The following is a 47,745-nucleotide window of genomic DNA, read 5'->3' as shown; positions in this document are numbered from 1 at the left end:
GGGCGTGGAGCCCGATTGGGTGGTCGAGAAGGACCCGCTGGCGGCGGCCATGGAATACCTCAAGCGCCTGCGCTGATTGCCAATGGCCGAAGGCTGCCGTAGGCTCTGTTCGGCATGGTCGCGGTCGGGGTAGAAGTTTGGGTGGAGGGAGGGTTGGTAAGCCTCCGCTCCGACAGCGGTTTTTCAGAAGGGTTTAGCTTCAGGCCGACGTGGTCGGGCATGTCCTTTGCTTCCCCCGTGCAGCGGAGGATGGTGAGGGGTTGCCCGCTGCGGGGGTCGTGGCGGATGCCCTGGACGCTGAAGCGGATGCTGGGACCGGCGGGATCGTAGCTGGCCGGGCCTTCGCCGTACCAGCCTCGAGTGCCGAAGATGGGCTGGCAGAAAACCCACAGGCGAGCTGTGCCGGCTGGGTGGTCGTATTCGAGGAAATAACGGGCGTTATAGCCGCTGAGGTAGCCTCCCCAGTGCCCCTGCCAGCGTGGTTTACGGCTAAAGTCATAGCCTGAAAGCCGGGGGACTGGCTGGCTCCAGTCGAAGGAGCTCTCAGTTGACATGCAACCATTCTAAGCTCAACTGGAGCCATTCTGCTTAACGTTAAAGGCGAAGCCTGCTCAGTGCTTGAAGTGCCTCGAGCCCGTGAACACCATCGCCACGCCCAGCTCGTCGGCGGCGGCGATGACCTCGAGGTCGCGCTTGGCCCCGCCGGGCTGGACGATGGCCTTGATCCCAGCGGCGGCGGCGGCGCGCACCACGTCGTCGAAGGGGAAGAAGGCCTCGGAGGCGAGCACCGCGCCCTTAGCCCGCTCCCCGGCGTTGAGGATAGCGCGCTCGGCGGCCCAGATGCGGCTCACCGCGCCGGTGCCAATACCCACCGTCACGCCGTCCTTGGCAAGCACCACGTTGTTGGAGCGGGCGTGCTTGCCCACCTTCCAGGCGAACTCGAGGTCGCGCCACTCCTGCGCGGTGGGCTCGCGCACCGTCACCACGCGGGGCTCGAGGCCGCCCCAGACCTGAACATCGCGGTCCTGCACCAGGAAGCCGCCCAGGATCGGGCGGTATTCCAGCGGGCCGAAGCGGCTGGGCCCGGCCACCAGCACCCGCAGGTCGGGCTTCTTGGCCTTGAACCACTCCAGGGCTTCAGGGCTCACCTCGGGGGCGATGAGGACCTCGAGGAAGGTGCCACGGGTGGCCTGGGCAGTCTCGAGGTCCACGGGCCGGTTGAGGGCCACCACCCCGCCGAAGACCGAGAGGGTGTCGGCGTCGCGGGCGCGTTCCCAGGCCGTTCTGGCGTCGGCGGCCACCGCCACCCCACAGGGGTTGGCGTGCTTGATGCACACGCATGCGGGCTCGTCGAACTCGCTCACCAGCGCCCAGGCCGCGTCGGCGTCGGCGTAATTGTTGAAGCCCATGGGCTTTCCGGCCAACACCTCGGCGTCGAGCACCGGGCCGGTCTCGCCCTGTAGGCGGTAGAGTGCCGCTTCCTGGTGGGGGTTCTCCCCGTAGCGCAGCTCGCTGACGCGCTCGAGCGCGAGTGTGAGGCTGGGCCTAAACTTCTCCTGACCCAGAAATTCGGCGATGGCTGCATCGTAAGCGGCGGTGTGGGCGAAGGCCTTGTAGGCGAGTTCCTGACGCAGACCACTGTTTACCCCGTTGCGCAGGGCCTCGAGCACGCGTGGGTAATCGGCGGGGTCACACACCGGCAACACGGCGGCGTGGTTCTTGGCTGCCGCCCGCAGCATGGCCGGCCCCCCGATGTCGATGTTCTCGATGCACTCCTCGAAACTCGCCCCCTTGCGCACGGTCTGACGGAAGGGGTATAGGTTGACACACAGCAGGTCGATGCGGGTGATTCCGTGCTGCTCGAGCTGGGCCTGGTGCTCGGCGCTGCGCGTCGCCAGAAGCCCAGCGTGGATATTGGGGTGCAGGGTCTTGACCCGCCCATCGAGAATCTCGGGAAAGCCGGTGACGTCGGAGACGTAGACAACCTTCAACCCCGCGTCCTGAAGGGCCTTGTGCGTCCCACCCGTGGAGACCAGCTCGAAGCCCAAAGCCGCCAGCTCGCGGGCGAACTCCACCAGCCCCACCTTGTTGGAAACCGAAAGCAGCGCACGCATACCGGAGGCATCATATGCCATCGGGGTCGTACGTCCTACGTCGTACGCTCCAGGCAAAGCGCCAAACGCATGACACCGTAGGGCCAACCAGCCAGTCGCCCCTACGGCGTTTTGTGTTCAGCTATCGGCGTCCTGCACCCGTGTAACAACTCTGTAACACCCCCCCGGTAGACTCGGGCTCAATCGAACTCGAGGGGTTTTGTGATGCCTTACCTACGGGGCCTTGGAGTCTACTTGCCTGCACCGCGCATGACCAGCGGCGCCATCGCTGCGGCGAGCGGTTTGCCGGAGTGGGTGGTGCGGGAGAAGCTGGGCATCCATCAGAAGCCGGTTCCCGGCCCCGGCGACCACCCCGCCCGCATGGCCGGGTGGGCTGCGGCACGAGCGCTGGAGGAAGCCGGGCTCGAGGCCAGCGCCGTCGACGTGGTCATCAGCATCACCGACGAGCACAAGGATTACCCGGTCTGGACCAGCGCCCCCCTCATCGCGCAAATGGTCGGGGCCGAGCGGGCCTGGGCCTTCGACATCAACCAGAAGTGCGCCACCTTCATCACCGCCCTGGCAGTCGCCGAGGGACTGTTCGCCGCTCGAGCCGAGGTGCAGCACGTGCTGATCGCAGGAGGCTACCGCAACGGCGACCTGATCGACTACACCGACCCCGATGTGCGCTTCATGTACGACCTGGCCGCCGGGGGCGGGGCCGCCGTGCTGAGCCGGGAGGGACCGGGCATCCGGCTGCGCTCCACCCGGCTCAAGACCGATGCGGTGCTGGCCCAGACAGTGCGGGTTCCGGTAGGTGGAACCGCCGAGCCGCTGAGCCCCGAAAACGTCGGGCAGTACAGGCTGCGGGTGGCCGAACCCGAGCTGATGAAATCGCGGCTAGAGGCCGTTTCCATCTCGGGCTTTCTCGAGGTCATCGGCGGGGCCCTGCAGGACGCGGGCTACACCCCCGCCGACCTCGACTACCTGGCGCTGCTGCACATGAAGCCCTCGGCCCACCGAGCGGTGCTCGAGAGGCTGGGCCTGAGCGAGTCGCAGAGCATCTACCTCTGCGACTACGGTCATCTGGGCCAGCTCGACCCCATCCTCTCGCTCAAGCTGGCCCGCGAAGCCGGAAGCATCGGCCCCGGCAGCCTCATCGCGCTGGCGGCGGCGGGCGTGGGCTACCACTGGGGCGCGGCAGTGCTGCGCTGGGAAGAGCGGGTAAATGGCTCTTTGGAGGAGACCTGATGGAACTCAACGCCAACTGGCTCGAGCGCCTGGCGGCCTACCACCCTGAGCGCCCGGCGGTCTACTGGCGGGGAAGCTGGATTGGCTATGGTGAGCTGTACGCCCGGGTTCGGCGGGCGGCAGGGTCGCTGGCCGGGCTGGGTGTGGGCCAGGGGGAGCGGGTAGCGGTGCTCAGCCCCAACCACCTGGGCTACCTCGAGCTCTACTTTGCCGCTGCGCTCTTGGGCTTCGTGCCCACCTTCCTCAACCACCGGCTGAGCCTGGCCGAGTTGCAGGGGCTGATGGAGTACACCCAGCCCAGGGCGCTGTTCTTCGGGCCGGGACAGGAGGAAGCGGCCCGGCGGTTAGACCCTGGGGCGAGGCCGCTCGAGGAATTGCAGGCCCTGCCCGCTGCCGGGTTTACCCCCTTCACAGCGGGGCTGGAGGATACCGCGCTCATCCTGTTCACCGGCGGCACCACCGGGCTGCCCAAGGGGGCCATGCTGCCCTACCGCCAGTTGCTGGTCAACGCCGCCCAGACCGCCATGACCTGGGGCCTGAGCCCGCAGGACCGCTATATCGTCGCCACGCCGATGTTTCACGCTGCCCTCAACGCGCTGTGCACACCCCTTCTGTACCTAGGGGGCAGCGTGATGATTCAGGAGAGGTTCGACCCCGCCGAGTACTTGGCCTGGGTCGGCCAGCAGCGGCCCAGCCTGCTGTTCCTAGTACCCACCATGTACCAGATGCTCGCCAGTCACCCCGACTTCGCCCACACCGACTTCTCCAGCGTGCGCTGGGCCATCTCGGGCGGAGCGCCCTGCCCGGCCCCCGTGCGAGAAGCCTACGCCGCCAAGGGTATTCGCTTCCGACAGGGCTACGGCCTGACCGAGTGTGGGGTCAACTGCTTCACCCTCGAGCCCGGTGAAGCCGAGCAGTTTCCCGAGTCGGTGGGCCGACCCATGCCCCACCTGTGGGCGCGGCTGGTGGATGCCGAGGGCCAGGAGGTGCAGGGGGCGGGGACCGGGGAACTGTGGCTGAGCGGGCCCACCGTGATGAGCGGGTATTTCGCGCGCCCGGAGGACAGCGCGAAGGTTCTGCTCGAGCAGCAAGGGCGAATCTGGCTGCGCACCGGCGACCTGGCCCAGCGCGACGAGGCCGGACGTTACTTCATCGTCGGGCGCAGCAAGGAGATGTTCATCTCGGGCGGGGAAAACGTCTACCCCATCGAGGTCGAGCGGGCTCTATACGACCATCCCCTGGTGCAGGAGTGCGCCGTAATTGGTGTTCCCGATGCCCAGTGGGGCGAGGTCGGGCTGGCCTGCGTGGTGCTCAAGGGTGGCGGGGCGCTGACGGAAGACGAGCTGCGCAGCTTTCTCAGGAGCCGCCTGGCTGCTTACAAGGTGCCCAAGCACTTCGTCTTCCTCGACGAACTTCCCAAGAGTGCCCCCGGCAAGATCCTCAAGGGCGAGCTGGCCGAGCGCTACGGGAGGACCCATGCCTGAGATCGCGGTCAACGGCACCAAACTCTATTACCAGCTCGAGGGCAGCGGCCCCGTCCTCGTGCTCGCCAACGGCATCTTCCAGCGGGTCGAGGCCTGGGATCCCCTGATGCCGCACCTACGCGGACGATCCCCTTCGGAACGGGACGAAGCCTGTGCACCAGGGGGCTTCACGGTCTTGCGCTACGACATGCGCGGCCAGGGGCGCAGCGCCGTGCCGGAGGGGGCCTATACGCCCGAACTCCACGCCCAGGACCTCGAGGCCCTGCTCGAGGCGCTCGGCCTCGAGCGCTATCATCTGCTGGGGCTCTCCAACGGCGGTGTGGTCGCTCAGGTCTTCGCATCCCAGCGGCCCAGAGGGCTGCAAAGCCTGATCCTGCTATGCACCACGCCCCGCCTGGACCCCCTGATCCGGGCCAAGGTCGAAAGCTGGCGGCTGGCGTTGGAGTGGGGCGGCACCATGGGGCGGCTGCGGGTGGCGCTGCCGTGGATCTGGGGCCGGGCCTATCTCGAGGCCCACCCTGAGGTGAACAGCCCCTCCTCCCTCGAGCAGATGTTCGCCGCGGCGCCCACCGAAGCAGCCCAGCACAACCTGATCACAGGCTTCCTGACCCTGGGCGACCTGCGGCCCCGCCTAGCGGGCGTCAACGTCCCGACCCTGGTGGTCTCGGGCGAGGAGGACCTGCTCTTCCCGCCGCGCTACGGCCAGGAGATCGCCCAGGCCATCCCTGGCGCGCGGCACCACATCCTGAGCGCCGTGGGGCACGTGGCGGCGCTCGAGGACACCTCGAGCCTGGCCCGGCTCATCCGCAGCTTTCTGGAGGTGAAGGCGTGAAGTTCAAGGTAGGCGACTCCGGCAGCTATACCCAGACCATCACCGAGGCCAGCATCGCCATGTTCGTCGGCGCGGTGGGCGACACCAACCCGCTGCACGTGGACGCCGAGTACGCCCGGAAAAGCCGCTTCGGTGAGCGCATCGCCCAGGGCATCCTGGTGGCCGGGCTGATCTCGACCTGCATCGGCACCAAGTTGCCGGGCGTGGGCGCAGTCTACCTGGGCCAGAGCCTGAAGTTCCTGCGCCCTACCCACATCGGCGACACCATCACCGCCACCGTCACCGTCACGGCTATTCGCGAGGACAAACCCATCCTCACCCTGCAAACCCTCTGCACCAACCAGCACGGCGAGCGGGTGATCGAAGGCGAGGCCACGGTGCTCTACGAGGAGCCCGCGTGAAGCACACCAGCGCGAACCAACAGCGCAGGCGCTGAAGTTCGAGGAGGCAAACCATGAAGAAACTATGGGTTTTAGCAAGCACAGCCGTTGCGGTCATGGGCCTGAGCCTGGCCCAGACCAGCGTGAAGGTGGGGGTTATCCTGCCGCTTTCGACCGTGGGCGGAAAGGCCGCCCTCAACGGCATCCAGCTCGCCGCCGACGAAGCCACCGCAGCGGGCAAGGTCAGGTTCGAGATCGTCAGCGTGGACGACGGCAATGCCGCCGACAAGGCGGTCCCCGCCCTGACCAAGCTGCTCACCGTAGACAAGGTGGACATCGTCATCGGCGGGTTGGGCTCGGGCCCCACCCTGGCCATGGCCGGCCCGGTCAAGCAGTACAAGCCGCTGTTTTTGGCCATCGGCGCCGCCAGCTCGCTGGTAGAGAACGCCTTCACCGGCTACGACGACTTCTTCCACTTCCATCCCTGGGACTATCACAACGTCGCCGCGGCCATGGACTTCTTCAAGTACCTCTACGGCCAGGGAGCCCGCAAGATCGCCATCCTCTACGAAGACGGCCCCTTCGGCTCAGCGGGGATGCCCACCTACCGCAAGCTCCTGCAGGACGCGGGCTATGAGGTACAGGCCGAGCCCTTCAAAACCAATAGCGGCAACTTCACTGCCATCCTGACGCGCTTCAAGTCCTTCCAACCCGACATCCTCTACTGGATCGGCTACGACTGGGATGCCCTTCCCATCGCCACCCAGGCCCGTCAGGTGGGTCTCAAGCCCAAGCTGATCTACGGCGCACCCCCGGCCTGGCCCATTGGCTTCGATAAGAACCCCAACAGCAACGACGTCGTGGGCATGAGTGCCTGGCTGCCTTCGGTCTCCAACCAGGAGTCGCGCAACTTCGTCGCTGCTTACAAGAAGAAATACGGCGAGGTCACCGAGGAGTACATGGCTCCCATGGGCTACACCATCGTCAAGGCCCTCACGGCAGCCATCACTGCGGCGGGCAGTGCTGAGAAGGACAAGGTGGCCGAGGCTCTGGCCAAAGTCAAGCTCAACACCCCCTTCGGCCCGCTGGCTTTCAAGCCCTCCGACACCGGAAAGACCAAATACCAGGGCTTCGACTCGAGCATCTGGTTCCAGTTCCAGTACCTCGGTGGCGCGCGTCGTCAGGTCTACCCCGTTCAGGGAGCTGCCCGCCCGATCCGCTACCCTGGTAGCTACTGACCCGCGTTGGGGCGGTTGGTGAACCGCCCCAACCTCGTACCCCCTATAGCTCTGTGGAAACCATCCTGCAAACCCTCATCAACGGACTGCTGGCGGCTGGGGTATACGCCCTGGTCGCCAGCGGGCTGGCCCTGGCAGTAGGCGTGGTCGGCATCGTGAACTTCGCTCACGGCGAGTTCCTGATGCTCGGTGCCTTCGTCTCCTACTTCCTGTTCGCCGCCCAGGGCCTCGACCCCCTGATCGCGCTAGGGGTGGCAGCCATCGCGGTCTTCGTGGCCGGAGCCATCAGCTACTACGGGCTCATCCGGCCCGTGCTGGCCGCGCCCGAACTCAACCAGATGCTCCTGACCTTCGGCCTCTCCATCGCCTTGCAAAACCTGGCGCTGCTGCTCTTCGGGGCCGATACCCGCGTGGTCAGCCCGCCCTACCAGGGCAGCACCATCAGCCTGCTGGGGCTCTCCTTCGGAGTAGTGCCCTTCGCTTCCTTCGTGCTTTCGGTGGCGCTGCTCGGCGGGCTGTACTGGTTCCTGGGGCGCACCCGGCTGGGTTTCGCCGTGCGGGCGGTGGCACAGAACCGGCTCGCTCCGGGGCTGTTGGGGATCGAGACCCAGCGGATCTACCTGATCGCTTTCGGGCTCTCGGCAGCGCTGGCCGGGATCGCGGGGGTCATGCTCTCGGTGATGCTCTACGCCTCGCCCACCATCGGCTTCGCCTACACCCTCAAAGCCTTCGCCATCATCGTGATGGCGGGGTTGGGCAACTTGCGGGGAGTGATCCCAGCCGCCATCGTGCTGGCCATGGCCGAGGCCTTCGTGAGCACCTACGTGCCGGGTGGAGGGGGTTGGGTTGAGGCAGTCTTCTTCTTGGTGATCTTCGTCAGCCTGACCTACCGAAGCTGGAGGTTTCGATGATCCTCGCGGGCGTCTTATTGCTCCTGGCCCTGATCCTGCCCGCGCTGCCTTTGGGAAGCTGGCAAGCCTTCGCGCTGGACACCGCTCAGTTCGCTTTCCTACTCAGCGGGTTGGCGCTGTCGTGGGACCTGCTGGCCCGGACTGGGCAACTCTCGCTGGCCCACGGGGCTTTCTTCGGCCTGGGGGCCTATACTGCTGCCCTGACCGCTCCGCTGATAGGCACCTTGCCGAGCCTGCTGGCCGGGGCCGCCGTCGCCGCCGTGGGCAGTTTCCTGCTGGGCCTGGCGACGCTGCGCCTGCACGGGATGTACTTCGCCATCGCCACCCTTGCTTTCAGCGAGGTGATGCGAACCTTCGTGCTCAAGGCAGGCTTCACCGGAGGTTCCATCGGCATGATCGTTGCCCCACCCTTCGACGGGCGCTTCCCCCTGGGCGGGTACTACCTGGCAGTCACGGTGCTGGGCCTGTGCGTGCTGGTGAGCTATCTCGTCAGCCGCAGCCGCTTCAGCTACGCCATGGCCGCCATCCGGCAGGGGGAGCCGGTGGCGCGTGTGCTGGGCGTCCCGGTGGTTCGGGTAAAGCTGCTGGCTTTCCTGCTCTCGAGCGCCCTCGCCGGTCTGGCTGGGGGTGTATACGGCATGAAGACGCTCTTCCTCTCGCCTTACGACGCCTTCAGCCTGGGTCGGGCAGTGGAAGCGCTGGTGATCCCTATCTTCGGCGGGCTCTACACCACGACGGGGCCGCTGGTGGGGGGGCTGTTGCTGGTGAGCCTGGAGACCTGGCTGCGGCTGCGCATCGGGGAGGGATATCTGGTGGTCTACGGGGTGCTGCTGATCCTGGCCATCCTCTTCCTGCCGCGTGGCCTCGTGGGGTGGCTCTCCAGGCGCAGAGGAGGAGGGCATGCTTAGGCTGCGTGGGCTGACCAAGCGCTTCGGTGGGCTGGTGGCAGTGAACGAGGTCAGCCTCGAGGTGCGCGAAGGCGAAATCTTCGCGGTGATCGGCCCCAACGGGGCGGGCAAGAGCACGCTGCTCAACCTGATCTGCGGGCTGCTCCGGCCCGACGCGGGGAGCCTCGAGTTCCAGGGCCGGGACCTGACCCAGGCCCCTCCCGAGGTGCGGGCCTGGCACGGCCTGGGGCGAGCATTCCAGATCGTGCAACCCTTCCCCGAGATGAGCGTGCGGGAGAACCTGCTGGTAGGAGCGCTTTTCGGCAAGCCCAGAACCCCCATGAGCAAGGCGAAGAAGGTCGTGGAGGAGGTGCTCGAGCTCACTGGCTTAGCCCCTAAAGCCGAGACGCCTGCCCACGAGCTGACGCTGCTGGAGGACAAGCGGCTGGAGCTGGCCCGGGCGCTTTGCACCCAGCCCAGGCTGCTGCTGCTGGACGAAGTGATGGCCGGCCTGCGGCCCGCCGAGGCCATGGAGGCGGTCGAACTGATCAGGAAGATCCGCGCCAGCGGGGTGACGGTGCTGTTCATCGAACACCTGATGCCGGTAGTACGGGCCCTGGCCGACCGGGTGGTGGTCATGGACTACGGGCAGGTCATCGCCCAGGGCGTCTACGACGAAGTGGCCGCCAACCCCAGGGTGCGCGAGGCTTATTTGGGGAGGAGCGCGTGAAGGCTGAACGTCGGAGGACGCCATGAAGCTCACCGTCAGTGACCTCACCGCCGGCTACGCCAAGGCCCAGGTGCTCTTCGGGATGAGCCTCGAGCTGGGTCAGGGGGAGCTGGTGGCCGTGCTGGGAGCCAACGGCGCGGGCAAGACCACCACCTTGCGGGCCATTTCCGGCCTGATCCGGCCCTGGAGCGGGGAAATCCGGCTGAATGGGCAAAGCCTAATGGGGCTCCCCGCCGCCCGCCGGGCCGGGATGGGCCTGGGGCACGTGCCGGAGGGGCGGCAACTTTTCCCCCTGATGAGTGTGGAGGAAAACCTGCTGCTGGGTGCGGCTTTTTTGGCCTGGGACAAGCGGCAGAGCAGCCTCGAGTTCACCTATGCCCTCTTCCCCCGCCTGGCCGAGCGCCGCGGCCAGTTGGCGGGCACCCTCTCCGGCGGGGAGCAGCAGATGCTGGCGATTGGCCGGGCCCTGATGGGCCAGCCCCGCATCCTGATGGTGGACGAGCCCTCCCTGGGCCTCTCGCCCAAGCTGGCCGAGGAGGTGCTCGCCACCCTGGCCCGCATCAAGGCCGAGGGCATGGGGGTGCTGCTGGTCGAGCAGAACGTGGCCCTGTCGCTCGAGGTCGCCGACAGGGCCTACGTGGTCGAGCACGGCAAGGTGGTGCTGGCGGGCCCGGCCCGTACCCTGGTCCAGGACGAGCGGGTGCAGAAGGCCTACCTGGCGCTCTAAGTTTTGGCCCGCAGCTTGTGGCCCTCGAGGCTTGACGTATGACGTACGACGTACGACCGCTTTAGGATACTGTCATGCAACTCTCCGGCAAAACTGCACTGATTACCGGCGCGGGCAGTGGCATTGGCCGCGCCATCGCCATCGCCTTTGCTCGCGAGGGAGCTAAGGTTATCCTCAACGACATCTCCCCTGCGGCAGAGCATCTCGCCCACGACCTGGGAGGGATCTTCCTCAAGGCCGACCTCTCCGACCCCGAAGCCGTGGTAGGACTGGCCCGGCGGGCCCTCGAGCACGGCCCCATAGACATCCTGGTCAACAACGCCGGGCTCCAGCGCATCCACCCGGTAGACGAGTTTCCCGAGGAGACCTGGAACATGATGATCCAGGTGCTGCTCACCGCTCCCTTCCAACTCATCAAGTACACCCTGCCGGGCATGAAGCAAAAGCGCTGGGGGCGCATCATCAACATCTCGAGCCTGCACGGGCTGGTGGCAAGCCCCTACAAGGCAGCCTACATCTCGGCCAAGCACGGCATGCTGGGCCTGACCAAGACGGTTGCGCTCGAGGTAGCCGAGTACGGCATCACCTGCAACGCCATCTGCCCTGCTTACGTGCGTACCGGCATCGTGGAGAGCCAGATTGCCGACCAAAGCCGCACGCTGGGCATTCCCGAGTCCGAGGTCATCGAAAAGGTCATGCTGGCCCCCGCCGCCATCAAGCGGCTGATCGAGCCCGAGGAGGTCGCGGAGTTCGCCCTCTACCTGGCCTCCGACAAAGCCAGCGCCATCACCGGCTCGGCCCAGCTCATGGACCTGGGCTGGACCGCGCGCTGACCTGGCTCCGGGGCTCAGCATACTTTCCCAGCAAAACCCGCATACACACGACGCTCGGGGAAAGCAAAAGCCCTCCCCGAGAGCTTTTTGCTGCCCACCGGGCGGCTTGGCCGCTCATAAATATCTGGTCCGAGTTCAAGCAGGGCTGCGAGACTTGTATACAATATCCACGCCGTTATACATTAGAACCCTGAGGAGGTGACTGAATGGTGCACATCCAAACCCTTCAAAGCTACCCAGACCCCCTGGGCACTGTTCTGCTCGCCGCCTCTGACTGCTAACCCCAGCACAACCAGCACAGAGGCACCGGCCCGGAAGCAAGGCTAGAAGACCGGCTCTGTTCGTTTTTAAGCCCTTGAGCGGCGATCCCGTTTGAAGGGCGGCGCGCGTGGCCCATCCTGCCAGCCGCCCGCAGAGCCCCCGACCCAACCCTGGGAGGGCAAGCATGTCTTTCGAGTTCCACACCGCATTCGCCATCAGCCAGCAGAAGTTCGAGGCCTACCGCCGCGAAGCCGAGATCGCCCGCAGCATCCGCGCCGCCAGGGCTCACGTCGGCTTCCGCAGCCACATCGCCCGCGTCTTCCGTCAAATGGCCGACCGCATCGAACCCAAAGCCCCGGCCCCAGTCCGATAACTAGGCTCGAGTTCAGCCTGAGCCCCCCTCGAGGGGGGCTTTTTTGTGGCTCGTGACGAAACTAGCCTCTTGCGTTGGGCTATGAGCGATCAGCCACCGACCACAAACGAGAACTTTGCAACGAAGTCTACAATTCTAGGGACATTTGTCCTATACTGTGGACAGACTTCTTCAAGCGTTTCCAGCCATTCCGTCCGGCGCATCCGGCATGTCCGCATCGGTTAGAGGTGCAGGTTCTAAGGAGGTAGCGGATGAGGCTGCAGGAAGACCTAGAGATCTTCGTTCGGGCTCCGATCCAGCTTGTCTGGGACACGCTCAACGACTTCGAGAGCTGGCCCCGCTGGTCTACGTACATCAAGGAGGTCCGCAAGGAGCCGACGGGTTACCGTTTCGTCGCCCGCGGGATGCCGCCGGTCGATCTGGTCTGGGTGGCCCAGGGGATCAAGCGCGAAGAGCCTCATTACCTCGAGTTCGCCAGCGTTCCCGGAGCCCAACACGACCTCAACGTCAGTGGCTGGGTCAGGCTGGAGGAGACCCCCAAAGGCACCCAGGTAGACCTGCACTTCGATGGCATGGTCGATTTCTCCTCTCCCCTGCTCGAGCGGGTGGCCGATGTCTACGCCACACTCTTCGGCGAGCCCCACAAGCTGCTCAAGGTCACCCTGGAGGAGTTCAAGCGCGAGGCCGAGCGAAAAGCCCAACTGGCCGCGGCCTGAGCCAATCTGGAGGCATAGCCCCCCTTGGTGGGGGCTATGTTGTTTGGTTTCCAAGAAAGCGCGCTTTTCGCCTATATAGGCGGATATGGCGTAAGATAGGGCCATGGACCGCAGAATTCGGGTTCTAGTAGCAAAACCAGGCCTGGATGGACACGACAGAGGCGCCAAGGTGGTCGCTCGAGCGCTGAGGGATTCGGGGATGGAAGTAATCTACACCGGCTTGCGGCAAACCCCGGAGATGATCGTATCTGCCGCGTTGCAAGAGGACGTAGACGCCATCGGCCTGTCCGTCCTCTCGGGGGCTCATATGCACTATTTCCGGGAAGTCAAGCGGCTCCTGAGCGAGCAGCAGGCCGACGACATCCTGCTGTTCGGCGGAGGGATCATTCCCGATGAGGACGTTCCCAAGCTCAAAGCTCTCGGCGTCGCAGCGGTGTTTGGACCCGGCACCAGCACCCAGGACATCGTCGCGTTCTTGCAACAATCGGCCCCCAAGCGCTGGGCGGCCCAAGGAGGGTAAGTGGCTTCAAATGCTGTAATCGACCAAGTTCTGGCGCTTTCGCAAGAGGGCAAGACCCCCACCGAAATTGCTCGAGAGACGGGGATGCCTTTTCGCCAGGTGCGCAGCTTGCTAAGCAAAGCCGGACAAATTGTCTCCTCCGAGGCTCAGGCCGAAGCTCCCGACGCCTCCACCTCCCCCTCCAAACGCGCGCCCCAGGAGTTGCCCGAGGCGCTGCTGGCGGAGATCGAAAGCCGCTACCAGCAAGGTGAAACTGCCATCAACATCGCGACCTCGCTAGAACTCAACTATCAGCGGGTATTGAGGGCCCTGCGGGAGAAAGGCCTTCTGCGCCAGGAGCGGCGGGGGCGGCGCGGCAAGGGAAGCGAGCAGCCCACGGCTGCCGAGCCATCCCAAGCGCTCACTGCGGAGGTGCTGCAACTGGCCCAGCAGGGTATGAGTCCGGTGCAGATCGCCCGCTCGACAGGGCTGAAGATCCGCCAGATCAACACCATCCTCCAGCGCAGCGCCCGCGTGCCCGTGGCCCCAGCCCCTTCGCGACCCCAGCGCGTCCCCAGGCACGGCGCTACCTCATGGCTCAGGGTGCCGCAGCCTGAGGAACTGCCGGAGCAGGTGCAAACCCTTTTCGGCAAATTCGTCGAGAAAACCGGGTTCGTCCCCAACGTCATACACAATTTCGCGCTGCTGCCGGAGCACCTGCTGCGCTGGTTTGGCTACTACGATTACCTCATGCGCTCAGAGGGCCATCTCTCCCGGCGCGAACGTGAGATGATCGCAGTAGTGGTCTCGAGCCACAACCAGTGCGAGTACTGTCTGGCCTCGCACTCGGCCTACCTGCGTGACCTCACCGGCGATCCGGTCCTCCCCGACGTGCTCATTGCCAACTACCGCCGCGCGGAGATCTCCCCGCGCGAGCGCGCCCTCCTAGACTTCGCCCTCAAGATCACCACCGACTCCCCGCGCATGGAAGAAACCGACCTCGAGCCGCTGCGAAGCGTGGGGCTCAGCGACGAGGCCATCTTCGAAGCCGCTCAGGTCGCGGCCATGTTCAACTTCACCAACCGCCTGGCCAACGCCCTGGGCTGGAAACCCAACGCCGAATACTACGCCATGCACCGCGCCTACGAGTAAAGCCCCCATGGAGGGACTGGGACGCTTCTTAAAATGGACGGCTGCCGCCGTAGCCGCCGGGCTCGTGCTGCAGGGACTCAAGCTCTACCTCGAAAGCCAGGGCCAGGTGGTGGACTTCGAGCTGGGCATGCTGGGCTTCGTAGTGGTCTATGCCCTGGCCCTGATCAGTTTGCTCAGCACCAAGCCCAAGTAGAATAAACCTCGTCTCAGGGCAGGCACCCATGTCTGCCCTGTTTTCTGGGTCTGGCAAGCTCTCGAGATCTATGGAAGGTTTGTTGATCAACGCGGTCCTGCGCGAGTTTGCCGGACGCTTGCCGGCGCGGAGTCTGGGCTGGGCTTTCCCGGACGAGGGCACGGCGGCCTTGTTGGTCGAGGGGCTGGGCAATCTGGTGCTGCGCTACCGCCCACCCCACCCCTTGCTGACCCTCGAGCCCAGCACCCTCGAGGGTGAAGCCAGAACCGCCTTCCAGCGCTCGCTGGCGGCCAGGGCCCGAGGACGCCTGCTCAAAGCGGAGCAGCTCAAGCTCGACCGGGTGGTCTTTTTCGAGTTCGAGGGCGAGAGCGGCTTCGTGGACACCCCGCCAACCCGCCTGGTCTTCGAGCTCACCGGGCGCAACGCCAACCTGCTGCTCACCACCCTCGAGGGCCGCATCCTCACCCTCGACCGCGAGGTGAGGCGGGAGATCAACCGCTTCCGCGAACTTCGGCCTGGGCTGGCCTACACCCCTCCCCCGCCCTATGAAAAGCTCGACCCGCGCACCGCGGGGCCCGCCGACCTCGAGCCGCTGCTCGGCCTGAGCCTGAGCCAGGCGGCCTCCAAGCATCTCGACGGCCTGGGCAAGGAACTTAGCCTGGAGCTGGCCCGCCGCGCGGGCCTCACCCCGCAGACGGTGCTGACCTCCGAGCACCTCGAGCCCCTCTACCGCGCCCTCAAAAGCCTGGTCGAGCGCCCAGGTGAGCGGACTTCCCTCACCGCCGAGCTTCGGGCCGAGTGGGAGCGGCAGGAAGCCGAATCTCTGCGCCGCCCCCTGCGGGAAGCGCTGCAAAAGCGCATCCACACGCTGCAAGCTCGGCTGGACGACTACCGCAAGGCCCTGGCACGGCTGGAGGAAGTGCCCTCCCTGCGGGAGAAGGGGGATGTTTTGCTGGCCTACTTGCACCGGGTTCCCAGCGGAGCCTCGTCGGTTACGCTGGAGGACTTCAGTGGCAGGCCCCTCGAGATCCCCCTCGACCCCGCCCTCACCCCGGCCCAAAACGCCGAGCGCTACTACAGCCGCGCCCGCCGCCTGGAGGCGTTGGCCGAGCGGGCCATGGAGCTCCAGCCGCGCACCCAGGCCCAGCTCGAGGCCTTGCAGCGGGAAATCAGCGAGTTGGAGAAAGCCACCTTATCCCAATTGCTCAAGAGGCTCGAAGGCAAGGAGGAATCTGAAGAAGGGCACATCGGCCTGCGACTGCGCTCTCCAGGCGGCTTCGCGGTGTGGGTGGGCCGCAACGCCAAGGAAAACGACTTCCTCACCCGCAGCGCCCACTCCATGGATTTGTGGTTTCACGCCCAGGGGATCCCTGGCTCTCACGTGATCCTGCGCACCCAGGGTCAGCCTGCCCCCCTTCCCGACCTGCTCTTCGCTGCCCAGCTCGCTGCTTATCACTCCAAGGCCCGCGGCGAACGCAACGTCGCGGTAGACTACACAGCCAAGAAGAACGTCTGGCGCCCGCGCAAGGCCGCGCCCGGACAGGTGCTCTACACGGGGGCCAAGACCCTCTTCGTGGATGCCGAGGCCCTTTCGGCGCTCTCCGAGGGCGTAGACTGAGGGCAATTGTGGCTATGATCGCACGGCTTCGCACCTACCTCGAGCTCGTCCGCTTCGAGCACACCCTCTTCGCCCTGCCCTTCGCCTACGGCGGCATGCTGCTGGCCGGACGCGGCTGGCCGGGCCTGGAAACCTTCTTCTGGATCACCCTGGCGATGGTGGGGGCCCGCACCGCGGCCATGGCCCTTAACCGGCTCATTGACCGGGCCATCGACGCGCGCAACCCCCGCACGGCCAAGCGGCACCTGCCCCAGGGCGTGGTCAGTCCGGGCGAGGTGCTGGCGCTCTCGCTGGTCAGCCTGTTGCTGCTGGGTATCGCTGCGCTCAAGCTCAACAGCCTCACGGCGGCTCTGCTCCCGGTGGCGGTGTTCTTCCTGGTGAGTTACAGCTACACCAAGCGCTTCACCTGGCTGTGCCACTACTGGCTGGGCCTCACCATCGGCGCGGCGGCGGCGGGAGGCTGGATCGCCGTGACGGGAGCTTTCGAAGCGGCCACTTTCGCCCTGTGGGCTGCCGTGGGCCTGTGGATCGCGGGCTTCGACATCCTGTACGCCACTCAGGACTTCCATTTCGACCGACACAACCGCATCCACAGCGTCCCGGCCCGCTTTGGCCTCGCCCTGGCGCTCCAGATCGCGCGCGTGACCCATTTCCTGGCCTGGCTGGGGTTCGGACTCACCGGCCTGCTGTATGGGGCGGGGACGGTCTATTTCCTGGGCGTGCTGGGTGTGGGAGTGGTGCTGTGGTACGAGCACCGCTTGGTCGAGCCCAACGATCTTTCCAAAGTAGACGCCGCTTTCTTCCAGGCCAACGTGGTGGTGAGCCTGGGCATGTTCACCTTCGTCGCTTTGGAAACTCTTCTATAACGGCAAGCGAACCAGCCCAAGCTAGCGTGCCCGCCGTAGCTATCGGCTATCGGCCAAGGGAAGTCTGATACGTTATCCTTCCCTCATGGCCCTCGAGCCCGCCCAGCCCGCTACCTCCTCCGGCATCCCGCCCCTCATCCGGCGCAACACCTTGCTGCTGGCCATCACTCAGGCCGTGGTAGGGGCCGGGATGCAGCTCATTCCCGCGCTCGGGGCCATCAGCGTGGTGCAGCTGATGGGAAGCAGCACCTGGTCGGGACTGGCTACCGCGCTGGCCGGTCTGGCCCGCATGCTCATCGCCTACCCGGTAGGCCGGGTGAGCGACTCGAGGGGCCGCAAGACCGGACTCTACATTGGCCTGCTGCTGGCCCTTTTGGGCTCGCTGATGACGGGAGTGGGAATGGGGCTGGGTTCCTTCTGGCTCTTCACGGCGGGGGTGCTGGTCTTCGGGGCGGGCGTGGGGGCCACCCAGCAGCTTCGGGTGGCCGCCGCCGACATGTACCCTCCGCAGCGCCGCAGCGAGGGGATCAGTTTTGTGCTGATGGGATCGCTGCTGGGGGCGCTGCTCTCCCCGCTGATCGTGGCTCTGGCCGAGCGGCTGGCGGTAGAGGTGGGGCAGTCTCCCCTGGCGGTAGCCTGGCTCATCGTGCCGCTGTGCGTAGCCCCGGCCTTCGGGCTCACCGCCCTGGTCCGACCCGACCCCAAGCAAATCGCGCTGCGGCTGAGGGACTACTATCCCCAGCTTTCCTCTCAGAGCCTGAGCCAGGTGCCCTCAAGGGCTAACTCGAGCTTCCCCCGCAAGGTAGCCATCTGGGCCGGGATCGCCGCGCAGGGGCAGATGGTCATGCTGATGGCGATGACCTCGCTGGCGCTGCACCAGCAAGGCTGTAGCTTCAACCTGATCTCCCTCTCGGTGACCCTGCACGTGCTGGGCATGTTCGCCTTCTCCTGGCCGGTGGGCCGCCTGGCCGACCGCATCGGGCGCAAGCCGGTGATGCTGGGGGGCCTGCTGCTCTCGGCGCTCGGCGCGCTGCTGGTGGGCTTCACCCACGAATACCTCACCATCACCCTGGGCACCTTCCTGGTGGGCCTGGGCTGGTGTGGCACCTACAACGGCGCCACCACCGTCGTCGCCGACACCACCGCCCCAGGCGAGCGCGGCCGGGCCATCGGCGTGCTGGACGTATGGTCCAACGGCGCCGGCGCCGTCCTCCCCATCCTCGCGGGCTTCCTGGTGGAGGGCGTGGGCATCTGGGCCATCGGCGTCGCAGGCGTGCTGCTGCTGATCTACCCCGCGGTGATGGTCTCGAGGCTCGCCGAGGTCAGCCCAGGGCGGTACGAGGGCTGAGGTGCCGGGAATTTGGTAGGGACGACCCGCGGGTCGTCCCTACAGCGTCTTGCATTTAGCGTTTAGCATTTAGCGTCTTGCGTACGACGTACGACCCGCGTTCGGCGTTCGGCTATCAGCTACCGACCATCGACAGAAACCCCGTGAGGATCTCCTCGACCTGATCGGTTTCGATCAGGAAGGCGTCGTGCCCGTGCGGGCTCTGGATCTCGCGGTATTCGCCGCCCGAGAGCAGCGCGCCAAGGCGCACCTCGGCAGCGGTGTAGAGCACGTCGGTGTCGATGCCCACCCACAGGCTGGGGATGCTCCGCAGGCGGTTCAGGGCAGCCTCGAGGCTCCCCCGGCCCCGCGTGACGTCGTGGGTGTCCATGGCCTTCGATAGCACTAAGTAGGCGTTGGCGTCGAAGCGCCGAATGAACTTCTCGCCCTGGTAGAGCACGTAGCTCTCCCCCTTGACCGGGCTCTCGTTCCAGCGCAGGTTGAAGGATTGTGGCGAGCGGAAGGAGAGCATGGCAATGGCTCGAGCAAGCTGCAGGCCCAGGGGCTGCTCGCTGTAGTAGCCGCCGCGGTAGGCCGGGTCGCTGAGCACGGCTTCGCGGGAGAGGCGGTTGAAGGCGCGAGCCCAGGGGCCGTGCGTAGTGGGCGCAGCCAGCACCACGAGTTGCCGCACGCGCTCGGGATAGAGCAGGGCGAACTCGAGCGCCACCATCCCGCCCAGGCTGCCGCCTAGCACCGTGACCTGCTCGATGCCCAGGTGATCGAGCAACCGGGCCTGGGCGCGGGCCATGTCGCGCACGGTGATGGCGGGGAATTCCGGGCCATAGGGCTCGCCGGTGAGGGGGTTGCGCGAGAGCGGCCCGGTAGAACCGTAGCACGAGCCGATGTGGTTGGCGCAGATCACGAAGCTATGGCGGGTGTCGAGCACCCGGCCCGGCCCCACCAGCGCGTCCCACCAGCCGTCGGCGCCGAAAGCCTGCTCGAGGGGGCTCAGCAGCTTGAGGGTGGGCTCGTCGTAGGTTCCGGCTAAGTGGGCCGAGCCCGTCCAGGCGTGGAACACCAGCACCGCGTTGCTCTTGGCCCCGTTGAGGTGGCCGTAGGTCTCGTAGCGCAGATGAAGCTCGGGCAAAAGACCGCCCAGCTCCAGGCCGAAAACCTCACCCGGCGCGCTCAGGCGCACGGTCTGGGGCTGGGGCGGCGTAACCCGCCCCCTCGAGCGCGGAGGCTTGTAGAGCAGGGCCTCGTGCTCGCCCCAGGTCTCCTGGATCAGGCTGCCTCCGGGATCAAGCGCCACGCTGGTCGTGCTCACGGCCTTCGCCTCCCTTCTGCCCTGCTCAAACGCCCACCGGGGCCCGCAAAGCCTGCTTGAGGTCGGCCTTGAGGTCCTCGGCGGCCTCGAGACCCACGCTCAGGCGCACCAGCTCGGGGCTGACCCCGGCCAGCGCCTGCTCCTGGGCGCTGAGCTGGGAGTGGGTCGTGGAGGCGGGGTGAATGGCCAGGGTGCGCGAGTCGCCCACGTTGGCCAGGTGCGAGATGAGTTCGAGGCGGTTGATGAAGCCCTTGGCGGCCTCATAGCCCCCCTTGAGCCCGAAGGTGAGCACCGCGCCCGGCTTGCCGCGGAAGTACTTCTGGGCCTTGGCGTAGCTGGGATGGTCCTCCAGGCCGGGGTAGTTGACCCAGGCCACTTCCTCCTGCTCGCGCAGCCAGTGGGCGAGCAGGAGGGTGTTGTGCACGTGGCGCTCGGCCCGCAGCGAGAGGGTCTCCAGACCCAGCAGCAGCACCCAGGCCTCGAAGGGGCCCAGCGCCTGGCCCTGGTCGCGCAGGCCGTCCACGCGGGCCTTGAGGATGAAGGCCAGGTTGCCGAAGGCTTTGGTCAGCTCGAGGCCGTGGTAGCCGGGCTGGGGCTGGGTCAGGAGCGGGTAGCGCCCGTTGTCCCAGTTGAAGTTGCCCCCGTCCACGATCAGCCCGGCGATGGCTGCCCCATGCCCGCCGATCCACTTGGTGCCCGAGTGCACCACCACGTTGGCCCCCCACTCGATAGGGCGGAACAGGTAGCCCCCCTGCCCGAAGGTGTTGTCCACGATCAGGGCCACACCCTGCTCCCGCGCGGCCTGGGCGATGGCCTCGAAGTCGGGGATGTTGAGCGCGGGGTTGCCGATGGATTCGATGAACCAGGCCCTCGTGTTCTCGTCGGTGGCGGCGATGAAGTCCTCGGGGCTCTCGGCGCGGCTGGTGAAGCGGGTCTCGATGCCCAAGCGCGGCAGCGTGACCTTGAGCTGGTTCCAGGTGCCGCCATAGAGGTTGGGCGTAGCTACGATGTTGTCCCCGGCCTGGGCCAGGTTGGTGAAGGTGAGGAACTGCGCCGCATGGCCCGAGCTCGTCGCCAGGCCCGCCACCCCGCCCTCGAGCGCGGCGATACGCTTCTCGAGCACGTCGGTGGTGGGGTTCATGATGCGGGTGTAGATGTTGCCGAACTCCTGCAGCCCGAAGAGCCGCGCGGCGTGATCAGCATCGTTGAACTGGTAGGAGGTGGTAGCGTAGATGGGCACCTGGCGGGCGCCCGTGCTGGGGTCGGGGCTGTAACCGGCGTGAAGTTGCAAGGTCTCGAAGGCGAGCTTCTTGGACATAAAAAAACCTCCAACCGCAGGATTTGGGGCGGGACTTCTGGCTGGAGGTTTCAAAAGCGAAACCCCCATTCCGATGACGGTTCTCTACCGGAAGGGGGCTCACTGTGCCTAGCGAACGCGCACCCTTCTCTCATCTGCCTCCGGGCGTTTCCCCCGCCTGGAGTCGGAATTGGCACCCTTGCAGCCTTAGTTCGGTGATGGGACGAACGCTTCTGCGGGTTGCCGCGGCATCTTCGGGCCGAATCCCTCCGCCGCTCTGGATAAGAGAACGTGTTATGTCTCGGTTGTCGCCGCGCCCCGGCGCGGTTAGATGCGAGTGTAGGCGAGAGGGGGCAGAGATGTCAAGGGAAAGGCCGGGCGCGGGTCGTACGCCGAACGCAAGACGCATGTCCTACGTCGTACGCCTCGACCCTAGGGCCGGAAATGGGCGATGAGGGCCTCGAGCAGCGGGTCCGCCGGCTTGCCCACCGGCAGCAGGCCGACACCGGTTCCAGCCAGCAGGAGCTGGCCCTCGAGTTCCTCCGGCCTGAGGTAAGCCTGAAACACCGGAAGCCCCATCTGGGTTGCGTGTTCCACTACTTTCTGACGGGTGATGCCCTCCACCCCGCCTGGCAACACCCACAGCTCGCCGTCGCGCCATAGCAGCGGGCTGGTGCGGCTGCCGTCCACCACGTGCCCCTGTTCGCTGAGCAACAAGCCCTCGAAGCAACCCGCCCGCTCGGCTTCGCGCCGGGCCAGGCGATAGGGCAGGTAGTTGCCGGTCTTGTAACGGCCAAGGTCAGGGTGAACCCGCAAAGTGGTGTAGTGGACCTGGACTCCACGGGCGTAGTCGGGCTCGGGGGGTGGCACGAAAGGGCGGGCGCTCGAGGCGTAAGCCTCGGGGGCCACCACCAGCCGCAACAGCACGTCGGTGCGCTGCTGGCAGTGATGTTCGACCTCGCGCTCGAGCGCCTTAAAACCGGGGAAGGCGATGCCTAAGGCCTGGGCGTGGAGGCGCAGGCGCTCGAGGTGCTCCGGCAGCCACAGCGGTTCGCCACCTTCTAGGCGAAGCGTGGTAAACACGAAGAAACCGTGCCAGAAGGCTTCGGGCAGCCCTGAGTCGAAGGGTTCGCCGTTGATGCGGGTCACGCTTCTCCCCTCAGGCCATCCCCTGCAATCCCTGGCTGTGTGGGTTGGAACGCGATCCAAGCGACAGGAAATTGCTCAGCAGCACCATCCCGTACTCCGAGAGCATGCTCTCGGGGTGAAACTGCACGCCCCAGGCCGGGCTTCGTCGGTGGGAAACTGCCATGCACAGCCCGGAGGCAGTCCAGGCCTCCAACTGCAGCACTGGGGGCAGGTCGCGGATGAGCAGGGAATGGTAACGGGTGAAGCGGGCCGGGCTGGGCACTCCCGCGAAAAGCCCACCCCCACGGTGCTCGAGCGGGAAAGCCTCGCCGTGAACCGGGCGGGGGGAGCGTTCGAGCCGTGCTCCCAGCGCCACCCCGAGCGCTTGATGCCCCAAGCAGATCCCCAGGAAGGGCAGGCGGGCCTCGAGCGCGGCCAGGGTCCACTCGAGGGTCTGGCCCGCCGTCGCCGGCTCGCCCGGCCCCGGTCCGACGACGAGGTGGGTGGCCCACGAAAGGTCGGGGGCCTGGCCGTGATCGACCACCCGCACCTCGGCCCCCAGCGCCGAGAGGTAGTCCACGATGTTGTAGCTGAAGGAGTCATGGTTCTCCAGGAAGAGCACACGGGCCTCGAGGCGCCTCGCCGGTCTTGGCGGCCTCCAAGCGCTGTCTCGGCGCGGCAGGGCCGGGGCCTGCCCCTCCCGACCCTGCCCCAGAGCCTGCAACAGGGCTTCTGCCTTGGCCTGGGTTTCGGCGTACTCGCGCTCGGGATCGCTCTCGATGACGATGCCCGCCCCAGCCGAGAAATAGCCGGTGCCCGCGGCGAAACTGAAGCTGCGGATGAGGATGTTGAAGTCGCAGCCCTTCCCCGAGACGTAGCCCATCGCCCCGGTGTAGGCCCCGCGGGGAACGGGCTCCAGCTCAGCAATGGTGCGCATGACGCTCTCCTTGGGCGCTCCGGTGATGGTCCCGCCGGGAAAGATGCTGGCGAATACCTCGCGCAAGGGGGCACGGCTGCGCCCCCGCACCTCAGAGACCAGGTGCATGACGTGGGAGTAGCGCTCGAGCGTAAAGGCTTCGCTCACCTCCACGCTGCCCGGCTCGCACACCCGCGCCAGGTCGTTGCGCAGGAGGTCTACGAGCATGACGTGCTCGGCTCGCTCCTTGGCGTTGGCGCGAAGCTCAGCCTCCAGCGCCTCATCCTGCTCGAGCGTCCGCCCCCTGGGCCGGGTTCCGGCGATGGGCCGCGCGGTGATCAGCCCATCCCGGTAGTCGAACAGTCGCTCGGGGCTACCCGAGACCACCGCGTAGCCCTCCCGGCGTACCGGCGAAGCCGGTCCCGCAAGGGAATCTGCCTCGCCCTCGAGCAGGCCCATGAAGGGGCTGGGGTTGTAGCGCCGCAGAGCCCGGTACAGAGCCAGCGGGTCCACCCCGCTCGCCGCGAAGCGAAAGCGGTGGGAGAGGTTGGCCTGGTAGACCCAACCGGCCCGGATACGCTCCTGCACCTCCGCCACGCCCGCCAGAAAGGCGTCCGCAGGGCAGTCGCTTTGTAACTCGACTTTCGGCAGCGGTTGAGGCTCGGCCAGGAGCGGGGTGAGCGCCGTGGAGGGCCTCTGGAGGCATTGCCCCTCGAGCCAGGCGTACCCCTCGGGATAGAAGTGGAACGCCGCCTCGGGCAAGCCGGGCAGGGGGGCGTGGGTGGGTAGCCCCAGGTGACGGGCGTACTCGTAGGCGAAGAAGCCGATCCAGGCCGGGAAGTACCCCGCTCCCAGGCCCTGCTCGAGGTAGCCGAACACCTCGAGCGCGTCCCCCACCGCCTCCCCGTCGAGATAGGTGACGCCTTCCCACACCTCGAGCCGCCGCGTGGCCCCCACCCCGAGCAGGGTCAGCCGCCCGAAGGGGGTTACGACCCCGGCGGACTCGAGCAGGGCCGGGCGCAGGCCCTGAGCACGGGCCCGGGCGTAGAGGGTGGCGGCGTCGTCCGACATCGCCTCGATTGTACGGAAGGGCAAGAAAAAAAGAAGCACGGGCTGCTCAGCCCGTGCCGGTCGGGGATCGTGCGGCCTGGACTTCGTGCTACTCGTTGCGAACGGTCTCGAGGTCTTTCGCTGCGCCCGGCGGTCGTTACAGATTGAAGTACTTCGCCGACGGGTGATGTACCACGATCGCGCTCGTGGACTGCTCGGGGTGAAGCTGAAACTCCTCGGAAAGCTCCACGCCAATTTCCTGCCACTTTAAGAGGTCTTGCAGGTATTTCTGGTCCTCCAGGCGCGGGCAGGCGGGGTAACCGAAGCTGTAGCGGCTGCCCTGGTAGCCCTGCTGGAACAACGCTTGCAGGTCGGTGGCGTCGTCCTGGGCGATGCCGAGTTGCTGGCGCACGCGCTTGTGCCAGTACTCGGCCAAAGCCTCGGCCATCTCGACCGAGAAGCCGTGCCAGTAGAGGTAGTCCTGGTAGCGGTCGGAGCCGAAGAGCTTCGCCGCGTGCTCGGAGGCGGCGCGGCCCATGGTCACGATCTGGCAGCCCAGCACGTCGCGCGCGCCGTTTTCCCAGGCGGCTTTTGGCATCCAGCTCTCCTCGTCGCCCACCGCGTCGGCGTGGCGGGGGCGGAAGAAGTCGGCAATGCAGAGGTGGCGGCTGCCCTTGCCCATCTGGCGGGGGAAGTTGAAGGCGAAAAGCTCCTCTCCGCTTTGGGGATCGAAGACGATGAGGTTGTTCTTGTCGGAGGCCACCGGCCAGAAGCCGTAGGCCACGGCGGGCTCGAGCGTCCCCTCGCGCATGGCCTGCTCGAGCAGTTCGCGGAAGATAGGCTCGGCCTCGCGCTCAAGCTTCTGCGCGTACTCCGCCTTGTCCATCTCGCCCCGGCGAAAGCCCCACTGGCCGCGAAAGAGGGCGTTCTTGTTGACGTACTGGGCGATCACACCCAGGTCGAGTTCACCGCCCTGGCTCTCGAGGCGTCCCGCCCGGTGCGGCAACACCGCCCCTTCCACCCGCACCACTTTGCGACCCCAGAAGGGCGGCCTGGGGATGCGGGGGGCGGGGGGAACGTTGGAAGGGATGTACTCCGAACCGGCCTCGAGCTTCTCCATGAGGATCTCGTAGGCGGTCTTGTACTTGTGCCCACTCTGCTCGCGACTGGTGAGCTTGGGCGGGGCGTGGCCGCAGAGTTCGTCCATCAGTTGCAGGCCGTCGAAGGCGTCGGAGGCGTAGTAGACGGGGCCGGTAGTGTAGATCTGGCGCAAGTCGTTCTCCACGTAGTGGCGGTTGAGGGCCGCTCCGCCGAGCACCACGGGGATGCGGTAGCCCCGCTCGCGCATGTACTCGAGGTTCTCCTTCATCACCACCGTGCTCTTGACCAAGAGGCCGCTCATGCCCACCACCTGGGGCTGGTGCTCCTCCACGGCGGCCAGGATTTCCTCGATGGGCTTCTTGATGCCTAAGTTCACCACCTTGTAGCCGTTGTTGGAAAGGATGATGTCCACGAGGTTCTTGCCGATGTCGTGCACGTCACCCTTGACGGTAGCGAGGACCATGGTGCCCTTGTGGACGCCCTCGAGCCGGTCCATCTTGGGCTCGAGGTAGCGCACCGCCGCCTTCATGCATTCGGCGGCCTGGAGCACGAAGGGAAGTTGCATCTTGCCCGCGCCGAATAGGTCGCCCACCACCTTCATGCCCTCCAAGAGCACCTCGTTGATGACCGAGACCGGGGTGTAGCCCGCTTGCAAAGCAGCCTCGAGGTCGGCCTCGAGGCCCACCTTGCGCCCTTCGATGATGCGCTTCTTCAGGCGCTCCTCCACACTGAGCCCGGCAAAAGGGTCAGCGGCGGACGATTTCTCCACCTTGTTCTTGGCGAAGTAGTCCACGAAGGCGAAGAGCGGGTCGTGGGCCACCGAGCCGTCGGGGTTGAAGGCGCGGCGGTCGTAGATGAGGTCGAGGGCGAGTTGGTACTGCTCCTGGGGGATCTGGTTGATGGGCAAAATCTTGCCCGCGTTGAGGATGGCCGCCGTGAGCCCGGCCTTGATGCACTCGTCGAGGAAAACCGAGTTGAGCACCACGCGGGCCTGGGGCGAAAGGCCGAAGGAGACGTTGGAGACACCCAGGATGAAGCCCACCTCGGGCAGCAGTTCGCGCACCCGGCGGATGCCCTCGATGGTCCACATCGCCAACTTGCGGGTGTCTTCGTCGCCCTGGGTAATGGGGAAGGTGAGCAAGTCGAAGAGGATCGAGCTGGGGGGGATGCCGTGGAGCTGGGTCAGGCGCTCGTACATCCTGAGGGCAATCTCGACCTTGCGCTCGGGCGTCTTGGCCATCCCGGCCTCTTTGTCCTCGTCGATGGTGAGCGCGACCAGGGCCGCTCCGTGCTGGCGGGCGAGGGAGGCCACCTTGTCGAACTTCTCCAGGCCGTCCTCGAGGTTGATCGAGTTGAGGATAGCCCGGCCCCCCAGGTGCTCGAGCGCCTCCTGCATCACGTCGAGCTGGGTGGAGTCGATCATGATGGGGATCTGCACGCTGGTGGCGAAGCGCTTCAAGACCTCGCGCATGTCGCGCACCTCGTCGCGACCCGTCCAGGCTACGGAAACGTCGAGGACGTGTGCCCCTTCGGCCACCTGCTCCTGGGCGAGCTCGAGCATCCCCTCGAAGTCACCGGCGAACAGCAGCTCGCGGAACTTCTTGCTCCCCGTGGCGTTGGTGCGCTCCCCCACGATGAGGATGCCGGTGTCCTGCTTGAGCGGCACCGCCTGGTAGAGGCTGGCGACCTGGGCAGGGAATTGCGCGTTGCGGGTAGCGGATTGCGGGTGACCGTCCAGAGCCTGAGCCAGGGCGCGGATGTGCTCGGGAGTGGTTCCGCAGCACCCACCCACCACGTTGAGACCGTATTCCCGCACGAACTTGAGCTGCCAGCGCACCAACTCGGCGGGGGTGAGGTCGTAGACTACCCGCCCCCCTTCGTTGCGCGGCAGGCCCGCGTTGGGCAGGCAGGAGACCCAGCGGGTGGAGTTCTGGCAGAAGAAGCGGATGTGCGAGTCCATCAGGTCGGGGCCGGTGGCGCAGTTCATCCCGATGACGTCGATGGGGAGGGCCTCGAGCGCGGTCAGGGCGGCGTTGTCGTCGGTGCCCACCAGCATGGTCCCGGTGGACTCCACCGTGACCTGCACCTGGAGGGGCACTTCCCGGCCCACGTCGCGCATGGCCGCGCGGGCCGCCTGCACCGCGCAACGCACCTGGAGGATGTCCTGGCAGGTTTCGATCAGCACAAGGTCCACCCCACCCAGGATCAGGCCGCGGGCGGCTACGCGATACGACCCCAGCATCTCCCGCCAACTGATCTGCCCCAGGCTGATGAGCTTGGTGCCCGGTCCCAGCGACCCGGCCACGAAGCGGGGCTTTTCGGGGGTGGAGAGCTTATCGGCCTCCTGGCGGGCGATGCGGGCCCCCAGGTAGGCCAACTCCTCGGCCTCGGCCTCGAGGCCGTACTCCACCAGCACGTGGGGGAAGGCCCCGAAGGTGTTGGTCTCCACCACGTCGGCTCCGGCCTCGAGGTAGCTGCGGTGAATAGCGGCAATTACGTCGGGCCGGGTACGGTTGAGCACCTCCGGGCAACCGTTGTACTGCTCGCCGCCAAAGTCGGCTGCCGTGAGGTTGTACTTGAAGATCTCGGTGCCCATGGCCCCGTCATAGACCAGCACCCGGCGGGAGAGGGCCTGAAGGTAGGGAAAAGCTCGAGCCCGCGCCTCTCGCTGATAGCCCTGGGCAGTGAGGGGCTCCAACCCCTGCTCAGCAAAAAAGTCACGGTATACCAGCCCGCTCATGGCCCGTATTGTGCCACAGAACGCCGCCCTCATCCCAACCCTTCTCCCCCAGAAGGGCTTGGCATCCAGCATTTGGCCTTTGGCGTTCGACGTATATTGAACCCATGTCCAGCCTCACCGAGGGCATCCTGCTCACCGACCAGTACCAGCTCACCATGGCCCAGGTCTACTTTCGCCTGGGAATCCACGAGAAACCTGCGCTGTTCGAGTACTTCTACCGCAAGAACCCCGATTACGGACAGCATCAAGCAGGGTATGGCGTGTTCGCCGGATTGGATCCCCTGCTGGAGTGGATGGAGACCGCGCGCTTTGGCACGGAGGAGCTCGAGGTCTTGCGCTCGCACAAAACCCGCGCGGGCAAGCCGCTGTTCGGATCGGATTTCCTGGCTTGGATGGGGCGCAACGGCTCCTTCGACGGGCTCACCCTGCGGGCGGTGGCCGAGGGCCGGGTGGTGCACCCCCAGGTGCCCCTCGTCGCCATCGAAGGACCACTGGCCCAGGCCCAACTGCTCGAGACCGCCCTGCTGAACAAGCTCAACTTCGAGACCCTCATCGCCACCAAGTCCAGCCGCATCCGCGAGGCTGCCGGCCCGGCAGCCTACATTCTGGACATGGGCCTGCGCCGGGCCGCCAGCGGGGCGGGCAACGCCGCGACCCGCGCCGCCCTGATCGGCGGGGCTAACCGCAGCTCCAACGTGGGGATGTCGCACGAGCTGGGCTTGCAAGCCGCCGGAACCCACGCCCACAGCATGGTGCAGGCCTTCATGGCGTTAGGCATGGGCGAACTCGAGGCCTTCCGGGCCTTCGCCGAGGTCTACCCCGACGACACCGTGCTGCTTGTAGACACCGTAGACGTGCTCGAGAGCGGCATCCCCAACGCCATCAAAGTCTTCGAGGAGCTCAAGCGCAAGGGCCACCGCCCTATCGGCATCCGGCTAGATTCGGGCGATCTGGCCTACCTCTCCATCCGCGCAGCCCAGATGCTCGATAAGGCGGGCTTCGCCGATGTCTCGATCGTGCTCTCCTCCGAACTCGATGAGCTGGTGATCTGGCAGATCCACACCCAAATCCGCGAGGAGGCCCCACGCTACGGAGTAGATGCCGATGCCCTGATCAAGCGGCTTGTGTTCGGGGTAGGCACGCGCATGGTGACGAGCTGGGGTCAGCCGGCCCTCAACGGGGTGTACAAGGTGGTGGCAGTGCAGGATGGCGGGGAGTGGAAGCCGGCGATCAAGGTCTCGGAGTCCATCGAGAAGGTGCTCAACCCTGGGCGCAAAAAGGTCTGGCGGCTCTACGACGAGCGCGGGCTGGCCTCCGCCGACCTGCTCACCCTCTTCGACGAAGATCCCCGCGCCGAGCGCTCGCTCACGCTGCACCACCCTTCCGAGGCCGGCAAGCTCCGCAAGGTGAACGTGGAGGTGTGCCGTCTCGAGCCCCTCCACGCCGAGGTCTGGCTCGGCAAGCGCCTCCTCGAGCCCCAGCCCCTCGAGGTCCTGCGCGAACGCCACCGCAAGGACGTGGAGTTGCTTGACCCCGGCGTGCGCCGCCTGATCAACCCCCACACCTACCACGTCTCCCTCTCCAGCCGCCTCTGGCAGCTCAAGAACCAGATGATCGAGGCCCTGACGCAAGGAGAGTAGACCCCTCGCGGAAGTTGCCGGTTGATAGTCCATAGCCAGGGGCATCGGGGATCGAGGGCCGGTGGCTCGTGGATATCCCCCCTTGCCCCCGAAGACGTTCGACATTTGCGCCTCGCGTTTGGCGTTGAGCGTTTTGCTATGGGCACATTTTGGCCTTCCGCCTCCAGCGCGTTAGCATAACCCCATGCGAATTGAAGCTGCCCAACTCAAGCTCATCACCCTTCCGCTGCGCTTTCGCTTCGAGACCTCCTTCGGCGTCCAGACCGAGCGGCACATCATCGTGCTCACCCTCTACGGCGAGGGTCTGGAGGGCTACGCCGAGACGGTGATGGAACACACCCCGCACTACCGCGAGGAGACCATCGCCGGGGCCTGGGCGCTGCTGGAAGAGTTGCTCATTCCCAGTGTCCTGGGCAAGGAAATCCCCAACCCCGAGGCGCTGTGGTCGCACATCCGCAACTTCCGGGGCAACAAGATGACCAAGGCCGCGCTCGAGATGGCCTTCTGGGACCTGTGGTGCAAGAGCCTGGGACAGCCGCTTTGGAAGGTGCTGGGCGGGGTGCGCGAGGAGATTCCGGTGGGGATCAGCTTGGGCATCGAGCCCTCCATCGAGAGCACCATCGAGAAAGTCGGCAAGGGGCTCGAGCAGGGCTACAAGCGCATCAAGCTCAAGATCAAGCCCGGCTGGGACGTGAAGATGCTGCTGGCGGTGCGCGAGGCCTACCCCGAGGCCAACCTCACCGTCGACGCCAACTCGGCCTACACCCTCAACCACATCGCCACCTTCAAGGCCATGGATGCCGCCGGGCTCGACTACATCGAGCAACCCCTGGCCTTCGACGACATCGTCGATCACGCCAAGCTGCAAGCAGCCATCTCCACCTCGATCTGCCTGGACGAGTCCATCACCTCCCCCGAGGACGCGCGCAAGGCCCTCGAGATCGGCGCGGGACGGGTGATCAACCTCAAGCCCGCCCGCGTGGGGGGCATCCTGGCCAGCCGCAAGATCCACGACATCACCGAGAGCTACGGTCTGCCGGTGTGGATGGGAGGAATGCTCGAGGCCGGAATTGGCCGGGCGGCCAACATCCACGTGGCCACGCTGCCCATGTTCATCAAGCCCGGCGACACGTCCTCGGCCAGCCGTTACTGGGAGGAGGACATCATCGAGGAGAGCCTCGAGGCCAGCGAGGGCATGATGAAAGTACCCCAGGGGCCCGGCATCGGCGTGACCCCCAAGCGCGAGTTCATCGACCGTCTGGCCCTCAAGTCGGCCTACGTCTCCAACGCCTGAGAATGGAAATCACCATACGCGAATTGCACGAGCCGGAGGAGATTCTCCCACTGGAGGAACTCCAAGCGGCGATCTGGGGCGACCCCGAGGACGTGATGCCTGCGCGCTCGATGATGGCCATGGGCCACGAGGGCGCCCTGATTGCCGGAGCCTTTTTCGGTACCCAACTCGTGGGCTTCGTCTTCGGCTTCCCCACCGCCGACCCCAAGCGCCACCACTCGCACATGATGGGGGTGCTCGAGGCCCACCGCGGCAGCCCGGCGGCCCTGCTGCTCAAGCGCTTCCAGCGCGACTGGTGTCTGAGCCGGGGCTACGAACGGGTGGTCTGGACCTTCGACCCTTTGCGCGGGGTCAACGCCAACTTCAACCTGCGCAAGCTGGGTGCGACCTTCGGCAAATACATCCCCAACTGCTACGGGGAGATGGGCGGCATCAACGCCGGGGCCCCTTCCGACCGGGCCGAGGCCGACTGGGAAATCCGCAGCGAGTGGGTCTTCCGGCGCATCTACGCCCCCGAGCCCCCGCCCAAAGTCGAGGGTCTCCCCCAAGTCAACACCGTGCAGGACGAGCGGCCCGTGGCGCTGAACCTGGGCCTGGAGGCTCCCCGGCTGCTGCTCCAGATCCCCGAGGACTGGGGAGGGATTCTGCAGGGTGACAAGACCCTGGCGCTGACCTGGCGGGAGCACTCGAGGCAGTTGTTCGCTCACTACTTCGCCCTGGGCTACCGGGCGGTGGACTTCGTGCGCTACCCCAACCGCTACCTCCTGGAGCGTGCGGTGTGAAGCTCGAGCCCGAAATCTGGACAGCCGAGGTGGTGTACCTAGGTTTCGGAACCCCCATGCTGCGGGGCGGGCTCTTGGTGGTGGGCGAACACGTCGCCATGACGGGGGGGCTCGAGGAGTTGCGCCACGCCTATCCCAGCGCGCCAATCCGCGCTAAGGGCAAGGCGCTGACCCCCCCTGTGGTCAACGCCCACACCCACCTTGACCTCTGGCGGCTCCCCTACTTCCGAGGGCGCTACATCGACTTCATCCGTCACGTCATCGCCCATGGCTCGGCGCGTGGGGTGGAGGCGGCCCGGCAGGGGCTGGAGGAGTTGCAAAGGCTGGGCGTGGGCGCTTTCGGCGACATCGTCGCCCGCGACGAGGTGATGGACTGGCTGCTGGGAGCCTGCGAGTTGCCGGGGATCGCCTACCGCGAGGTGATCGGCCCCGACCCCAGCAAAGCCGGCGACATCTTCGAGGGCCTCAAGCCACGCCTGTTGGCCTGGAAGAAGCGCGAGGGCCGGGTCAGGGTGGGGATCTCGCCCCACGCTCCCCACACCGTCAGCCCCCCCCTGTTGCAAAAGGTGGCAGAGTTCGCCCGCCTCGAGGGCTTTCCCGTGCAAATCCACGTCGCCGAGAGCCCCGACGAGAGGGAGTATCTCGAGCGAGCCCAAGGCAGCTTCGTGGAGTTCAACCAGCAGATGAAGATCCCCGTCTGGAAGCCTCCTGGCGTCTCTCCCGTTCAGTACCTGGCCGACCTAGGCGTCCTGGGCTCCGGCGTCACCGTGGTCCACGGGGTTCAGGTGGACGAGAACGACATTCGGATCATGGCCCAGAGCGGGTGTCGGGTGGTTTCCTGTCCCCGTAGCAACGAGGGCCTGGCCTGCGGCGAGCTACCCTGGGCGCTTTACCTCAAGCACGGCGTGGAGGTGGCCCTAGGCACCGACTCGCGTGGCAGCAGCCCCGACCTGGACGTAAAAAACGAGGCTCTGCACCTGTGGGGCAGGCTCGACCCACGCCTGCTGGTGCGCGCGGCCACCCGCAGTGGCTACAGGGTGCTGGGTCTGGAAACCCCACGCATTACGCGTGGAACCCACCTGAGCCAGGTACAATCGTGGTAGTGCGAATGCTCACGGCTGTTCCAGCGCTGAATTCAACAGTCCCTTCCCAGTGGAGCCCTGCGTCCGGCGTAAGACGCAGGACGTACGACCTTCAGCCGGTTTTTGACATCTGACAGGTATTCCCATGCAGGTCGGCCCCCTCATCCTCTACAGCGGATTCGTCGGCGCGCTCACCGGCCTGGTAGCAGCCCTGCTGGCTCTTGGCCTGGGCCTGATGCAGAACCTCGTGCTGGGCTGGGTGCTGGGCTACCAGCCTCCGGGTCTGCCCGGCGAGGGTGGGCTGGCCCAGGTCTTTACCGGGCCGCGCCTGTGGGTATTGACCCTGCTGCCGGCCCTGATTTTCACCCTGGCAAGCCTGGTGGGCACGGGCCATGGACTGGGCTGGTTTCTTTCGATGTACCGCATCGAGCGCCGCGCTCGCTTCCTCGAACACCTGCGCTCGAGCCTCGCCGCCATTGTGCAACTGGGCGCGGGCTCGCCCTTGGGCCGGGAAGGACCCATGGCCACGATGGGCCTGTGGATTGGAGCCGCCATCGGACAGCGCTTTCCCATGGGGGGCTCCGGGCGCTACCTGCCCTTCGCCGGCATGGCCGCCGGTTTTGCCGCAGCCTTCCACGCCCCCCTGGCCGCGGCCCTGCTGGCCTCGGAGATCGTGTTCCGGGGACTGGCTCTCGAGATCACCGCGCTGGCTCCGGCACTGATCGGGGCGCTGGCCGGCTTCTCGGTGTACGGCGCCATCATGGGCTATGGCCCCATCTTCGACATCAAGGCCGGCGCGGTTCCCCTGACTTCGCTGGTCTTCGGGCTGGCGGTCGGGTTGTTGTGCGCGGGGGTTGGTGCTTTGTGGCTCGAGGGCAGCTACTGGCTGCGCGTCCTGGTAAAGAGGCTCCCCTACCTGTACCGCCACCTGCTGCTTGGCCTGTTGGTTGGGGTCGTGGTGCTGGTGTTCCCAGCAGCTTTGGGCAATGCCCTGCCCTGGGTGCAGCTCGGGCTGTCGCCCATCCTGGACCTGCGCTTCCTGGCCCTGCTTTTCCTGGTCCAACTCATCCTGCTGGTGGCCGCCGGCGGGGTGCGCGGATACGGCGGCTATTTCGGCCCGGCGCTGGCCCTGGGGGGCCTGGTGGGGATCATCGCCTCGAGGGTCGTGCCGGGATTCGCTCCCCCCGCCGAGGCCGCCGCGCTGGCCGGGATGGCCGGTTTGCTGGCGGGGATCGCCCGCGCTCCTTTTGCCTCAGTGGTTTTAGCCTGCGAGGTCGGCGGGTACAGCGTCTTGCCGGTGGCCCTACCCGCCGCGTTCGCAGCCTACGCCCTGACCAATCCCCAACGTATGCCCGACCAGGTGGCTATTCTGGAAGATAAGGGTGAGGCAGCGGTTCCTGCGCCTGAAAGCGCTCAGCGTAGCGAACCCCAGCCAGACTCCCAAGCCGCGCCCGGTTCGCCCTGAAGGCCTCGAGGCTGTAATCCCATTGGTAAAAGTCACGGTACAATCTGAAGACCTGCTCGGCCACCGCCTGCCCTTCTTCCCCAATGTCCACGTAGACCGCCGGGCGCTGGATGTCCTCGCGGTAGTAGTGCAGCAGCCGGACTCGAGCGCGATAGGCTTCACCTACCAGCTTGGGAATGCGGCAGAACTTGAGCGCCGAAAGCGTCGCGGTGTGGGCCGCGCGGTGATCGGGGTGAACGTCGTAAGGATCCCAGGTAAACACCACGTCGGGCTTCCAATCCGCGATCAGCCTGGCAACGCACAGCGCCTCTTCCCGCCCACCAGTGAGGCCCGTATCGGGATAGCTCAAAAATTCGTACTCTGCCCCCAGAATGCGGGCCACTTCCCGGCCATGACCCTCGCGCACGGCGGCCACCTCTTCAGGTGGCGCATCGCCAAACTGGCTGGCCAGCTCGCCCCTGGTGAGCCAGACCAGCTTGACGGCATCGCCGCGCAGGGCGTGCTTGGCCAGGGTCCCAGCGGTGCCAATCTCGTCGTCGGGATGAGGAAAGATTGCCATCAGCCGCATAGGGGGCAGTCTACCCCGCACCGCCCTTTTATGACAGAAGCATGCGCTAGACACAACCTGGAGGGTGTGCTACATTCATGGGTGCTGCGCCGTGGAGAGGTGCCCGAGTGGTTGAAGGGGCACGCCTGGAGAGCGTGTATAGGGCGTTCGCTCTATCGAGGGTTCGAATCCCTCCCTCTCCGCCAGCAGACGAGAAAATCCCCCGCTCCGCAAGGGCGGGGGATTTTAGCACTCGAGGAAGTCTTGACCTCAAGACGGGCGCTCAAAGCCCCAACCGCTCGATCTGCCGCTCGAGTTGCTCGAGGTAGCTGAAGAACAGCGGGCCATAGTGGGCCAGTTCATCCCCGCCGTTGACCACCAGCGGGTAATTCCAGCCCCGCGAAGCCATCAAGGCTGCCGCCCGCTCCCAGGAGCGGGCGCGGTGGGGCTTGGGCTCGTAGATCACCAGGTCGGGGTGAAGGGAGGGGACGGCTCCCAGGTCGGGGGGGAAGTAGCTCTGGGGATGGTCGGCAAAGACGTTGACCAGGCCCAGGTGCCGCAGGGCCTCCCCTACGTAGCTCCCCCGTCCCACGCTGATGGGGCCGCCCAGGTCGAACTCGAAGTAGACCCGCAAGGGGGGCAGGATTCCGGCCAGTCGGCTATATTGCTCGGCTAGTTCGGCGCACAGCCGCGAGGCCCGCTCCCCCACTCCCAGCAATTCGCCCAGCAGCACGATGTTCTCGAGGATGCCGTAGGGGCTTTGGGGCAGGGGCACGGGAAAGACCGGGGCCCCACCCTGGCGCAACTCCTCGAGCAGGCCCCGCTGCACTCCGGTGCTCACGAGCACCAGGTCGGGCTCGAGGCTTCTCAGCAGCTCCCAGCGCACGCGGGTGTAGCTGGAAAGCACCGGCAGGCCGAGCGTGGCCGCCGGGCGGTAACAGAAGGCGCTGCGCCCCACCACCCTCTCCCCCAGCCCCAGGGCGAACAGAGTCTCAGTGGCGTTAGGGGCTAGCGAGACGATGCGGCGGGCCGAGTCGGGCAGTTCGATGGGGCCCAGCCAGTCATGCACGAGCTTCATCCCTCACCCCCTCGAGCCAGCCCCGCACCCGTGCTCGCAAGCTTTCCAGATCGGAGTCATTCCAGATGACCCACGTCGCCCGCCGGACCTTTTCCTCCTGGGGCACCTGGCTGGAGTCCCTGGCGGCGAATTCCTCGGCGCTGAGCCCGCTGCGGGCCTGCACCCGTCTCAGGCGCAGTTCGGTAGGGGCGACCACCGCCAGCACCCCGTCAAAGTCGCGCTCCCTGCCGGTCTCAAACAGCAACGGTATGTCCTGCACGATCAGGGGCTCTCCCCTTTGCTGGGCCTGCCGCGTGGCCTCGGCCATGCGCTGGCGTACGTAGGGGTGCAGGATGGCCTCGAGGTCGCGCCGGGCCTGGGGATCGGCGAACACCAGCTGTCCCAGTCTGCGCCGGTCAAGTTCGCCTGTCTCGCAGACCTCGGGGAAGCGCCGGCAAATGGCCTCGCGCAACACCTCCGACCCCTCGCGGGCCAGGGCATCGGCATCGAGCACCGTCACTCCCATCTCGCGCAAAATTTGCGCGACCGTGCTCTTACCGCTGCCGATACTGCCCGTGAGGCCGATAACGCGCATCGATAGAAAGCTTCCCGTGGGGTTAGGAGCGACGACGCCTGCGGCGGCGAAACCTGGACTGACTTTCCGAGCGGCGCTCGGGAGCCTGGCTCTCTGCCTGCGTGCTGCCGCTCCACTCGCCAAAGTAGATCTTGCTGAGCGTGACCCTGGCTCCCCGATCGGGCCGTTCGCGCTTGGCAGGGGGGCCTACCGCGCTGCGGGTCGCTTTCTTGCCTTTGGTACCCGAAGTCTGCTTCTGGGTGGTGTGTTCGGGGCTGCTGGCTCTCCCCCCCTTGCCGCCCGTGCGCTCGAGCCGCTTGGGTCGGGCAGAAGGCTCGGTTTTCTGGCCCGCGCTGGCCTGAGTGGGCGCCAGGTCGATCTGGCGGGCCGGGGGGCTGGCCCCGAGGATGGTGACTTGCATCTCGTCGCCGATGCGGATGCGGCGCTTGCTGCGCTGGCCGACCAGGGCCAGCAGATCCGGGTCGTAGCGGTAGTGGTCGTCGCGCAGGGCCTCGAGGCGGATCATGCCCTCCACGCCGTTGTCCAGGGCCACGAAGACCCCGAAATCGGTCACTCCGGACACCACGCCCGCGAAGGAGCGCCCGACTTGGCCCTGCGCCCACAGGCACTGATAGAACTTGGTCAGGTCGCGCTCGGCGCTTTCCGCGGCCCGCTCGCGCTCGGAGGTGTGGAGGGCCATGGCCGGGAAGCGATCGGCCCACTCGGCGCGTTTTTTCTCGGTGATGCGCTTCTTGAGCAGCGCCTTCAGCACGCGGTGCACTACCAGGTCGGGATAGCGGCGGATGGGGCTGGTGAAGTGCAGGTAGTGCTCGGTAGCCAAGCCGAAGTGGCCCAGGTTCTCGGCGGCGTAGCGAGCCAGACGCAGCGAGCGCAGCAGCAGGCTCGAGACTACCTTCTCCTCGGGTTTTCCCTCGGCCTGCTTGAGGATTTCCTGCAGGGCCTTGGGGCTGGGCTCGCCGTGGGGGAGCTTGTAGCCCAGTCGGGCCAGGTTCTGCACCAGCTCGTTGTAGGCCTTTTCCGTAGGATCCTCGTGCACGCGGAACAGCGCGGGGATGTCCCGCTCGAAGAGGTGGCGGGCCACGGTGCGGTTGGCCAGCAGCATCAGCTCCTCGATGAGGCTACGGGCGTCGGGCTCGCGGATGGGGATCAGGTGCAGGCTACCCGCCTCCCCTACCTCAACTTTGACCTCGCTGAAGTGGAAGTCCAGGGCACCGCGCTCGAGCCGCTCCTCCTTCAGGGCTTTGGTCAGGGCCAGCAGCAGGGTCAGGTCGGCGGCCAGGAAGGCGTATTCCTCGGGCAGGGACTTGCCCTCGGCGTAGTCCTGCACCTGGTTGTAGGTCAGGCGGGCCACGCTACGGATGACGCCTTCCCTGAACCGGTAGTCGCGGATCTGGCCGTTCTTGTCGATGTCGATCAACACCGACAGCACCAGGCGGTCCTCGCCGGGCACCAGCGAGCAGACCCCGTTGGACAAGCGCTCGGGGAGCATGGGCAGCACCCGACCCGGCAGGTAGACGCTGGTGGCGCGAGTGTAGGCGTCCTTGTCGAGGGCGCTGTGCTCCTTGACGTAGTAGGACACGTCGGCAATGTGGACCCCGACGCGGAAAATGCCCTTGGGTAGCCGCTCGACGTGGATGGCGTCGTCGAAGTCCTTGGCGTCGGCCCCGTCGATGGTGAAGACGTTGAGACCACGGAAGTCCGCGCGGCGCTCGAGCTCGGAGGGAGGGATCTCGAGGCCTATGCTCTGGGCCTCGGCCAGGGCCTCGGGGCTGAACTCCTTGATCAGGTCGTACTTGACGATGACCGCCTCGGTCTCGCTCTGGGGGTCGTCGGCCCGACCCAAGTACTCCAGGAACTCGCCGTAGGGCTCGTGACCCGACCGGTCGGGGTAGTTGATTTTGATGGCGATGCGGGCTCCGGCCTCGAGCCCGCCCAGACCCAGGGGCATCAGCTTGATCATGCGAGGCAGCCTGGGGTCGTCGGAGATCAGCCAGGCGAAGCCGCGCTTGAAGTCGAGCCGCCCGGTCATGCGGTCGCGGGCGCGCTCGAGCACCTCGCTCACCACCCCCCAGGGCTTACGGTCGCGCCCCGGCGGCTGCGGCACCACCATCACCCGGTCGCCGTGCCAGGCCCCGCCCAGTGAGCCTTTGGGGATGTAGAGGTCTTCGCGACCCGGCTCCTCGGGCACGGCAAAGCCAAACCCCAGCGGGTGCACCTGAAGCCTGGCGGCAAAGCCCCGCCCGCTCGAGGGCCTGGCGGCAGGGCTGCCAGGCAGGGCGTAGGTGTTGCGGCGCGGCTCGAGCACTTTCCCAGCGCTCACCAGCCGATCGAGGCGCTCTTTGGCTTCGGCCCGCTCGAGGCGCAGGCTACGGATAATCTCCCGCAGCCCATACTGTTTATCCGGCTGCTTACGCAGAAATTCGAGGATTGTATCGGTCATGGCTTTCGTAGCGACTAGTAGCTACATCTCCGTAGGTCTAGCACAGTAAGTCTAGCATACCTGTCGAGTCGCATCCAATTAGTTGTATCTTATACAGTTTTCCCATAAACAAAAATAGATCTTGATAATTGCGGCGACGATTTTATAATCCAGCCATGAGGAAGCGTATCGCCTTTCTAGTCCTAGCCGCTTGCCTATTTGTTGGGTGCAATAAGGGGGCTACGGGCGCGGGGGAGCAGGGGATTATTTATATAGATTGGAGCAAAATCGAAATCAAATCAATTGGAAATATAATTGTTTCCGACTTTCTCAAGAGTGAAGTACTGAGAACTTTTAAGCTAACTCGCGGATCCGGAAATCAGACGGCTCCTATTCCATATAAGGCTGTGACATTCATCCAAGTCGGCGATCAAATTTCAAAAGACCCAGACACAGATCCGTTCACCAACCCCGTTGAGGTCGTACGCAAAACCGGTTCTTTTATCGTCGATATCGAACCTGATGGAGCCGTCATTTACTATCCTGTGTGGAACAGCCACGCAACGAGCCTCCTGCGCTATCTGAGGTTTCTAGCGATAGCCCCGCACCACAGCAGGTATGTTGTATTCTTGGCTACAAGATCGACACCAGAGTGAGCTATTCATCTGACAGGGATTGCTGCAAAGCCTACGTCGGAGCACTCAGAAACCACACCGACCAACCTGCAACCATCAGCGTCACCGTCAGTCATACGGCTACTTCTTCAATCAGCGGTGGCTTTGACCAAGGGAAAATCAAATACTCGATCAATTGGCAATCCTCTACTAGCCGCACCTGGACAGTTTCACAAACTGTATCGCCACGCAGCATCAGGAAAATCTACGCATTTGGCACGGGCCGCCGCTATTACGGCGAGCAATACAAGTATCCAGCCACAGCTTCTAGTTGCTCAGCCGCGCCAGCGCAGTGCAGCGCGACCGGCTGGAGCGCGTTCGTAGCGCAGGGTATCGGTTACACGATCACCGGCGGCTACTAAGTGCAAAGCACCTGCTTCTAGGGCACCTCGAGGTGTCCCATTACAGCACCCCCTCGAGCGCAACCTTGGTCGCCGCCAGGCTCTCCCCCAGCGCCTCGATGGCCTGGTCGATGTGCTCCTTCTCCACGATGAGGGGGGGCTCGAGGCGCACCACCTTGGGGTTGTTGAGGCCGAAGGCAGTGAGGATGCCCCGGCTGGCGAGTTCGGCCACCACCAGCGCCCCGATGTCGGCGTCAGTGAACTCCAGGCCCACCATCAGGCCGCGCCCACGCACTTCCTCGATGAACTCGGGGTAGGCGTCCCAGAGCTGCTTCAAGGAGGCCATGAGGTACTGACCCATCTCGAGGGCGCGGGCTGGGAGGTTTTGCTCGAGGGTGACCTCGATGGCCGCCAGGGCTGCCGCCGCCGCAAGGGGATTGCCCCCGAAGGTGGTGGAGTGGATCAGGGGCTCGTGTTTGTAGACCTCGAAGATCTCGGGGCGCACAATGGTAGCGCTGATGGGCATCACGCCCCCGCCCAGGGCCTTGGCGCTGGTGAGGATGTCGGGCTCGACCCCTTCCCAGTCCACGCCCCACAGCTTGCCGGTGCGCCCCAGGCCGGTCTGAACTTCATCAACGATGAGCAGCACGCCCTTTTCACGGGTGATGCGCCGCACTTCGCGCAGATAGCCTTCAGGCGGCACCCGGATGCCCCCCTCCCCCTGGATGGGCTCGACGATCACCGCCGCCGTGTCGGGGCCGATGGCTGCCTCGAGGGCCCTGGCGTCGCCGAAGGGCACCACCGTCACACCCGGCACCAGCGGGGCCGCCGGAAGCTGATAGTGCTCCTTGGGCGTAACCGAAAGCGCGCCGTAGGTCTTGCCGTGGTAGCCGTTCTTGGTGGTGATGAAACCGGGCCGCTTGGTGTGGATGCGGGCGAACTTGAGCGCGGCCTCCACGGCCTCGGCCCCTGAGTTGCCGAAGAAGACCATCGAGAGGTCGCCCGGAGTGATCTCGGCAAGCCTGTGGGCCAGGCGGGCGGTGGGTTCGGAAACCATGACCCGCACCGACATGGGCATCCTGTCGAGCTGGGCCCTGACCGCCTCGAGCACCCTGGGATGGCGGTGGCCCAGCGAGAGCGTGCCGTAGAGGCCCAAGAAGTCCAGGTAGCGCCTGCCCTCGGTGTCCCACACGTAGACCCCTTCGGCGTGGGATTCGACCTTGTCCAGCCCGGTAAAGCGGAGCAAACCCGCCAGGCCAGGGTTGACGTGCTTCTCATACCAGTTGAAAGCTTCCATCAGGGCGATTCTAACACCCTGCCAAGCTGCGCCCGGCGGCGGCATACGGGGCAATGCCATACCCCTATACCCACATTCGTGCTGTCAAGCTGTGCGTCGATTACTCGGGCCACAGGCCCAAGTTCTCACGCTCGACGTGATAGCCAGCGCCCTCGAGCCGCGCCACCACCTCGCGCCCGTGCTCGTCGTCGCGCACCTCGAGCACCAGTTCCACGCCCACCTTGCCCAACGGGGCCAGCCACAGCGCCCGGCGGTGGAAGATATCCACCACGTTGGCCCCGGCCTCGGCCACCTTCTCGACGATGCGGGCCAGGGCTCCGGGGCGGTCAACCAGCGAGAGCTTGAGCAGGATGTAGCGTCCCTGACGTACCAGCACCTGCTCGATGACCCGCGACAGTAAATTGCCGTCGATGTTGCCCCCGCACAGCACGGTGCAAACCACGTCGTCAGACCGCAGCGGGACCCTGCCGGCCAGCAGCGCAGCCACGCCTGCCGCACCCGCCCCTTCCACCACCAGCTTGCTGTTCTGGACGCAGTGGAAGATGCCCCTGGCGATCTCGTCGTCGCTGACTTCGACCACGTCGTCGACGTACTGCTTGATCAGGGGCAAGGTGAGGTCGCCAGGGCGCTTGACGGCGATGCCGTCGGCGATGGTCTGGGCGGCGGTGACGGCCACGGGATGCCCAGCCAAAAGCGAGGGCCGCACCGGAGCGCAGCCTGCCGCCTGCACACCCACCACCCGCAGCGAGGGCTTGAGGCCCTTGGCCGCGATGGCAACACCGGAGATGAGGCCCCCGCCGCCGATGGGCACCACCAGGGTGCTGACCTCGGGTAAAACCGCGAGGATCTCGAGGCCGATGGTCCCCTGGCCCGCGATCACCTGCTCGTCGTCGAAGGCGTGGACCCAGGTGTAGCCGTGCCGCTGGGCTAGCTCACGGGCGTGAGCGGCGGCGTCGTCGAAGGTGAGGCCCTGCAACACCACCTCTGCCCCCAGGGCTTGGGTGGCCTTGACCTTGGTCAGCGGCGCGTACTGCGGCATCACGATCACCGAGCGGATGCCGTGCAGTCGGGCCGCCAGCGCCACACCCTGGGCATGGTTGCCTGCCGAGGGTGCGATCACGCCCCTGGCCTTCTCCTCCTTCGAGAGATGGCTGATCTTGTTGTAGGCCCCACGAATCTTGAACGAGCCGCTCTTTTGCAGGCACTCGGCCTTGACGTAGGCCCTCACGCCGAGTTCCCTGGAAAGCGCCTCGTCGGCCAGCAGCGGGGTTGAAGCGACGATGCCCTCGAGCGTTTTCTGAGCCGCTCGAATCTCAGCCAGCGTGACACTCATCGCCGGGCAACCCTTAGCGTCCACTCGCCAGCAGGCGGAAACGGGAGGTGAGGTAGCTCAGCGCCTGGGCCTCCAGCGCTGCCACGTCCACTTGAGAGTCGTCGCTGCGGCTGTTGAGGAAGATGCTCACCAACCCCTGGCCGCGCTCGCGGATGAGCCAGGCCATCTCGATGGTCCCCAGCACCTTGCCCTGGGCATCCACCTTGCGGGCTACGTAGGAGACCCGCACCTCCTTGGGGTTAGAAGGCTGCTGCACCACCGTGAACGGGCTGTAGCCCGCCGGAGGCGATACCCGCAGCGAATAGAACACCGCCAACTCAGAAGCGAAGGGCGCGGTAAGGTCGGGGCGGTAGGAGGGGTCGGTGCGGCTGACCAGGGCGTCGGTGCCGGTGGCGACGGCCTCGAAGACCATCTCGCCTTTGCCGGTTTCGATCTGCGGCGCACAAGCACCCAGGGCCAGCGCCAGCAGGAGCAATCCAAAGGTCTTTCTCATCGGACGACCTCCTGAAGCCCCAGCAGCCTGGCCCAGTCGGTGGCCTCGCGGGCCTGGGCGTAGGCAGTGTCCATCTGGGCGAGTTGGAGCCTGCCCGAGTACTCCTCGTTGACCGCGTGCCAGTAGGTGTATTCCTCGATCACCCACACCCCACTCTCACGGGTGCCGTTGCCGCTGCCGCGAATCCCGCCGAAGGGCAGGTGGGCCTCGGCCCCCACGGTGGAGTTGTTGATGCTGCTCATGCCGGCCTTGATCCCCACCTTGAAGCGGTAGGCCGAGTGGCGGTGATTGGTGTAGATGGCCGAGGAGAGCCCGTAGGGGTGGGCGTTGGCGTACTCGAGGGCCTGCTCGAGGTCCTTAGCCTTGACCAAGTTGATGGTAGGGCCGAAGATCTCCTGCTCGAACTGGCGCATCCCCGGCGCGGCCTCCCAGACCGTGGGGGTACCGAAGATTCCTGCGTCGGGGTCGCCCCTGAAGCGGGGGTAGGGGTTGCTCGAGGTGATGCGCCCCGAGCCCAGCAGCAGCTTTGCCCCGTCCTGCTCTCCCCACTGGTAGTGCTCGCTCCAGCGCTGGAAGAGGCGCTCGTTCATGAAGGGGCCGTAGGTCAGGTCGTCGTAGAGCAGGGGGTTGCCCACCACCGTGGACTCGGTCTTCTCGAGGAAGCGCCGCTTGAACTCCTCGTAAATGGGCTCCTCGACGATGACGTTGCCCGCGCTGGTGCAGCGCTGGCCGCCGGTGGCGAAAGCGCTCCACCAGGCCCCCTCCACCGCCAACTCGAGGTCGGCGTCGGCCAGCACGATCAGGGGGTTCTTGCCGCCGAGCTCGAGGGTCGGACGGATGAGGTTGCGCCCGGCCACCTCCCCGATCTGGCGACCCACGGCGGTGCTGCCGGTGAAGGCGAACTTGTTCAAGAGCCCCTCGTCCATTAGCTCGATAAGCCACTGGCCGGCGGAGTCCTTGCCTGCGCCGAAGACCACGTTGACCACGCCTGGCGGCAACCCAGCCTCCTCGAAGAGCTTGACGAAGACGTAGGAGAGGGCCGGGGAGTCTTCCGAGGGCTTCCAGACAACAGTGTTGCCGGTGAGCACCGCCGGGATGATTTTCCAGGAGGGCACGGCGATGGGGAAGTTGCCCGCGGTGATCATGCCTGCTACCCCCAGGGGGCGGCGGAAGGTGAAGAGCTCCTTGTTGGCCATCTCGCTGGGCACGGTCTGGCCGTAGAGCCGCCGGCCCTCCGAAGCGAAGAACACCGCGGTATCGATGGCCTCCTGCACGTCCCCGCGGGCTTCCTTGAGGGTCTTACCGATCTCGCGCACCATCAGGCGGCTGAGGGTTTCCTTCTCGCGGGCCAGCACGCTGGCGAAGTTCATCAGCACGCTCCCGCGCACCGGCGCGGGGGTGCGGGACCACTCCTCAAAGGCCTTGCGGGCGACCTGTACGGCTCGTCGCACCGTTTCCTTGGAAGCTTCGGGGAAGCGGGCGGTGAGGTCTTCGCGGTCGGAGGGGTTGTGCCGCTCGAGCACCCTCCCCTCGAACACCTCCTCCCCGCCGATGAGGTGGCCGATCTCCAGGGCGTTGCCGTATTTGCTCTTGAGTGTGTTCATAGGGCTATCCTAATCCGAGTCCTGACCTCGAGCCTACTGCTGCTGGGTCTGCTGCTGCTTGTACAGCAGGGCCTCGAGGGTCGCCGGGGGCACCATCTCGCTCACGTCGCCGCCATAGCGGGCGATCTCCTTGACCATGGTGCTGGAGATGAAGGACCAGCGGGTGGCGGCCATGATGAACAGCGTCTCCGGGTGGGGGGGGTACTGGCGGTTGAGGTGGGCCATCTGCAGCTCGTACTCGTAGTCCGAGACTGCCCGCAGGCCCTTGACGATCACCTTGGCCTCGAGCGACTTGAGGAAGTCCACCAGCAGGCCTTGAAAAGTGTGCACCTGGACGTTGCTGAGGTTGGCCTGAGCCACCGCGTCGCGGATGATGTGAACGCGCTCCTCGGCGCTGAAAAGTTGCCGCCCGCGCTTAGAAGGGTTCTCCAGCACTGCCACCGTGACGCGCTCGAACAGGCGGCTGGCCCGTCGGATCACGTCGAGGTGGCCGTTGTGCAATGGGTCGAAGCTACCAGGATAAACCACGTGCATGTGTCCTCCAGAAAGGCAAGGGAAAGTCTATCCCAAAATCCCCCTCAAGGCTCCTGGCGCACGATGGTCAGGCAGTTGGCGCCGTAGACCCGGCGCTCGCCTATGGGCAGGTGCAGCTCGGTGGGATGTTGCAGGATGCGCAGGCCGCCCGGCTCGATGATGTCGGCCTCGAGCAGCCGCTGGAAGTCCTGCAGCAGGTCGTGGGGATAGGGCGGGGCCATGAAGGCCACCACGAAGCGCAGCCCTCGCCGCGCGGCGAGCTCGAGGTAGCGCTCGACCGCCATGGGCTCGATGTGCACCTCGAGCCTGGCCCTCATGGCGTTCTCGCGCAAAAACTGCTGGGCCTGCCGGTCGACTTCTACCAACGTCACCTCGAAGCCCTCGCTGGCCGCCTCGAGGCCGACCGCCCCCGATCCCGCATACAAGTCGAGGAACTTCCCCCGCTGTGGATAGCGCAGCCGCAGGTAGTCGAACAGGGCCTTACGCAGGCGTACCGGGCTAGGGCGGGCCGAGGCGGGCACCTTGAGGGCCACACCCCGCGCCACTCCTCCCAGGATGCGCAGGTTCATCGCGGTTGGGGAACCAGGCTGGGGATCTGGATAGCCTGGGGATTGCGGAACCAGAGCTTGCAGCTAAAAGAACCCACGGCTGGTTTGGGCACCACCACCCTAAACGCGCTGCTCTTGCCGCTTCCCAGCGAGCGAAGGCTGATGAAAGCCGAATTGCTGACGACCTGCGCGCCTAGGGTGACTTGAAGGTTGGCCCGAACGTCCTTCAGGGTGCCCTGGGTGAGGTTGAGCACGACCCCTTCGGCTACAACGGTTCTTCCCTCACGCTTGCAGCTCCACTCCTGCACCCTGAGCTTGTACGGCTCGACCTGGGCCAGCGCCAGCGATACGAAAACGACCAGCAAAAGCGAGTAAAAACGCATAACCAAGTGCCTCCAGCGTTGTCGTTCGTCGGGACCCCACGGTGCGTGCTAAAGCCCTCAGACAGGACTACCTGTGTATGGCCAGTTGGACAAGCTCACCGTGGGGTGACTCAGACCTCTGGAGGGCATTCTACCCCAAGACAAAAGCCGCCTCTCGGCGGCTCGCGGGGTCTGGTCGAGGAGAGAGGATTCGAACCTCCGACCCCCTGGACCCGAACCAGGTGCGCTACCAGGCTGCGCTACTCCTCGTCCGGCATCCAAGTATAGACAGGCAGGGAGGCTTTGTCTAGCCAGCGCAGTCTCAGCAGGGCTTTCTCGAGGCTCGTGCAGGTGAGCCCGAGTGCGCCAGGCGCAAAACGCTGAACATCCAAAAGCACAGTCAACGGCGTCTTGGGTCCTATGGCCCCACTACCGGCTATCCACCACCCCCACCTTCTCCGCCAGCAAGGCCTTCAACCCCTCCTCGTCCAGCACCGGAACACCGAGTTCCTGCGCCTTCTGGAGCTTGCTCCCCGCGCCCGGCCCGGCCACCACGTAGCTGGTCTTCTTGCTCACCGAACCCGAAACCTTGGCCCCCAGGGCCTCGAGCTCGCGGCTCACCTCCTCGCGGGGGCGGGAAAGCTCGCCGGTGAGCACGAACGTCAGGCCCGCCAGCGCGTCGCCTTTGGGCTTCTCCTTGGCTTCGAACTCGACCCCGGCCCGGCGCAGGGCCTCGATGAGCTGTAGCATCTGAGGCTTGTGCAGCGCCTCGTAGATGGCCCTAGCCGTGGTCTCGGCCACGTCCTCCACCGCGTCGAGTTCCTCCACCGAGGCCGCGATGATGCGGTCGAGGTGACCGAAACGGCGGGCCAGGGTGCGCGCCAGCGCTTCCCCCACTTGGGGCAGGCCAAGGCCGAATAGCAGGCGCTCCAGTCCCCGGTGCTTGGAGGCCTCGATCTGCTCGAGCAGCTTCCTCGCGCTTTTCTCGGCCTTGCGCTCGAGGCCGGCGACGTCCTCCAGGCGCAGCTTGTAGAGGTCGGCCACGTTCTTGACCAGGCCCGCGGCCAGCAGTTGCTCGATGAGCTTCTCTCCCAGACCCTGGATGTCCATAGCCCGGCGGCTGGCATAGTGGCGGATGGATTCGAAGGCCTTGGCCGGGCACAGCGGGTTGGGGCACAGGTGTACCTTCCCCGAGAGCACCAACTCGGTCTGGCACTCAGGACAGTGGGTGGGCCACACCACCGGGCGCTCCCTTCCCGTGCGCTGCTGCTCGATCACCCGCAGCACCTCGGGGATCACCCCGCCCGACTTGTGCACCAGCACCGTATCCCCGATGCGCAAGTCCAGCTCGGCGATGTAGCTCTCGTTGTGCAGCGTCACCCGGCTCACCGTGGAGCCCTCGAGGTGGACGGGCTCGAGCTCGGCCACCGGGGTCACCCTGCCGGTGCGCCCGACCTGGAAAGTCACGCCCAGCACGCGGGTGGTCTTTTCCTCGGCGGGAAACTTGTAGGCGATGCCCCAGCGCGGGCTCTTGGCAGTGAAGCCCAGTTCCCGCTGCAAGCGGAGTTCGTCCACCTTGACCGTGATGCCGTCGGCCTCGAAGGGCAGCTCCCGCCGCCGGGAGAGCATCTCCTGATAGGCCGCCTCGACCTCCTGCGCGCCCTTGACCCGGCGATGGTGGGGTTCGACGGCGAAGCCCAGCTCGGCCAGCCGCCCCAGCAACTCGAACTGACCCGCCACCCCCAGGG

43 protein-coding genes, 2 tRNA genes and 1 riboswitch are annotated in these 47,745 nt (G+C 66.0%); of the genes, 25 read left to right on the top strand and 20 right to left on the bottom strand.

Features of this window, described 5'->3' with window-relative positions:
- Window positions 1–59: 59 nt before the first annotated feature.
- Window positions 60–554, bottom strand: a complete 495-nt coding sequence (locus tag Mrose_RS06885; RefSeq protein WP_119276783.1) for a hypothetical protein — start codon at window positions 552–554, stop codon at window positions 60–62.
- 57 nt (window positions 555–611) lie between these two features.
- Window positions 612–2,114, bottom strand: a complete 1,503-nt coding sequence (gene purH / locus Mrose_RS06880) for a bifunctional phosphoribosylaminoimidazolecarboxamide formyltransferase/IMP cyclohydrolase (protein WP_119276781.1) — start codon at window positions 2,112–2,114, stop codon at window positions 612–614.
- A 204-nt stretch (window positions 2,115–2,318) separates the two neighbouring features.
- Between purH and Mrose_RS06875 the strand changes: the two genes are divergently transcribed.
- The 18 genes from Mrose_RS06875 to Mrose_RS06790 all read left to right on the top strand — a co-directional run bounded on the left by Mrose_RS06875 (window position 2,319) and on the right by Mrose_RS06790 (window position 18,392).
- Window positions 2,319–3,344 carry a 3-oxoacyl-ACP synthase gene (locus Mrose_RS06875; RefSeq protein ID WP_119276779.1) on the top strand — a complete coding sequence of 342 codons (1,026 nt, stop codon included), beginning with the start codon at window positions 2,319–2,321 and terminating at the stop codon, window positions 3,342–3,344.
- Window positions 3,344–4,828 (top strand): class I adenylate-forming enzyme family protein, encoded by a 1,485-nt coding sequence (locus tag Mrose_RS06870; protein ID WP_119276777.1) that lies wholly within the window; start codon window positions 3,344–3,346, stop codon window positions 4,826–4,828. The genes Mrose_RS06875 and Mrose_RS06870 overlap by 1 nt, the downstream gene beginning before the upstream one ends.
- Complete coding sequence (locus Mrose_RS06865) at window positions 4,821–5,660, top strand: alpha/beta fold hydrolase (protein ID WP_119276775.1); 840 nt, start codon at window positions 4,821–4,823, stop codon at window positions 5,658–5,660. The genes Mrose_RS06870 and Mrose_RS06865 overlap by 8 nt, the downstream gene beginning before the upstream one ends.
- Window positions 5,657–6,061: a MaoC family dehydratase gene (locus Mrose_RS06860; protein ID WP_119276773.1), complete on the top strand. Its 405-nt coding sequence runs from the start codon at window positions 5,657–5,659 to the stop codon at window positions 6,059–6,061. The genes Mrose_RS06865 and Mrose_RS06860 overlap by 4 nt, the downstream gene beginning before the upstream one ends.
- A gap of 53 nt (window positions 6,062–6,114) precedes the next feature.
- Window positions 6,115–7,278 (top strand): ABC transporter substrate-binding protein, encoded by a 1,164-nt coding sequence (locus Mrose_RS06855; protein WP_119276771.1) that lies wholly within the window; start codon window positions 6,115–6,117, stop codon window positions 7,276–7,278.
- 53 nt (window positions 7,279–7,331) lie between these two features.
- Entirely contained in the window at window positions 7,332–8,189 is an 858-nt protein-coding gene (locus Mrose_RS06850) for a branched-chain amino acid ABC transporter permease (RefSeq protein ID WP_119276769.1), read from the top strand.
- Complete coding sequence (locus Mrose_RS06845) at window positions 8,186–9,097, top strand: branched-chain amino acid ABC transporter permease (RefSeq protein ID WP_119276767.1); 912 nt, start codon at window positions 8,186–8,188, stop codon at window positions 9,095–9,097. The genes Mrose_RS06850 and Mrose_RS06845 overlap by 4 nt, the downstream gene beginning before the upstream one ends.
- Window positions 9,090–9,806, top strand: coding sequence for an ABC transporter ATP-binding protein (locus tag Mrose_RS06840; protein WP_119276766.1), 717 nt, complete (start codon window positions 9,090–9,092; stop codon window positions 9,804–9,806). The genes Mrose_RS06845 and Mrose_RS06840 overlap by 8 nt, the downstream gene beginning before the upstream one ends.
- Window positions 9,807–9,828: 22 nt before the next feature.
- Window positions 9,829–10,533, top strand: a complete 705-nt coding sequence (locus Mrose_RS06835; protein ID WP_119276764.1) for an ABC transporter ATP-binding protein — start codon at window positions 9,829–9,831, stop codon at window positions 10,531–10,533.
- A gap of 74 nt (window positions 10,534–10,607) precedes the next feature.
- Window positions 10,608–11,366, top strand: coding sequence for a 3-hydroxybutyrate dehydrogenase (locus Mrose_RS06830; RefSeq protein WP_119276762.1), 759 nt, complete (start codon window positions 10,608–10,610; stop codon window positions 11,364–11,366).
- A gap of 445 nt (window positions 11,367–11,811) precedes the next feature.
- Window positions 11,812–12,000 carry a hypothetical protein gene (locus Mrose_RS06825; RefSeq protein ID WP_119276761.1) on the top strand — a complete coding sequence of 63 codons (189 nt, stop codon included), beginning with the start codon at window positions 11,812–11,814 and terminating at the stop codon, window positions 11,998–12,000.
- A 251-nt stretch (window positions 12,001–12,251) separates the two neighbouring features.
- Entirely contained in the window at window positions 12,252–12,716 is a 465-nt protein-coding gene (locus Mrose_RS06820) for an SRPBCC family protein (protein ID WP_119276759.1), read from the top strand.
- Between the two features lie 103 nt (window positions 12,717–12,819).
- Window positions 12,820–13,236 carry a cobalamin B12-binding domain-containing protein gene (locus Mrose_RS06815; RefSeq protein WP_119276757.1) on the top strand — a complete coding sequence of 139 codons (417 nt, stop codon included), beginning with the start codon at window positions 12,820–12,822 and terminating at the stop codon, window positions 13,234–13,236.
- Entirely contained in the window at window positions 13,237–14,367 is a 1,131-nt protein-coding gene (locus Mrose_RS19375) for a peroxidase-related enzyme (RefSeq protein ID WP_245969643.1), read from the top strand.
- A gap of 7 nt (window positions 14,368–14,374) precedes the next feature.
- The gene (locus tag Mrose_RS06805; RefSeq protein ID WP_119276755.1) at window positions 14,375–14,560 is read left to right on the top strand and encodes a hypothetical protein; all 186 of its coding nucleotides are present in this window, start codon (window positions 14,375–14,377) and stop codon (window positions 14,558–14,560) included.
- A 70-nt stretch (window positions 14,561–14,630) separates the two neighbouring features.
- A complete protein-coding gene (locus tag Mrose_RS06800) occupies window positions 14,631–16,178 on the top strand; it encodes an Rqc2 family fibronectin-binding protein (RefSeq protein ID WP_119276753.1) in 1,548 nt (515 codons plus the stop codon).
- Between the two features lie 17 nt (window positions 16,179–16,195).
- Window positions 16,196–17,044, top strand: coding sequence for a menaquinone biosynthesis prenyltransferase MqnP (gene mqnP / locus Mrose_RS06795; RefSeq protein ID WP_182482708.1), 849 nt, complete (start codon window positions 16,196–16,198; stop codon window positions 17,042–17,044).
- 85 nt (window positions 17,045–17,129) lie between these two features.
- Window positions 17,130–18,392, top strand: coding sequence for an MFS transporter (locus tag Mrose_RS06790; protein ID WP_119276749.1), 1,263 nt, complete (start codon window positions 17,130–17,132; stop codon window positions 18,390–18,392).
- Between the two features lie 115 nt (window positions 18,393–18,507).
- Here the strand turns inward: Mrose_RS06790 and metX are convergent, their stop codons facing one another.
- The 5 genes from metX to metH all read right to left on the bottom strand — a co-directional run bounded on the left by metX (window position 18,508) and on the right by metH (window position 27,930).
- On the bottom strand, window positions 18,508–19,698 hold the full coding sequence (gene metX, locus Mrose_RS06785) for a homoserine O-acetyltransferase MetX (protein ID WP_245969635.1): 1,191 nt from the start codon (window positions 19,696–19,698) through the stop codon (window positions 18,508–18,510).
- A 25-nt stretch (window positions 19,699–19,723) separates the two neighbouring features.
- Window positions 19,724–21,016 (bottom strand): O-acetylhomoserine aminocarboxypropyltransferase/cysteine synthase family protein, encoded by a 1,293-nt coding sequence (locus tag Mrose_RS06780; protein ID WP_119276747.1) that lies wholly within the window; start codon window positions 21,014–21,016, stop codon window positions 19,724–19,726.
- A 127-nt stretch (window positions 21,017–21,143) separates the two neighbouring features.
- Window positions 21,144–21,283, bottom strand: a riboswitch (SAM riboswitch).
- 144 nt (window positions 21,284–21,427) lie between these two features.
- A complete protein-coding gene (locus Mrose_RS06775; RefSeq protein WP_119276746.1) occupies window positions 21,428–22,144 on the bottom strand; it encodes an aminotransferase class IV in 717 nt (238 codons plus the stop codon).
- 10 nt (window positions 22,145–22,154) lie between these two features.
- Complete coding sequence (locus Mrose_RS06770) at window positions 22,155–24,110, bottom strand: chorismate-binding protein (protein WP_119276744.1); 1,956 nt, start codon at window positions 24,108–24,110, stop codon at window positions 22,155–22,157.
- 136 nt (window positions 24,111–24,246) lie between these two features.
- Complete coding sequence (gene metH, locus Mrose_RS06765) at window positions 24,247–27,930, bottom strand: methionine synthase (RefSeq protein WP_119276742.1); 3,684 nt, start codon at window positions 27,928–27,930, stop codon at window positions 24,247–24,249.
- A 104-nt stretch (window positions 27,931–28,034) separates the two neighbouring features.
- On the opposite strand from metH, the gene Mrose_RS06760 reads away from it, so the two are divergent.
- The 5 genes from Mrose_RS06760 (at window position 28,035) to Mrose_RS06740 (ending at window position 34,193) form a co-directional block, all read left to right on the top strand.
- The gene (locus tag Mrose_RS06760) at window positions 28,035–29,570 is read left to right on the top strand and encodes a nicotinate phosphoribosyltransferase (RefSeq protein ID WP_119276741.1); all 1,536 of its coding nucleotides are present in this window, start codon (window positions 28,035–28,037) and stop codon (window positions 29,568–29,570) included.
- A 184-nt stretch (window positions 29,571–29,754) separates the two neighbouring features.
- Window positions 29,755–30,864, top strand: coding sequence for an o-succinylbenzoate synthase (gene menC, locus Mrose_RS06755; protein WP_119276739.1), 1,110 nt, complete (start codon window positions 29,755–29,757; stop codon window positions 30,862–30,864).
- 2 nt (window positions 30,865–30,866) lie between these two features.
- Window positions 30,867–31,646 (top strand): GNAT family N-acetyltransferase, encoded by a 780-nt coding sequence (locus tag Mrose_RS06750; RefSeq protein WP_119276738.1) that lies wholly within the window; start codon window positions 30,867–30,869, stop codon window positions 31,644–31,646.
- A 56-nt stretch (window positions 31,647–31,702) separates the two neighbouring features.
- Window positions 31,703–32,749 (top strand): amidohydrolase family protein, encoded by a 1,047-nt coding sequence (locus Mrose_RS06745; protein ID WP_119276784.1) that lies wholly within the window; start codon window positions 31,703–31,705, stop codon window positions 32,747–32,749.
- Between the two features lie 124 nt (window positions 32,750–32,873).
- Window positions 32,874–34,193 (top strand): chloride channel protein, encoded by a 1,320-nt coding sequence (locus Mrose_RS06740; protein ID WP_119276736.1) that lies wholly within the window; start codon window positions 32,874–32,876, stop codon window positions 34,191–34,193.
- Here the strand turns inward: Mrose_RS06740 and Mrose_RS06735 are convergent.
- On the bottom strand, window positions 34,093–34,761 hold the full coding sequence (locus Mrose_RS06735) for a PIG-L deacetylase family protein (RefSeq protein WP_119276734.1): 669 nt from the start codon (window positions 34,759–34,761) through the stop codon (window positions 34,093–34,095). The genes Mrose_RS06740 and Mrose_RS06735 overlap by 101 nt on opposite strands.
- A 93-nt stretch (window positions 34,762–34,854) precedes the next feature.
- Here Mrose_RS06735 and Mrose_RS06730 point away from each other — a divergent pair.
- Window positions 34,855–34,946: transfer RNA gene (locus tag Mrose_RS06730), tRNA-Ser, on the top strand.
- 77 nt (window positions 34,947–35,023) lie between these two features.
- On the opposite strand, the gene Mrose_RS06725 is transcribed toward Mrose_RS06730, so the two are convergent.
- The 3 genes from Mrose_RS06725 to rnr are packed head-to-tail and all read right to left on the bottom strand — an operon-like array spanning window position 35,024 to window position 38,832.
- Window positions 35,024–35,818: an ABC transporter substrate-binding protein gene (locus tag Mrose_RS06725; RefSeq protein WP_119276732.1), complete on the bottom strand. Its 795-nt coding sequence runs from the start codon at window positions 35,816–35,818 to the stop codon at window positions 35,024–35,026.
- A complete protein-coding gene (gene coaE / locus Mrose_RS06720) occupies window positions 35,802–36,392 on the bottom strand; it encodes a dephospho-CoA kinase (RefSeq protein WP_119276730.1) in 591 nt (196 codons plus the stop codon). The genes Mrose_RS06725 and coaE overlap by 17 nt, the downstream gene beginning before the upstream one ends.
- Before the next feature lie 22 nt (window positions 36,393–36,414).
- Window positions 36,415–38,832, bottom strand: a complete 2,418-nt coding sequence (gene rnr, locus Mrose_RS06715) for a ribonuclease R (RefSeq protein WP_119276729.1) — start codon at window positions 38,830–38,832, stop codon at window positions 36,415–36,417.
- Between the two features lie 155 nt (window positions 38,833–38,987).
- Between rnr and Mrose_RS18555 the strand changes: the two genes are divergently transcribed.
- Window positions 38,988–39,467 carry a hypothetical protein gene (locus Mrose_RS18555; RefSeq protein ID WP_147371582.1) on the top strand — a complete coding sequence of 160 codons (480 nt, stop codon included), beginning with the start codon at window positions 38,988–38,990 and terminating at the stop codon, window positions 39,465–39,467.
- Between the two features lie 420 nt (window positions 39,468–39,887).
- On the opposite strand, the gene Mrose_RS06710 is transcribed toward Mrose_RS18555, so the two are convergent.
- From Mrose_RS06710 to ligA, 9 genes are all read right to left on the bottom strand, one after another.
- On the bottom strand, window positions 39,888–41,123 hold the full coding sequence (locus tag Mrose_RS06710; protein ID WP_119276727.1) for an aspartate aminotransferase family protein: 1,236 nt from the start codon (window positions 41,121–41,123) through the stop codon (window positions 39,888–39,890).
- Window positions 41,124–41,223: 100 nt separating this feature from the next.
- Complete coding sequence (gene ilvA, locus Mrose_RS06705; RefSeq protein WP_119276725.1) at window positions 41,224–42,456, bottom strand: threonine ammonia-lyase; 1,233 nt, start codon at window positions 42,454–42,456, stop codon at window positions 41,224–41,226.
- 13 nt (window positions 42,457–42,469) lie between these two features.
- Window positions 42,470–42,949: a hypothetical protein gene (locus Mrose_RS06700; RefSeq protein WP_119276723.1), complete on the bottom strand. Its 480-nt coding sequence runs from the start codon at window positions 42,947–42,949 to the stop codon at window positions 42,470–42,472.
- Window positions 42,946–44,553, bottom strand: coding sequence for an aldehyde dehydrogenase family protein (locus Mrose_RS06695; RefSeq protein ID WP_119276721.1), 1,608 nt, complete (start codon window positions 44,551–44,553; stop codon window positions 42,946–42,948). The genes Mrose_RS06700 and Mrose_RS06695 overlap by 4 nt, the downstream gene beginning before the upstream one ends.
- A 33-nt stretch (window positions 44,554–44,586) precedes the next feature.
- The gene (gene coaD / locus Mrose_RS06690) at window positions 44,587–45,087 is read right to left on the bottom strand and encodes a pantetheine-phosphate adenylyltransferase (protein WP_119276720.1); all 501 of its coding nucleotides are present in this window, start codon (window positions 45,085–45,087) and stop codon (window positions 44,587–44,589) included.
- 44 nt (window positions 45,088–45,131) lie between these two features.
- Complete coding sequence (locus Mrose_RS06685; RefSeq protein ID WP_119276718.1) at window positions 45,132–45,656, bottom strand: RsmD family RNA methyltransferase; 525 nt, start codon at window positions 45,654–45,656, stop codon at window positions 45,132–45,134.
- A complete protein-coding gene (locus Mrose_RS06680; RefSeq protein WP_119276716.1) occupies window positions 45,653–46,018 on the bottom strand; it encodes a hypothetical protein in 366 nt (121 codons plus the stop codon). Before Mrose_RS06680 ends, Mrose_RS06685 begins: the two co-directional genes overlap by 4 nt.
- A gap of 172 nt (window positions 46,019–46,190) precedes the next feature.
- Window positions 46,191–46,267, bottom strand: a tRNA-Pro gene (locus Mrose_RS06675).
- 159 nt (window positions 46,268–46,426) lie between these two features.
- The coding region (ligA, locus tag Mrose_RS06670; RefSeq protein ID WP_119276714.1) for an NAD-dependent DNA ligase LigA at window positions 46,427–47,745 on the bottom strand (1,319 nt) is incomplete at its 5' end.

The sequence above is a fragment of the Calidithermus roseus genome, assembly GCF_003574095.1.
Lineage (GTDB): Bacteria > Deinococcota > Deinococci > Deinococcales > Thermaceae > Calidithermus > Calidithermus roseus.
Note: the sequence above shows the minus strand (reverse complement) of the source record. Positions and strands in the feature narration are given on the sequence as shown.

What these genes read in the sequence shown, in the direction of transcription:
- Mrose_RS06885 (WP_119276783.1), bottom strand. Translation starts at nt 554, where the DNA reads ATGTCAACTGAGAGCTCCTTCGACTGGAGCCAGCCAGTCCCCCGGCTT.
- purH (WP_119276781.1), bottom strand. Translation starts at nt 2,114, where the DNA reads ATGCGTGCGCTGCTTTCGGTTTCCAACAAGGTGGGGCTGGTGGAGTTC.
- Mrose_RS06875 (WP_119276779.1), top strand. Translation starts at nt 2,319, where the DNA reads ATGCCTTACCTACGGGGCCTTGGAGTCTACTTGCCTGCACCGCGCATG.
- Mrose_RS06870 (WP_119276777.1), top strand. Translation starts at nt 3,344, where the DNA reads ATGGAACTCAACGCCAACTGGCTCGAGCGCCTGGCGGCCTACCACCCT.
- Mrose_RS06865 (WP_119276775.1), top strand. Translation starts at nt 4,821, where the DNA reads ATGCCTGAGATCGCGGTCAACGGCACCAAACTCTATTACCAGCTCGAG.
- Mrose_RS06855 (WP_119276771.1), top strand. Translation starts at nt 6,115, where the DNA reads ATGAAGAAACTATGGGTTTTAGCAAGCACAGCCGTTGCGGTCATGGGC.
- Mrose_RS06845 (WP_119276767.1), top strand. Translation starts at nt 8,186, where the DNA reads ATGATCCTCGCGGGCGTCTTATTGCTCCTGGCCCTGATCCTGCCCGCG.
- Mrose_RS06840 (WP_119276766.1), top strand. Translation starts at nt 9,090, where the DNA reads ATGCTTAGGCTGCGTGGGCTGACCAAGCGCTTCGGTGGGCTGGTGGCA.
- Mrose_RS06835 (WP_119276764.1), top strand. Translation starts at nt 9,829, where the DNA reads ATGAAGCTCACCGTCAGTGACCTCACCGCCGGCTACGCCAAGGCCCAG.
- Mrose_RS06830 (WP_119276762.1), top strand. Translation starts at nt 10,608, where the DNA reads ATGCAACTCTCCGGCAAAACTGCACTGATTACCGGCGCGGGCAGTGGC.
- Mrose_RS06825 (WP_119276761.1), top strand. Translation starts at nt 11,812, where the DNA reads ATGTCTTTCGAGTTCCACACCGCATTCGCCATCAGCCAGCAGAAGTTC.
- Mrose_RS06820 (WP_119276759.1), top strand. Translation starts at nt 12,252, where the DNA reads ATGAGGCTGCAGGAAGACCTAGAGATCTTCGTTCGGGCTCCGATCCAG.
- Mrose_RS06815 (WP_119276757.1), top strand. Translation starts at nt 12,820, where the DNA reads ATGGACCGCAGAATTCGGGTTCTAGTAGCAAAACCAGGCCTGGATGGA.
- Mrose_RS06805 (WP_119276755.1), top strand. Translation starts at nt 14,375, where the DNA reads ATGGAGGGACTGGGACGCTTCTTAAAATGGACGGCTGCCGCCGTAGCC.
- Mrose_RS06800 (WP_119276753.1), top strand. Translation starts at nt 14,631, where the DNA reads ATGGAAGGTTTGTTGATCAACGCGGTCCTGCGCGAGTTTGCCGGACGC.
- Mrose_RS06790 (WP_119276749.1), top strand. Translation starts at nt 17,130, where the DNA reads ATGGCCCTCGAGCCCGCCCAGCCCGCTACCTCCTCCGGCATCCCGCCC.
- Mrose_RS06780 (WP_119276747.1), bottom strand. Translation starts at nt 21,016, where the DNA reads ATGTCCAAGAAGCTCGCCTTCGAGACCTTGCAACTTCACGCCGGTTAC.
- Mrose_RS06770 (WP_119276744.1), bottom strand. Translation starts at nt 24,110, where the DNA reads ATGTCGGACGACGCCGCCACCCTCTACGCCCGGGCCCGTGCTCAGGGC.
- metH (WP_119276742.1), bottom strand. Translation starts at nt 27,930, where the DNA reads ATGAGCGGGCTGGTATACCGTGACTTTTTTGCTGAGCAGGGGTTGGAG.
- Mrose_RS06760 (WP_119276741.1), top strand. Translation starts at nt 28,035, where the DNA reads ATGTCCAGCCTCACCGAGGGCATCCTGCTCACCGACCAGTACCAGCTC.
- menC (WP_119276739.1), top strand. Translation starts at nt 29,755, where the DNA reads ATGCGAATTGAAGCTGCCCAACTCAAGCTCATCACCCTTCCGCTGCGC.
- Mrose_RS06750 (WP_119276738.1), top strand. Translation starts at nt 30,867, where the DNA reads ATGGAAATCACCATACGCGAATTGCACGAGCCGGAGGAGATTCTCCCA.
- Mrose_RS06745 (WP_119276784.1), top strand. Translation starts at nt 31,703, where the DNA reads ATGCTGCGGGGCGGGCTCTTGGTGGTGGGCGAACACGTCGCCATGACG.
- Mrose_RS06740 (WP_119276736.1), top strand. Translation starts at nt 32,874, where the DNA reads ATGCAGGTCGGCCCCCTCATCCTCTACAGCGGATTCGTCGGCGCGCTC.
- Mrose_RS06735 (WP_119276734.1), bottom strand. Translation starts at nt 34,761, where the DNA reads ATGCGGCTGATGGCAATCTTTCCTCATCCCGACGACGAGATTGGCACC.
- Mrose_RS06725 (WP_119276732.1), bottom strand. Translation starts at nt 35,818, where the DNA reads ATGAAGCTCGTGCATGACTGGCTGGGCCCCATCGAACTGCCCGACTCG.
- coaE (WP_119276730.1), bottom strand. Translation starts at nt 36,392, where the DNA reads ATGCGCGTTATCGGCCTCACGGGCAGTATCGGCAGCGGTAAGAGCACG.
- rnr (WP_119276729.1), bottom strand. Translation starts at nt 38,832, where the DNA reads ATGACCGATACAATCCTCGAATTTCTGCGTAAGCAGCCGGATAAACAG.
- Mrose_RS18555 (WP_147371582.1), top strand. Translation starts at nt 38,988, where the DNA reads ATGAGGAAGCGTATCGCCTTTCTAGTCCTAGCCGCTTGCCTATTTGTT.
- Mrose_RS06710 (WP_119276727.1), bottom strand. Translation starts at nt 41,123, where the DNA reads ATGGAAGCTTTCAACTGGTATGAGAAGCACGTCAACCCTGGCCTGGCG.
- ilvA (WP_119276725.1), bottom strand. Translation starts at nt 42,456, where the DNA reads ATGAGTGTCACGCTGGCTGAGATTCGAGCGGCTCAGAAAACGCTCGAG.
- Mrose_RS06700 (WP_119276723.1), bottom strand. Translation starts at nt 42,949, where the DNA reads ATGAGAAAGACCTTTGGATTGCTCCTGCTGGCGCTGGCCCTGGGTGCT.
- Mrose_RS06695 (WP_119276721.1), bottom strand. Translation starts at nt 44,553, where the DNA reads ATGAACACACTCAAGAGCAAATACGGCAACGCCCTGGAGATCGGCCAC.
- coaD (WP_119276720.1), bottom strand. Translation starts at nt 45,087, where the DNA reads ATGCACGTGGTTTATCCTGGTAGCTTCGACCCATTGCACAACGGCCAC.
- Mrose_RS06685 (WP_119276718.1), bottom strand. Translation starts at nt 45,656, where the DNA reads ATGAACCTGCGCATCCTGGGAGGAGTGGCGCGGGGTGTGGCCCTCAAG.
- Mrose_RS06680 (WP_119276716.1), bottom strand. Translation starts at nt 46,018, where the DNA reads ATGCGTTTTTACTCGCTTTTGCTGGTCGTTTTCGTATCGCTGGCGCTG.